The organism is Halorubrum sp. SP3, assembly GCF_005435195.1.
In the GTDB taxonomy this organism is placed as follows: domain Archaea; phylum Halobacteriota; class Halobacteria; order Halobacteriales; family Haloferacaceae; genus Halorubrum; species Halorubrum sodomense.
On sequence record NZ_SGTU01000001.1, the window covers coordinates 98,701 to 152,172 of the forward strand.

Annotated in this window: 56 protein-coding genes; 19 read left to right on the forward strand and 37 right to left on the reverse strand. The window is 71.1% G+C overall.

Going from position 1 to position 53,472, the window contains the following annotated elements:
• On the forward strand, window positions 1-620 hold a 620-nt coding region (locus EXE42_RS00535), incomplete at its 5' end, for a hypothetical protein (protein ID WP_394347986.1).
• 42 nt (window positions 621-662) lie between these two features.
• Here EXE42_RS00535 and EXE42_RS00540 read toward each other — a convergent pair.
• From EXE42_RS00540 to cheB, 9 genes are all read right to left on the reverse strand, one after another.
• Window positions 663-1,940, reverse strand: a complete 1,278-nt coding sequence (locus tag EXE42_RS00540) for a carbohydrate kinase family protein (RefSeq protein WP_137705699.1) — start codon at window positions 1,938-1,940, stop codon at window positions 663-665.
• Entirely contained in the window at window positions 1,937-2,908 is a 972-nt protein-coding gene (locus tag EXE42_RS00545) for a ribose 1,5-bisphosphate isomerase (RefSeq protein ID WP_137705700.1), read from the reverse strand. Before EXE42_RS00545 ends, EXE42_RS00540 begins: the two co-directional genes overlap by 4 nt.
• A 151-nt stretch (window positions 2,909-3,059) precedes the next feature.
• Window positions 3,060-3,770, reverse strand: coding sequence for a class II aldolase/adducin family protein (locus EXE42_RS00550; protein ID WP_092920034.1), 711 nt, complete (start codon window positions 3,768-3,770; stop codon window positions 3,060-3,062).
• Window positions 3,767-4,480, reverse strand: coding sequence for an HAD family hydrolase (locus EXE42_RS00555; RefSeq protein WP_092920033.1), 714 nt, complete (start codon window positions 4,478-4,480; stop codon window positions 3,767-3,769). Before EXE42_RS00555 ends, EXE42_RS00550 begins: the two co-directional genes overlap by 4 nt.
• Before the next feature lie 86 nt (window positions 4,481-4,566).
• Window positions 4,567-5,439 (reverse strand): CheF family chemotaxis protein, encoded by an 873-nt coding sequence (locus tag EXE42_RS00560; protein ID WP_092920032.1) that lies wholly within the window; start codon window positions 5,437-5,439, stop codon window positions 4,567-4,569.
• The gene (locus EXE42_RS00565; RefSeq protein ID WP_092920031.1) at window positions 5,440-6,654 is read right to left on the reverse strand and encodes a HEAT repeat domain-containing protein; all 1,215 of its coding nucleotides are present in this window, start codon (window positions 6,652-6,654) and stop codon (window positions 5,440-5,442) included. It abuts the gene before it with no gap.
• The gene (locus tag EXE42_RS00570; protein WP_092920030.1) at window positions 6,654-7,469 is read right to left on the reverse strand and encodes a protein-glutamate O-methyltransferase CheR; all 816 of its coding nucleotides are present in this window, start codon (window positions 7,467-7,469) and stop codon (window positions 6,654-6,656) included. Before EXE42_RS00570 ends, EXE42_RS00565 begins: the two co-directional genes overlap by 1 nt.
• Window positions 7,466-9,829, reverse strand: coding sequence for a chemotaxis protein CheA (locus EXE42_RS00575; RefSeq protein ID WP_137705701.1), 2,364 nt, complete (start codon window positions 9,827-9,829; stop codon window positions 7,466-7,468). Before EXE42_RS00575 ends, EXE42_RS00570 begins: the two co-directional genes overlap by 4 nt.
• Window positions 9,829-10,923, reverse strand: coding sequence for a chemotaxis-specific protein-glutamate methyltransferase CheB (gene cheB, locus EXE42_RS00580; RefSeq protein ID WP_174548979.1), 1,095 nt, complete (start codon window positions 10,921-10,923; stop codon window positions 9,829-9,831). The genes EXE42_RS00575 and cheB overlap by 1 nt, the downstream gene beginning before the upstream one ends.
• A 102-nt stretch (window positions 10,924-11,025) precedes the next feature.
• Here cheB and EXE42_RS00585 point away from each other — a divergent pair, with 102 nt between their 5' ends.
• The 4 genes from EXE42_RS00585 to EXE42_RS00600 all read left to right on the forward strand — a co-directional run bounded on the left by EXE42_RS00585 (window position 11,026) and on the right by EXE42_RS00600 (window position 13,369).
• The gene (locus tag EXE42_RS00585; protein WP_092920027.1) at window positions 11,026-11,499 is read left to right on the forward strand and encodes a chemotaxis protein CheW; all 474 of its coding nucleotides are present in this window, start codon (window positions 11,026-11,028) and stop codon (window positions 11,497-11,499) included.
• A 130-nt stretch (window positions 11,500-11,629) separates the two neighbouring features.
• The gene (locus EXE42_RS00590) at window positions 11,630-12,325 is read left to right on the forward strand and encodes an RAD55 family ATPase (RefSeq protein ID WP_092920026.1); all 696 of its coding nucleotides are present in this window, start codon (window positions 11,630-11,632) and stop codon (window positions 12,323-12,325) included.
• Window positions 12,325-12,717, forward strand: coding sequence for a hypothetical protein (locus tag EXE42_RS00595; protein ID WP_092920025.1), 393 nt, complete (start codon window positions 12,325-12,327; stop codon window positions 12,715-12,717). Before EXE42_RS00590 ends, EXE42_RS00595 begins: the two co-directional genes overlap by 1 nt.
• A gap of 43 nt (window positions 12,718-12,760) precedes the next feature.
• Window positions 12,761-13,369, forward strand: coding sequence for a hypothetical protein (locus EXE42_RS00600; protein WP_092920024.1), 609 nt, complete (start codon window positions 12,761-12,763; stop codon window positions 13,367-13,369).
• Between the two features lie 47 nt (window positions 13,370-13,416).
• Here EXE42_RS00600 and EXE42_RS00605 read toward each other — a convergent pair whose 3' ends face one another.
• On the reverse strand, window positions 13,417-14,007 hold the full coding sequence (locus EXE42_RS00605) for a hypothetical protein (protein WP_092920023.1): 591 nt from the start codon (window positions 14,005-14,007) through the stop codon (window positions 13,417-13,419).
• A gap of 130 nt (window positions 14,008-14,137) precedes the next feature.
• On the opposite strand from EXE42_RS00605, the gene glmM reads away from it, so the two are divergent.
• On the forward strand, window positions 14,138-15,502 hold the full coding sequence (glmM, locus tag EXE42_RS00610; protein ID WP_137693426.1) for a phosphoglucosamine mutase: 1,365 nt from the start codon (window positions 14,138-14,140) through the stop codon (window positions 15,500-15,502).
• 167 nt (window positions 15,503-15,669) lie between these two features.
• Window positions 15,670-15,957 carry a hypothetical protein gene (locus EXE42_RS00615; protein ID WP_137705702.1) on the forward strand — a complete coding sequence of 96 codons (288 nt, stop codon included), beginning with the start codon at window positions 15,670-15,672 and terminating at the stop codon, window positions 15,955-15,957.
• Window positions 15,958-16,049: 92 nt separating this feature from the next.
• On the opposite strand, the gene EXE42_RS00620 is transcribed toward EXE42_RS00615, so the two are convergent.
• From EXE42_RS00620 to EXE42_RS19170, 8 genes are all read right to left on the reverse strand, one after another.
• The gene (locus EXE42_RS00620; protein ID WP_137705703.1) at window positions 16,050-16,787 is read right to left on the reverse strand and encodes an Sjogren's syndrome/scleroderma autoantigen 1 family protein; all 738 of its coding nucleotides are present in this window, start codon (window positions 16,785-16,787) and stop codon (window positions 16,050-16,052) included.
• Between the two features lie 91 nt (window positions 16,788-16,878).
• Window positions 16,879-17,301 carry a Fe-S cluster assembly sulfur transfer protein SufU gene (gene sufU / locus EXE42_RS00625; protein WP_092920019.1) on the reverse strand — a complete coding sequence of 141 codons (423 nt, stop codon included), beginning with the start codon at window positions 17,299-17,301 and terminating at the stop codon, window positions 16,879-16,881.
• Between the two features lie 129 nt (window positions 17,302-17,430).
• Window positions 17,431-17,826 (reverse strand): co-chaperone YbbN, encoded by a 396-nt coding sequence (locus tag EXE42_RS00630; RefSeq protein ID WP_137693428.1) that lies wholly within the window; start codon window positions 17,824-17,826, stop codon window positions 17,431-17,433.
• Between the two features lie 134 nt (window positions 17,827-17,960).
• Complete coding sequence (locus EXE42_RS00635; RefSeq protein ID WP_137705704.1) at window positions 17,961-18,212, reverse strand: hypothetical protein; 252 nt, start codon at window positions 18,210-18,212, stop codon at window positions 17,961-17,963.
• An 82-nt stretch (window positions 18,213-18,294) separates the two neighbouring features.
• The gene (locus EXE42_RS00640; RefSeq protein ID WP_092920016.1) at window positions 18,295-18,510 is read right to left on the reverse strand and encodes a CbaC protein; all 216 of its coding nucleotides are present in this window, start codon (window positions 18,508-18,510) and stop codon (window positions 18,295-18,297) included.
• Entirely contained in the window at window positions 18,507-20,297 is a 1,791-nt protein-coding gene (locus tag EXE42_RS00645) for a b(o/a)3-type cytochrome-c oxidase subunit 1 (RefSeq protein WP_092920015.1), read from the reverse strand. The genes EXE42_RS00640 and EXE42_RS00645 overlap by 4 nt, the downstream gene beginning before the upstream one ends.
• A complete protein-coding gene (locus EXE42_RS00650; protein ID WP_092920014.1) occupies window positions 20,294-20,803 on the reverse strand; it encodes a cytochrome c oxidase subunit II in 510 nt (169 codons plus the stop codon). Before EXE42_RS00650 ends, EXE42_RS00645 begins: the two co-directional genes overlap by 4 nt.
• Window positions 20,804-20,809: 6 nt before the next feature.
• On the reverse strand, window positions 20,810-20,986 hold the full coding sequence (locus tag EXE42_RS19170; protein ID WP_199240722.1) for a hypothetical protein: 177 nt from the start codon (window positions 20,984-20,986) through the stop codon (window positions 20,810-20,812).
• A gap of 97 nt (window positions 20,987-21,083) precedes the next feature.
• On the opposite strand from EXE42_RS19170, the gene EXE42_RS00655 reads away from it, so the two are divergent.
• Window positions 21,084-21,284, forward strand: coding sequence for a hypothetical protein (locus EXE42_RS00655; RefSeq protein ID WP_092920013.1), 201 nt, complete (start codon window positions 21,084-21,086; stop codon window positions 21,282-21,284).
• Window positions 21,285-21,389: 105 nt separating this feature from the next.
• Entirely contained in the window at window positions 21,390-23,813 is a 2,424-nt protein-coding gene (locus EXE42_RS00660) for a cation-translocating P-type ATPase (RefSeq protein ID WP_137705705.1), read from the forward strand.
• Window positions 23,814-23,826: 13 nt separating this feature from the next.
• On the opposite strand, the gene EXE42_RS00665 is transcribed toward EXE42_RS00660, so the two are convergent.
• The 5 genes from EXE42_RS00665 to EXE42_RS00685 all read right to left on the reverse strand — a co-directional run bounded on the left by EXE42_RS00665 (window position 23,827) and on the right by EXE42_RS00685 (window position 27,316).
• Window positions 23,827-24,207 (reverse strand): hypothetical protein, encoded by a 381-nt coding sequence (locus tag EXE42_RS00665; protein WP_241988304.1) that lies wholly within the window; start codon window positions 24,205-24,207, stop codon window positions 23,827-23,829.
• Window positions 24,208-24,528: 321 nt separating this feature from the next.
• Complete coding sequence (locus EXE42_RS00670) at window positions 24,529-24,771, reverse strand: SelT/SelW/SelH family protein (RefSeq protein ID WP_092920011.1); 243 nt, start codon at window positions 24,769-24,771, stop codon at window positions 24,529-24,531.
• Window positions 24,772-24,851: 80 nt separating this feature from the next.
• A complete protein-coding gene (locus tag EXE42_RS00675; protein ID WP_137705706.1) occupies window positions 24,852-26,255 on the reverse strand; it encodes a heme o synthase in 1,404 nt (467 codons plus the stop codon).
• Window positions 26,256-26,351: 96 nt separating this feature from the next.
• Entirely contained in the window at window positions 26,352-26,804 is a 453-nt protein-coding gene (locus EXE42_RS00680; RefSeq protein WP_092920009.1) for an adenylyltransferase/cytidyltransferase family protein, read from the reverse strand.
• Window positions 26,801-27,316: a Mov34/MPN/PAD-1 family protein gene (locus tag EXE42_RS00685; RefSeq protein WP_137705707.1), complete on the reverse strand. Its 516-nt coding sequence runs from the start codon at window positions 27,314-27,316 to the stop codon at window positions 26,801-26,803. Before EXE42_RS00685 ends, EXE42_RS00680 begins: the two co-directional genes overlap by 4 nt.
• A gap of 139 nt (window positions 27,317-27,455) precedes the next feature.
• Between EXE42_RS00685 and EXE42_RS00690 the strand changes: the two genes are divergently transcribed.
• Window positions 27,456-29,429 (forward strand): DHH family phosphoesterase, encoded by a 1,974-nt coding sequence (locus tag EXE42_RS00690; protein ID WP_137705708.1) that lies wholly within the window; start codon window positions 27,456-27,458, stop codon window positions 29,427-29,429.
• 36 nt (window positions 29,430-29,465) lie between these two features.
• Here the strand turns inward: EXE42_RS00690 and EXE42_RS00695 are convergent, their stop codons facing one another.
• Window positions 29,466-31,142 carry a phospholipase D-like domain-containing protein gene (locus EXE42_RS00695; RefSeq protein ID WP_137693470.1) on the reverse strand — a complete coding sequence of 559 codons (1,677 nt, stop codon included), beginning with the start codon at window positions 31,140-31,142 and terminating at the stop codon, window positions 29,466-29,468.
• A 130-nt stretch (window positions 31,143-31,272) separates the two neighbouring features.
• On the reverse strand, window positions 31,273-32,742 hold the full coding sequence (locus tag EXE42_RS00700; RefSeq protein ID WP_137693435.1) for a HEAT repeat domain-containing protein: 1,470 nt from the start codon (window positions 32,740-32,742) through the stop codon (window positions 31,273-31,275).
• Between the two features lie 268 nt (window positions 32,743-33,010).
• Here EXE42_RS00700 and EXE42_RS00705 point away from each other — a divergent pair, with 268 nt between their 5' ends.
• Entirely contained in the window at window positions 33,011-34,477 is a 1,467-nt protein-coding gene (locus EXE42_RS00705; RefSeq protein ID WP_092920005.1) for an MATE family efflux transporter, read from the forward strand.
• A gap of 16 nt (window positions 34,478-34,493) precedes the next feature.
• Here the strand turns inward: EXE42_RS00705 and EXE42_RS00710 are convergent, their stop codons facing one another.
• Both EXE42_RS00710 and EXE42_RS00715 read right to left on the reverse strand, forming a co-directional pair.
• Window positions 34,494-35,063, reverse strand: coding sequence for a cysteine hydrolase family protein (locus EXE42_RS00710; protein ID WP_137705709.1), 570 nt, complete (start codon window positions 35,061-35,063; stop codon window positions 34,494-34,496).
• The gene (locus EXE42_RS00715; RefSeq protein WP_092920003.1) at window positions 35,056-35,916 is read right to left on the reverse strand and encodes a YqcI/YcgG family protein; all 861 of its coding nucleotides are present in this window, start codon (window positions 35,914-35,916) and stop codon (window positions 35,056-35,058) included. The genes EXE42_RS00710 and EXE42_RS00715 overlap by 8 nt, the downstream gene beginning before the upstream one ends.
• Before the next feature lie 142 nt (window positions 35,917-36,058).
• Between EXE42_RS00715 and EXE42_RS00720 the strand changes: the two genes are divergently transcribed.
• Entirely contained in the window at window positions 36,059-36,490 is a 432-nt protein-coding gene (locus EXE42_RS00720) for a DUF1810 domain-containing protein (protein ID WP_137705710.1), read from the forward strand.
• A gap of 44 nt (window positions 36,491-36,534) precedes the next feature.
• Here the strand turns inward: EXE42_RS00720 and EXE42_RS00725 are convergent, their stop codons facing one another.
• Window positions 36,535-38,019 carry a sodium:solute symporter gene (locus EXE42_RS00725; protein WP_137705711.1) on the reverse strand — a complete coding sequence of 495 codons (1,485 nt, stop codon included), beginning with the start codon at window positions 38,017-38,019 and terminating at the stop codon, window positions 36,535-36,537.
• Window positions 38,016-38,315, reverse strand: coding sequence for a hypothetical protein (locus EXE42_RS00730; RefSeq protein ID WP_241988305.1), 300 nt, complete (start codon window positions 38,313-38,315; stop codon window positions 38,016-38,018). The genes EXE42_RS00725 and EXE42_RS00730 overlap by 4 nt, the downstream gene beginning before the upstream one ends.
• 177 nt (window positions 38,316-38,492) lie before the next feature.
• Here EXE42_RS00730 and dnaG point away from each other — a divergent pair, with 177 nt between their 5' ends.
• Window positions 38,493-40,145 carry a DNA primase DnaG gene (gene dnaG / locus EXE42_RS00735; RefSeq protein ID WP_137705712.1) on the forward strand — a complete coding sequence of 551 codons (1,653 nt, stop codon included), beginning with the start codon at window positions 38,493-38,495 and terminating at the stop codon, window positions 40,143-40,145.
• A gap of 19 nt (window positions 40,146-40,164) precedes the next feature.
• Here dnaG and EXE42_RS00740 read toward each other — a convergent pair whose 3' ends face one another.
• Window positions 40,165-41,175, reverse strand: coding sequence for an A24 family peptidase (locus EXE42_RS00740; protein WP_137705713.1), 1,011 nt, complete (start codon window positions 41,173-41,175; stop codon window positions 40,165-40,167).
• Window positions 41,176-41,336: 161 nt separating this feature from the next.
• Between EXE42_RS00740 and EXE42_RS00745 the strand changes: the two genes are divergently transcribed.
• Complete coding sequence (locus EXE42_RS00745; protein ID WP_137705714.1) at window positions 41,337-41,873, forward strand: HPP family protein; 537 nt, start codon at window positions 41,337-41,339, stop codon at window positions 41,871-41,873.
• A gap of 6 nt (window positions 41,874-41,879) precedes the next feature.
• On the opposite strand, the gene EXE42_RS00750 is transcribed toward EXE42_RS00745, so the two are convergent.
• The 6 genes from EXE42_RS00750 to EXE42_RS19175 all read right to left on the reverse strand — a co-directional run bounded on the left by EXE42_RS00750 (window position 41,880) and on the right by EXE42_RS19175 (window position 46,998).
• Window positions 41,880-43,175: a DUF6498-containing protein gene (locus EXE42_RS00750; protein ID WP_137705715.1), complete on the reverse strand. Its 1,296-nt coding sequence runs from the start codon at window positions 43,173-43,175 to the stop codon at window positions 41,880-41,882.
• Window positions 43,176-43,290: 115 nt separating this feature from the next.
• Window positions 43,291-43,503 carry a hypothetical protein gene (locus EXE42_RS00755; RefSeq protein WP_092919996.1) on the reverse strand — a complete coding sequence of 71 codons (213 nt, stop codon included), beginning with the start codon at window positions 43,501-43,503 and terminating at the stop codon, window positions 43,291-43,293.
• A 106-nt stretch (window positions 43,504-43,609) separates the two neighbouring features.
• On the reverse strand, window positions 43,610-44,650 hold the full coding sequence (locus tag EXE42_RS00760) for a GNAT family N-acetyltransferase (protein ID WP_137705716.1): 1,041 nt from the start codon (window positions 44,648-44,650) through the stop codon (window positions 43,610-43,612).
• A complete protein-coding gene (gene gatD / locus EXE42_RS00765) occupies window positions 44,647-45,978 on the reverse strand; it encodes a Glu-tRNA(Gln) amidotransferase subunit GatD (protein ID WP_137705717.1) in 1,332 nt (443 codons plus the stop codon). The genes EXE42_RS00760 and gatD overlap by 4 nt, the downstream gene beginning before the upstream one ends.
• 130 nt (window positions 45,979-46,108) lie before the next feature.
• On the reverse strand, window positions 46,109-46,384 hold the full coding sequence (locus EXE42_RS00770; protein WP_092919993.1) for a helix-turn-helix transcriptional regulator: 276 nt from the start codon (window positions 46,382-46,384) through the stop codon (window positions 46,109-46,111).
• 467 nt (window positions 46,385-46,851) lie between these two features.
• Window positions 46,852-46,998, reverse strand: a complete 147-nt coding sequence (locus EXE42_RS19175) for a hypothetical protein (protein ID WP_167603289.1) — start codon at window positions 46,996-46,998, stop codon at window positions 46,852-46,854.
• 516 nt (window positions 46,999-47,514) lie between these two features.
• Here EXE42_RS19175 and priS point away from each other — a divergent pair.
• From priS to EXE42_RS00790, 4 genes are read left to right on the forward strand one after another with little or no spacing between them, the layout of a single operon-like run.
• A complete protein-coding gene (gene priS, locus EXE42_RS00775) occupies window positions 47,515-48,678 on the forward strand; it encodes a DNA primase small subunit PriS (protein ID WP_137705718.1) in 1,164 nt (387 codons plus the stop codon).
• A gap of 16 nt (window positions 48,679-48,694) precedes the next feature.
• Window positions 48,695-49,786: a hypothetical protein gene (locus EXE42_RS00780; protein WP_137705719.1), complete on the forward strand. Its 1,092-nt coding sequence runs from the start codon at window positions 48,695-48,697 to the stop codon at window positions 49,784-49,786.
• A 9-nt stretch (window positions 49,787-49,795) separates the two neighbouring features.
• Window positions 49,796-50,455, forward strand: coding sequence for a DUF998 domain-containing protein (locus tag EXE42_RS00785; RefSeq protein WP_092919990.1), 660 nt, complete (start codon window positions 49,796-49,798; stop codon window positions 50,453-50,455).
• 25 nt (window positions 50,456-50,480) lie between these two features.
• Window positions 50,481-51,731 (forward strand): MBL fold metallo-hydrolase, encoded by a 1,251-nt coding sequence (locus EXE42_RS00790; RefSeq protein ID WP_137693443.1) that lies wholly within the window; start codon window positions 50,481-50,483, stop codon window positions 51,729-51,731.
• A 452-nt stretch (window positions 51,732-52,183) separates the two neighbouring features.
• Here the strand turns inward: EXE42_RS00790 and EXE42_RS00795 are convergent, their stop codons facing one another.
• Complete coding sequence (locus tag EXE42_RS00795) at window positions 52,184-52,846, reverse strand: transcriptional regulator (RefSeq protein ID WP_321167244.1); 663 nt, start codon at window positions 52,844-52,846, stop codon at window positions 52,184-52,186.
• 417 nt (window positions 52,847-53,263) lie between these two features.
• Between EXE42_RS00795 and EXE42_RS19565 the strand changes: the two genes are divergently transcribed.
• The coding region (locus EXE42_RS19565) for a hypothetical protein (protein ID WP_206750711.1) at window positions 53,264-53,472 on the forward strand (209 nt) is incomplete at its 3' end.

Consider the following 53,472-nt stretch of genomic DNA (forward strand, 5'->3'; position numbering starts at 1 on the left):
ACGGCGGCGACAGCGGAGACGCCGGCGACAACGGCGGCGACAGCGGAGACGCCGGCGACAACGGCGGCGACAGCGGAGACGCCGGCGACAACGGCGCCGACAACGGAGACGCCGGCGATGACGGTGGCGACGGCGGCGACGGCGAGAGCGACCCGGCCCCCGAGACCGAGGTCCACCAGGTCGGCGCCGCGCTCTCCGGGCCGGCGTGGAGCCGCGAGGAGCGCCGCGGTCTCTACGCGCTGATCACGGGAGAGGGCGACGCCTCGAAGCTGCTCCGGGACGCGCCGGCGGAGACCGCCGCGTTCGTCGAAGAGACCGACTTCGGAGATTCGGTGCTCATCTACGTCGAGTCGGTCGGCCCGACCACCTGTCACAACGAAATCGCGTTCGAGGAGATCGGCGTCGAGGACGGGACCCTCGTCGCGGACGCGGCCGTCCGAGGAGCCGGCGACTACCAGGTGGCCTGCGGCCAGGCGATCACCTATCCGGCCGCGCTGCTCCGCGTCACGAGCGATCCGCTCCCGGACGCGGCCCGGCTCTCGGTCACCGACGGCTGGGGCGAGACGGGGACGGTCCGGAGCGGCGACGGCCCGCTCGCGCTCCGGGCGGACCGGGGGTAGCGCCGAGCGGCAGGAGACGCGACCGCCGGCGCGTCGGTCGCGTCAGGTCCGGACCTCGATGAGCAGGTCCGTCTCGGGCGACTCGCCCATCGTCTCGCGGACGCGGTCCCAGGAGAGGTCGGTGCGTGCGGTCACCGACTCGGTCGCGACCGCGCCGCAGGCGTTGCCGACTAAGATCGGCACCTGGTAGTCGCGCGGGTCGTGCGAGAACCCGTCGCCGGTGATCTCCGGCTCCCGCAGCGCGGCCGCGAGGAACCCGGCCGCGAAGGCGTCGCCCGCGCCGGTCGTGTCGACCGGGTCGGCGTCGAATCCCGGGTGCGAGACGCTGCCGTGCGGGGTGCGGACCGTCGCGCCCTCGTCGCCGAGCTTGATCGCGACGACGCGGTCGTCGGGCTCCCACGGGTCCACGTCGGTCGCCGCCGCGAGCGCGTCGGCCTCGCGGTCGTTTACGAAGAGCACGTCGCTCGCGTGGAGCGCGGCGTCGAACTCGCGGTCCGCGACGCGGCGCCCGGGGTCGAAGCTCCGGGTCGCGCCCGCCTCCGCGGCCGCGGTCGCGAGCGCCGCCGCGGTCTCCGGCTGCTGGCCGGTGAGGTGGAGGTGGTCGGCGGCCGCGAGCGTGTCGCGGTCGAGCCCCGCCGCCGAGAACGACTCGTTGGCGCCGTCGTTCGCGAGCATGAGCAGCTCGCCGCCGCCGTCGACGATGACGTACTTCACCGAGGTGGGCTCGTCGGCGTCGACCAGCACCTGCCCGGGGTCGACCCCCGCGCTGGCGAGCTCGCGCAGCGCCAGCGCGCCCGACTCGTCGCCGCCGACGCTGCCGTAGACCACCGACTGGCCGCCGAGGTCGACGAGTCCGACCGCGACGTTCGCGGCGCTGCCGCCGCCCGACTGTTCGAGCCGGTCGATCCGGGTCTCGCCGTCCGGCTCCGGGAGGCTGTCGACGTGGATCGTCACGTCCCAGTTGATGTGGCCGGCCGCGACGACCTTCGGCACGCGGTCGGCGTCGTCGGGGGGCAGGTCGGGGTCGCTGTCGACGGCGGGGTCGCTGTCGACGGCGGGGTCGCTGTCGACGGCGGGGTCGGCGTCGACGGCGGGGTCGGCGTCGACGGCGGGGTTAGAGTCGTCGGCGTCGGTATCGCCGTCAACGGCGTCACGGGCGGAAGGGCCGGCCCTATCGCCGCCGTCCCCGCGGACGCCGCCCGCGCGCTCGCGGATGTCACCCGTACGCTCGCGGACATCTCCTTCCCACTCGTCGACCTCGCGGCCCCACTCCGCGACCGTCTCGTCCCAGTCGTCGACGCCCTCGCCTTCCTCGCTCATCGCTCGGCCCACGGCTCGGCGGCGCCCTCGCCGAACAGCTCCCGCATCAGCGCCACGATGCTCTCCGGGGGGAACTGCCCGTGTTCGGTGACGATCGCGTCCATGTACCGCGGCGGGGTCACGTCGAACGCCGGGTTCGCCACCGAGATCTCGCCGATCTCCTCTCGGGACTCGGGGTCGATCACCTCGCTTTCGTCGCGCATCTCGATCTCGACGGTGTGGCCCGTCAGCGTCTCCGGGTGGAGCTTGATCGTCTGGGCCGCGGTCATGATCGGGACGCCGCGCTCGCGGGCGTTGACCGCGAGCCCCGAGGTGCCGATCTTGTTGATCACGCCGCCGTCGGCGGCGATCGAGTCGGCGCCGACGACGACGTGGTCGACCTCGTCGAGGTAGCGCCGCGCCGCGGAGTCGACGATGAGCGTGACGGGGACGCCGGCGTCGCGAAGCTGTTCGGCGGTGATGTGGCCCTGCTGACGGGGGCGCGTCTCCTTGACCACCGCCGAGATCGACTTCCCCTGCTCGACGGCCGCCTCGATACACGCCAGGGCGTCGGTGGAGTGGCAGTGGGTCATCACCGTGTCGCCGTCGGCGAGGCGGTTCGCGCCGACCTGCCCGAGGTCCTCCTGCGCGCGGTCGAGCTGGTCGACGAACGCCTCGCTCGCGTCGACGACGCTCCGGCGGAGCGCGTCGACCGAGTCGCCCTCCATCCGCTGGAGGACGTACCGGAGGGCGTTCGGCAGCGACACCGCGGTCGGGCGCGTCTCGCGGAGCGTCCGGGCCGCGGCGCGCATCGACGCGCGGAACGCCGCGGGGTCGCTCCCGGTCGCGTCCGCCTCGGCCGCCGCCTCCGCCTGTGCCGCGAGCGCCTCGGCGGCCGCGGAGGCGATGGTGGCCGCGCCGCGGATCTCCATCGTCGCGATCGACTCGGCGGTCTCGCGGACCGGCGGCGACGGCTCCGTGTCTGTCATACCGATCCGGTAGCCGCCCGTGTATTTATAAAACCGGCCGACTGCCGGAGCGGTCGGCCCCGCTCGGCGTCGGGCCGGCCGACTCCGCGTCAGGCGACTACTCCGCGTCAGGCGACTACTCCGCGTCAGGCGACTACTCCGCGTCAGGCGACTACTCCGCGTCAGGCTGTTGCCCGTAGCTCTCGAACCGCTCCTCCACCGTCGCCATCTGCTCGTCGGTGAGGACGTGCGGCTCGCCGACGGCGGACGCGCGCAGGTAGAGCCGGCAGATGTCCTCGACGTGGCGGGTGTTCTCGACCGCCGTCTCGACGTCGGGGCCGGTGACGACGAGCCCGTGGTTCGCGAGGATCGCGGCGTCGGAGTCGGCCTCGGCCATCGCGGCGACGACGTTCGCGGCCAGCTCCTCCGTGCCGTACGGCGCGTAGTCCGCCAGGGGGACCTCGCGGCCCACGGCGGCGATCATGTAGTGGATCGGCGGCAACTTCCGGTGGAGCGTCGCCATCGTCGTCGCCCACGGCGAGTGGGTGTGGACGATCGCGCCCGGCCGGTCGTGCTCGTAGATCCCCGCGTGCATCGGCACCTCGCTCGACGGCGCCATCCGCCCGGCCAGCCGCTCGCCCTCCGAGGAGACCACGGGCACGTCGGCGGCGTCGAAGGAGTCGTACGGGACGCCCGTGGGCGTGACCGCCACGGCGTCGCCGTCGCGGACGCTCAGGTTCCCGGTCCGGCCGGGCGTCAGGTCCGCGAGGGCGGGCGCGTACTCGACGACCGCCTCGCGCGCCTCGCGCAGGAGGTCCGGGTTCGCGTCCGGGTCGGAGTCGCCCGCGGATCCGGACCCGCCGCCCGAGCCGTCGCGGGTCACGCCGCCACCTCAGTCAGGTCGGCGAGCGCGTCGAGCCGGTGGTCCGGGCGCCGGTCGCCGTCGAGTTCCCCCTCGGGGGGCGCCTCGCCGTCGGCGACGAACAGCGCCGAGTCGAGCCCGACGGCGTTCGCGCCGGCGACATCCGTCTCGGCGTTGTCGCCGACGGCCAGCGCCTCGCTCGGCGGGCAGTCGAACGCGGCGAGCGCGGCCGTGAACGGGAGCGCGCTCGGCTTCTCGCGGCCCACCTCCTCGGAGGTGACGAGGAGGTCGATCCGATCGTCGATCCCGAGGCGCACGAGCTTCCGCAGCTGGACCCGCGTCGTGAGGTTCGTCACGACCGCGACGTCGGTCCCCGCCGCGTCGAGGGCGTCGAGGAGGTCCTCGGCGCCGTCGCAGAGCGACATCGCCGCGAGGTAGCCGTTCCAGTAGGCGTCGCCGGCCGCCAGCGCGCCCGCGGGGTCGGGGTCACCGGCGTGCCGGTACAGCCCGCGCTTGAAGTAGACGTGCCTGGAGTGAGAGGCCGCGGTGCCGCCGGTCTCGCGCTTCGTCTCCCGTCGGCCGGTCGCGTACAGGTCGTCGAACGCCGCGCGGTCCAGCTCGTACCCCCGCTCGCGGAGGGCGTCGAGCGCGGCCCGCTTGCCCGCCTCGTTACACGGGGCGTACGGGTACAGCGTGTTGTCGAGGTCGAAGAGAACCGCCTCGTGGCTCATGGAGCGACTCGGCGCGGCACCGACTTAAGCGTGGTTCGACGCGCCGACGGGGATCCGCCGTCAGCTCGAAGGGGCAAATCGCTCCGCTACTGCTCGTTCATCGCCTCGCTGGCGATGTTGCGACCGCGGGAGTTGAGTGCGACCTCCCGGCGGATCCGGACCTCCTCGACCACCTCGAGCTCGACCAGCCGCTCGAACGTCTCCTCGACGTCGTCGACGTCCATCCCGAGGAACGCGGGGATTTCGAACGGCGAGACGCCGGAGTACAGCGCCATCAACACCTCTCGGTCGCGGCTGGAGAGGTCGACGTTCGTCGAACTGCGCTCCTCGCCCTTGCGGAGCCACGACTCGACGAACCGCATCCGGTTCGGGTCGCCCGCGACGTGCGTCTCGATGCTCGTCCCCTCGTCGTCGGTGTGGGACACCTCGATCACGGGCTTCTTCTCGCCGTTGACGGTGCGCTTCGCCGCGTCGAGGCCGCTGATGTCGTCGAGGTCGAACTCCACGAACGCGCCGCGCTCCAGGGCCGCGTTGAGCCCGTTCTCGTCGATCTTCACGCGGGCCTGCTCCCACTCGGTGTCCGTGACGACGCCCCCCTCGATGGCGGGGTGTTTCACCATCACGGTCTTCTGGTCGAGCAGCGCGCGGTAGACGTCGCGCTCGAACGGCTCGTGGTCGGACGCGGCCACGAGTAACACCTGCTCGCCCAGGTCGAAGCTCACGTAGTTCGAGACGCGCGCGACGGTCTGGTTCGCGTCGTGGCGGCCGCCGAGCCGTTCCAGCTTCGACAGCGGGACGGTCCGTTTCCCGTCGTTGCCGGCGAGTATCAGCCGCCGGTTCGAGAGGAGGACGCGCCCGGGGGTCCACGACACGTCGCTCACCTTCCGGCCCTCGCGGACCGCGACCGCGAACTTCGCCTGCGTGTCGGTGATCTTGTACTCGCTGTCTTTCTGGGACATTTACGGACCTCCGGCGCGCAGCTTCGAAACGGCCGAGAACACGCGCTTTCTGACGGCCTGACTGTCGTCGTCGGCGTACTCCTCAAGGCGGGTGAGCGTCTCCTGCCCGCCGATCTGTCCGAGGACGAACACCGCCTTCGCCCGGGCCTCTTCCGGGTGTTCGGGGCCCAGCTTGTCGAGCAGGCGGTCCTCGACGACCGGGCCCCCGAGGCTCTTGAGGCTCGTCGCCGCGAACTGCGCGGTCTGCGGGTCGTCGTCCGCGAGCGCGTCCGCGAGCGCCTCCACCGCGGTCGCCGTGTCCGGGTCGGCCACCCGACCGAGGATCCACGCCGCGTTCCGGCGCTGGCGGGACTGCTGGCCCTCGGTGAGGATCTCGACGAGCGGCTCGACGACGGTCGCGTCGTCGGCCGCCCTCAGCTCCGAGACCACCTGGTCGCGGACCGCGTGGCTCTGCCCGGTCGGCACGTTCGAGAGCAGTTCGATCACCGAGTACACCGCCGCGTTCCGGACGACCGCGCTCTCGTCGCCGAGGGCGCGGGCGAGGGGTTCGACCGGCTCCGGGGTGCCCGCCTTGCCGAGCGCGCCGGCCGCGATCCGGCGGATCGACTCGTCGCCGTCGTCGAGCAGCTTCAGGAGCGGCGACAGCGCCTCGTCCGTCCCGATCGTTCCCAGCGCGTTCGCGGCGGCGCGCCGCACGCGCGGGTCCTCGTCCTCGAGCCGCTCGCGCAGGCCGGGGACCGCCCGGGCGTCCGCGAAGGTCCCGCAGGCCTGCGCCGCCCGCAGCCGGACGCGGGCGTCCGGGTCGTCGAGCGCGCCGACCAGCGGCTGGAGGCCGCTCGCGTCGTCGAGCCGCCCGAGCGCGTTCGCGGCGGCCATCCGAAGTTCCGGGCGGTCGGCCTCGAGCGCGCGCGCGAACTTGCGCGCGGTGACCCACTCGGCCTCGGCGTCGCCGCCGCCCCCGGTGAGCTCCTCGAGGAGCTGTTCGAGCGCCGCCTCGCCGACCTCGTCGAGCGCGTCGACCGCCGCCCCGCGGACCTCGGGGTCGTCGTCCGTCGTCGCCGCCCGGAGCAGCCCGTCGATCGTCGGCTGGTCGCTCTCCGCGCCGATCTCGCCGAGGAACTCCGCCGCGCGCCGCCGGACGGCCGCGCTGTCGCTGTCGAGGGCGTCTCGGAGGCGCTCCGCGTTCCCGTCCCGTGCGTGCTGGTACAGCGACATCAGCGCCTCCCGAACACCCGCCGTCGCTTGTCGATCGGTTCGTAGCGGTCGCTTCGGTCCGGGGGGACGCTCTCGGTCATCCCCAAGACGAGGACGCCGTCGTCCGCGAGCGACGCCTCCAGCGTGTCGAACAGGGCCGCCTTGTGGTCGACGTCGATGTAGATCAGCAGGTTCCGGCACAACACCACGTCGAAGGGGTCGCGGGCGCCGTCGCGGATCAGGTCGTGCGTCTCGAACTCGACGAGCCGCTTGACCGCGGGGCGCACCTGGAACGCGTCCTCGTCGCGTTCGACGTAGCGGTCGGGATCGGAGAGGGGCTCCAGCTCCTCCGCGATGTCGGTCGTCCGCGTCGTATGGTAGACGCCCTCGCGGGCGTCGTCGAGCGCCTCCTCGCTGATGTCGGAGCCGAGCACTTCGACGCGCGACTCGTCGATCTCGGGGTCGTCGCAGGCCAACATCGCGACCGAGTACGGCTCGCGACCGTCCGCCGACGGCGCCGACCACACCCGGACGCGCCGCTGATCGGCGGTCCGCTCGCGCAACACGTCTCGGAGCACGTCCCACATCTCCGGGTTGCGGAAGAACTCCGTGACGTTGATCGTGAGCGCGTCCATCAGCGCCTGCCGCTCGTCGGCGTCCTCGCGGAGGATGCGCTCGTACTCGGCGTGCGACTCGGTGTCGCGCCGGCGCATCCGCGCCGTGATCCGGCGGTCGAGGTACGACTCGTTGTAGTACCCCGGCTCGAACGGGACGGTGTCGTCGATCTGCCGGAGGACGCCCTCGAACGCCGTCTCGTCGTCTACCGATCCGCTCATAGGCTCACCACGTCGAGCACGGCCACGACGTCCCCGTCGCCGAGGACCGCCGTGCCGCTGAGTCCCGGCGTCCCCGAGAGCGGGCCGTCGAGGGGTTTGACGACCACCTCCTCCTGGTCCAACACCGCGTCGCAGTGGAGCGCGACCTGCCGCGTCTCCTCGCGGATCCGGACGAGCATGCCGTCGTCCGTCGGCTCGCCGTCGGACTCGGTCGTCGGATCCGCCGGGACGAACCCGTCGTCACCCGGCTCGTCGGCCGCGACGCCGCCGTCGGCCGCCGGGGTCTCGTTCGCGGACGCCGTCGAGTCGATCTCGCCGAGGCGCTCGTTCAGCCGGACGACCGGATAGAGGTCGTCCTCGTGTCTGACGACCTCGTCGCCGTGGACCTCCTCGACGTCGTCGGCGCGCGCGACCTCCGCGATCGACTTGATCGGGATGCCGTACTCCGTGCCGCCCACGTCGACGAACATCACCTTCACGATGGCGACGGTGACCGGCAGCCGGAAGCGGACCGTGCTCCCCTCGCCCGGCTCGCTCTCGATCGAGACGGAGCCGTCGAGGTCGCGCGCGGTCGTGCGGACCACGTCCATCCCGACGCCGCGGCCGGAGACGTCCGTCACCTCCTCCGCGGTGGAGAAGCCGGGGTGGAAGACGAGGTCATAGACCTCGTCGTCCTCCATCGCCTCGACCGCCTCGCGGCTCTTGACCCCCTCGTCGACCGCCTTGTCGCGGAGCTGGTCGGGGTCGAGTCCGCCGCCGTCGTCCGAGACCTCGATGATCACGTGGTCACGCTCGCGCTCGGCCGTGAGCTCCACGTGGCCGGTCGGGTCCTTCCCGGCGGCCTCGCGCTCCGCGGGCGGCTCGATCCCGTGGTCGACCGCGTTCCGCAGGACGTGCACGAGCGGGTCGCGCATCTCCGTGAGGATCGTGCGGTCGAGCTCGACGTCGTCGCCCTCGATCTCGAAGTCGATCCGCTTGTCGAGGTCCCGCGAGATGTCGCGGACGAGCCGCGGGAACGAGTCCGACACCTGCGAGAACGGGATGAGCCGCATGTCCATCGCCGTGTCCTGGAGGCTGGATGCGAGCTTGTCGAGCTCGTCTAAGGCGTCCGACTCCGCGTCCGTTCCCTCGATCTCCCGGCGGAGCTTGATCCGGCTCGTCACCAGCTGCTCGACGAGCCCGTACAGCTCGTCGACCTGGTCGACATCGACGCGGATCGACTTGATCTCGTCGCCGGACTTGGAGTCCGAACCGCCGGACGACCCGTTCGAGCCGCCGGACTCCGAGCCGGCGTCGTCGGTCTCGGCGTCGGCCTCGGGTTCCGGGTCGGTACCGTCGTCCGCGGAGTCGGCGGACGCCGCGTCGGCGGTCTCCGGCTCGGCGGGCTCGAACTCGTCGCCGTCCGTCGCGTCCGCGTCGTCGGGCTCCGCGTCCGCGTCGTCGGGCTCCGCGTCCGCGTCGCCTGCCGCTTCAGCATCGTCGGCCGGCCCCTCCGTCGCCGCGTCCGCGGCTTCGTCCGCCGCGGCTTCGTCCGCCGCGGCCGCGTCGTCCGCGCCGCCGACAGCGACCGCCGTCACCGCCTCGACCTGCGTGAGCGCCCGGAGCCCCTCGCCGACGACTTCGGGATCGGCGCCGCCGACGAAGGCGTCGAACCCCTCGTCGTACTCGCCGTCCTCCAGCGCCTCCGGGTCGGGGTCGGTCGCGTGCCCGTCGAACTGCTCGTCGAGCGCCTGGAGGACGAGCGCCGCGTCGACGCCCGCCATCTGGGCGTCGCCGATCGTCACGTCCGCGTACGCGACCGGGTCGGGGAGGTCAGCCGCCGCCGCGGGCGGCTCGGGGACCGAGACGTCGTCCTCGCCCGCGTCTGCGGCGTCGTTGCCCGCGTCTGCGGCGTCGTCGCCCGCGTCTGCGGCGGCGTCGCCGGACTCCTCGGCGGTGTCGACGGCGTCGTCCGCCGAGTCGCCTCCGTCTCCGCCGCCGACGGTGCCGTGCTCCTCCATCTCGCGCAGCCGCGACTCCAGGTCGGAGGGGTCGGTCGACACCTCGCCGGTCTCGGCGATTTCGTCGACCATCGCCTCGACGGTGTCGACCCCCTCGAAGAGGAGGTCCATCAGTTCGGGGTTCACCCCGCGGTCGCCCTGCCGGACCGCGTCCAGCAGGTCCTCCAGGGCGTGCCCGAAGTCGGAGACGTCCTCGTACCCCATCGCCGCGGCGTTCCCCTTCAGGGTGTGGGCGACGCGGAACACGTCGTCCATCGCCTCGGCGTCCTCGGGGTCGGCCTCCAGGGCCAGCAGGGCGTTGTTGAGGTCGGTGATCCCGTCTTCGGCCTCGGCGACGAACGCGGCGCGGTGGGAGTCCATCAGGCCTCACCCCCCACTATCGCGCCGGCGACGTCGTCGAGGTCGTACACCGCGTCGACCCCGCCGGTCTCGACCGCGCGCTTCGGCATCCCGTAGATGACGCAGGTGTCCTCGCTCTGCGCCAGCGTGCGCGCCCCGGCGTCGGCCATCGCGCGGATGCCCTCCGCGGCGTCGGATCCCATCCCGGTCAACACGACGCCGACGAGCGGGTCGTCTATGACCTCGGCCGCGGACCGCATCGTCACGTCGGCCGCGGGGGTGACCGTGTGGGAGTCGTCGTCCTCGTCGAGCCTGACCCGGAGCCGGCCTGCCCGGTAGCTGTCGATGAGGGTGTGGCTCCCGCCGCGGGCGACGAGCACCTCGCCGGCGCCGATCCGCGCGCCGTCGCTGGCCTCGCGCACGTCGTACGCGGAGGCGGCGTCGAGCCGGTCCGCGAACCGCGAGGTGAACGCCTCCGGCATGTGCTGGACGACCACCACGCGGCAGTCGGCCATCGGTAACGCCGACAGCACGCGCTCGACCGCGTTCGGACCGCCGGTCGAGGCCGCGATCACGACCGTCAGCGGCCCGTCGATCTCGGCGGCGTCGACCTCGGAGCCGGCGCTCGCGGAGCGCGACGCCGCCGAATGCGGGTCGTCGCGCTCGCGGGTCGCGGCGTCGAGGTCCGCGTCCGCGACCGAGCGCACCGCCTCGACGAGCCGCTCCGACTCCCGCGAGACGCCGGTCGACACCTCGCCGCCGGGCTTCGCGAAGAAGTCGACCGCGCCGCGGTCGAGCGCCTCGAAGGTGACCTCCGCCCCCTCGTCGGTGTGTGCCGACAGCATCAACACCGGCGTCGGGGTCTCCTCCATCAGCCGCTCGACGGCCTCGAGCCCGCCCATCCCGGGCATCTCGACGTCCATCGTCACGACGTCGGGACGCGTCTCGGCGACCACCGAGAGCGCCTCCTCCCCGTCCCCCGCCTCGCCGACGACCGCGACCCCGGCGTCGCTCAGGAGGTCGCTTATCAGCCCCCGCATGAACGGGGAGTCGTCGACGACCACCACCCGCGGCGACCCGTCCCGACCGCCGCGCCGATCCGTCGTCCTGCTCATGTTCCAGAGCGGGCCCAGAATCAGCATAAATCCACGGACCCAGTAATCACCCCTGATAATTCAGGGGACACGATTATCTGTCGGTTCGCTACACCTACGGGCATGGCAGCAACAGCGGCGGAGGCCGAACCGACGAAGGTGTTGGAGTTCGGTCTGGGCGACGGGACGTACTGTCTGGACATCGGCGTCATCGACGAGATCGTCGACGCGGGCGAGCTCACGCGGATCCCCAACTCGCCCGACCACGTCGAGGGCGTGATGGACTTACGCGGCCGGACGACGACGATCGTCGACCCGAAGACGCTGTTCGACATCGACGAGGCGGGGCCCCGAGAGCGGATCGTCGTCTTCGACGACGCCGAGATCGACGAGGGCGGCACGGTCGGCTGGATGGTCGACGAGGTGTTCCAGGTCCGCGACGTCTCGCCCGAGGACGTCGACCAGAGCACCACCGTCGAGGACGAGGGCGTCCGCGGCATCGTCAAGTCCGACGACCGGTTCGTGGTGTGGGTCTCGCCGGACGTCGACGACGCGCTCGCCGCCGACCTCGACGACGTCGAGGGCGCGGAGGCGTAGGCGGGACGCGGCGGTCGACCCGCGTTCGGTCGCGCAGCGGAGGGGACGCCGGACCCGCGGCGGGCGATCGGTTCTCACCCGTGAGAACCGGGCGCCAACGCTTATCAGCCGCCCGATGGGTTCCGTACGTATGCGCGTCTCAAGCGGCGTCCCCGGGTTCGACGCCATCGTCGACGGCGGGTTCCCCGCGGACCGCCTGTACGTTGTCAGCGGTCCGCCCGGGAGCGGCAAAACGACCTTCTGCTCACAGTTCGCGGCCCAGGGCGCCCGGAACGGGGAGGATATCCTCTACATCAGCATGCACGAGACCAAAGAGGGTATCCGCGAGGACATGAGCGGCTACGACTTCGGGTTCGACCGCGCGCTCGACTCCGACCGCGTCACCTTCCTCGACTCCTTCTCGTCGGACGGCCGGCGCTTCTTCGGGCTCCCCGGCGACCGCCGCGACCGCTCCGGCGTCACCAACCGCCTCACGGGGTTCATCAACTCCCGCGACATCGACCGGGTCGTCTTCGACTCGACGATGCTGCTGCGGTTCCTCTTGGACGACGACGAGGACACGATGATCCAGCTGCTCTCCTCGCTGAAGCGGACCGACGCCACGACGCTCCTGATCTCCGAGATGACCGATCCGAGCGCCTACTCGGAGGAGCACTACCTGGCGCACGGCGTCGTCTTCATGCACAACTACCTCGAGGACGGGGGGATGCGCCGCGGGGTCCAGGTGCTGAAGATGCGGGGGACGGACGTCGACACCGACATCCAGGACGTGGAGTTCACCGACGGCGGACTGCGAGTCGGCTCGGCGGCGACGGTGACCCAGTGATGTACGACCGCACGTTCGACACGGAGTGGGACGATCTCTCCCGGGAGGAGGCCGTCGAGCGCGCCTTCGCGCTGGGCGTGGCGGCCGGGGTCGACAGCCCGCGCCCGGGGGAACTGGACCGGGTGCTGGAGGCGTTCCCGGGGAGCTACGACCGGAGCATCGTCGAGTTGGCGTACGACGAGGGGCGGACGAAGGCGCTGGAGGCGAAGGCCGAGCGGGACGACCCCGACGACGAGGCGGTCTGGCGGTCGCTCGTCGACGGCGCTGGGGCGCCGCGCGAGTCGCCGGTTCCGGCCGCGCTCCCCGGTGCGATACGCGAACTGACACTCACCGAGGGGCCGCGGGAGGGGCCGCCGTCGTCGCTCGACCTCCCCTCCATGCTCCGAAAGTGATCGCTCCGAAGGGTTTTACCCGACACTCACTCACGTTTTCACCATGACCGCGCTTCCCGACGCTGTCCGCGGTGCCGACAGCGTCCTCATCAGCGGTCCCCCGATGAGCGGGAAGTACGACCTGTTCAACCGGCTGCTCGCGGCGTGGTCGGACGGTCCGGTCGTCATCTCGACGGGGCGGACCGCGGAGAAGGTCCGCAGCGACTACGAGCAGCTCACGGGGAACGACGGCGACGACGTAGTCGTCATCGACTGCGTCACCCACGAGCAGGGCGACAAGCGCGACGACACGCCGACGACGAAGTACGTCGCCAGCGCGGGTAACCTCACGGATATCGGGATCAAGTTCACCGACGTCGTCGAGTCCTCGGCCGGCCGCGACCGCGCCGTCGGCGTCTACTCGCTGTCCCAGCTGCTGATGTACTGGGACCCCGAGCGAATCTACCGGTTCACCCGGGTGATGACCTCCCAGACCTCCGGGGAGGGGTGGCCGTTCGTCGGCGTCGTCGGCTCGACCGCCCACGACGAACAGGTCGTCCACACCCTCCACGAGCCGTTCGAAGTCGTCGTCGAGACCCGCGTCGACGACGACGAGCGAGAGTTTCGCGTCCGCGGCCGGGTCGGCAAACCCTCCGACTGGCAGCCGTTCTGAACCGGGTGCCGCGGTGCGGTCCGGGACCGACCGACGGCGAGCCGGCCTCACCCGACCAGTTCGAACTCCGCGCCGATCGGCGGCGCGCCGACGACCCCCCAGTAGACGAACCGATAGATCCCCGGCCCCAGCGGCGGACAGACGGTCAGATCGAGGCCGTCGACCGCGTCGGCGATACCCGCCTCCGTCAGCGTGAGGTCCCAGGAGTACGTCGAACCGGCGTCGAGGGACACCTCGGTTCGGGGCAGTTCGACCGCTTCGCCGGTCGTCGACCCGCGGACGTCGAGCCACCCGTCGCCCGTCTCGCGCTGGATCGAGTACGCGAACTCGCCGAGCGTGGGCGCCGGGTCGTCGCCGGTGTTCCGGAGGATGAGCCGAAGGGACTGCCCGTACGTCTCGGTCGTCCCCTCGGTGGAGAGCTCCAGCGTGGTCGCGTCGGTCTCGACGACCGTCTCGGTGACCGACCCCTCGAACGGCCGATCGAGGCGGACGAACGCGTCGTCGTCGCAGTCCAGCGTCGGCGGCGTCCCGTCGGGCCCCTGCGGCCCCTCGCCCGCGGCGAAGTCGAGACAGCCCGCCGTCGCGACCGAGAGAGCGAGCGCGCTTCCGACGAGCGCGTCGCGTCGCGTGTGGTCCATACGGGACCGACGAGCGCCATCGGGATGAACCGCACGCGTCGCGACGGATCGAGTCGGGAGTCACCCGGTCGACACGTCGGCGCCGGACCGGTTCGGAACCGCTTTCCCCTCGGCCGGCGGATGGCCCCGCATGGAGCTGTTCGGATCCAGCGGCATCCGCGGGGTCGCGCTGCGGTACCTCACGCCCGCGCTCGTCCTCGACATCGCGAAGGCGGCCGGGACGGTGTGGGACGCGGACCGCGTCGCCGTCGCGCGCGACACGCGGACCACCGGCGAGCTGTTCGCGAACGCGGCCGCGAGCGGGCTCGCCGCGGTCGGGTGCGACGTCGACCGCCTCGGCGTCGTCCCCACGCCCGCGGTCGGCAACTACTGCGAGGCCGCGGGGATCCCCGCCGTGCTCGTCACCGCCTCGCACAACCCCCCGGAGTTCAACGGGATCAAGCTCGTCGGCGACGACGGCGTGGAGCTCTCCGTCGACGTATTAGAACGGATCGAACGGCGCGTCCTCGACGACGAGTACGATCACGCCGACTGGCGGTCCGCCGGCGCGACGACGCCGATCGAAGGGGCGGTCGACGACTACGTCGACCAGCTTATCGCCGCGGTCGACCGCGGCGCGATCGCCGACGCCGACCTCACGGTCGCGGTCGACCCCGGTCACGGGGCGGCCTCCGTGGCGTCACCGCAGATCTACCGCGAACTCGGCTGCGAGGTGCTGACGGTGAACGCGACGCCGGACGGCCACTTCCCCGGTCGCGACTCCGAGCCGGTCCCGGAGAACCTCGGGGCGCTCTCCCGGCTGGTCGCGACCTCCGACGCCGACGTCGGGATCGCGCACGACGGCGACGCGGACCGGGCGGTCTTCGTCGACGAGGCGGGGGAGTTCGTCGACGGCGACACCTCCTTCGCGGCGATGGCCGACGCCTGTCTCGAACCGGGCGACGCGGTCGTCAGCGCGGTCAACGTCTCGCAGCGGCTCGTCGACGTCTGCGCCGACAACGACGCGGACCTCGAGCTGACGCCCATCGGCGCCACGAACATCGTCACCCGGACGCGCGAGCTCCACGAGGAGGGGACGAACGTCCCGGTCGCCGGCGAGGGGAACGGGGGCGTCTTCTTCCCGCCGTATCGGCTCTCACGCGACGGGGCGTACATCGGCGCGCAGTTCCTCGAACTGCTCGCGGCCGCGGACGGCGCCCCCGTCAGCGAGGTGATCGCGCCGTACGCCGACTACCACTTCGTGCGGGCGAACGTCGAGTACGCGGACGACGACGAGCGCGACGAGATGCTCTCGGCCGCCCGGGCCTACGTCGAGACCGCCGACGCGGAGCCGAACACGACCGACGGCTACCGGCTCGACTACGGCGACGCGTGGGTGCTCGTCCGTCCCTCCGGCACCGAACCGAAGATCCGGATCTACGCCGAGTCCGCCGACGCCGACCGCGCCGAGCGGCTGGCGAAGGACATGCGAGTCGCCGTCGAGAGCGGGCGGTAGCGGCCATCTGATTACACGGATCGACCGGGGGTGTGGGAATTCTCTCGGCGTGTCCGGTTCGAGCGCCGAAGCGTCGGTTCGCCTCGCTCGACGACCGGCACAGAACTGACAGAAACCGACTAGTACCGGTAATAATATATTAACTCGATATGTAGTAACTATCGAGAATGACAGCCGCAAAGGCAGACCGCTCGTCGCGCCCCGCCTCGTCCGACCCGGACCCGTCGCCCGAACTGTTGAACGCGCTCGAAAGCGACACGGAGACGATCACCGGCGCCGTCGCCGCGGGATCGGTGACGCTGGAGGAAGTCGATCGGTTCGTCCGGTGCGCGGAGCGCGGCGAGATCGACGGCGAGGCGGACCTCGACGCGGTCGTCCGGATCGTCCACGCGCTGCTGCGCGACGAGCCGAGCTGGGCCGAGGCGGAGCCGGCCGGCTCGCCGGTTCGGGCCTAACGTCAGCGCTACCGAACCGAATCCCCGATCCGCCAGCTCTCCGATTCTTCGGTCCCTCCAACAGTTCCCCCGAAGCGGTGTCTCACCCCCGATTACCGATTCAGCGCTGCGAGCGCCTCGGCCGCCTCGCGGGCCGCTTCGAGGTGGTCGCGGGCGCGCCGCGGGTCGTCCGTCTCCTCGGCGGCGCGAGCGAACCGAGTCAGCGTGCGCGTCAGCGACGCGCGAGCGGCTCCGATCCCTTCGTCGTCGGCCGACCGCGACGGGGGCGACCGCTGTGGCTCGGACCCCCGCGGCGACCGTTCCCGTGGCGACGCCGACCCTCCCGACGACCCGGCCGCCGACGGAGGCGACTGCGGCCGGGCGGGCCCGTTCGCGCGGGAACCGACCGAGTTGGAGTCGACCGCGTCGGAGTCGACCGCGTCGGAGCCGACCGCGCCGTTCTCGGCCGCGGCGTCGACGGCGCCCTCCGCGCTCTCGTCGGCCGACGTCGAGGTCGCCCCGTCCGGGGCCTCAGTCGCGTCGCCCGGAGCGTCCCGGGCCTCGGTCGCGTCGTCCGGAGCGTCCCGGGCCTCGGTCGCGTCGTCCGGAGCGTCGACCGCGTCGCCCGCGCCGGCCGCGCCGCCGACCTCGTTCCCGCAGGTGGGGCAGAACTCCTGGCCGTCATATCGGAAGATGGGGTCGCCGCACTCCTCGCAGTGCCGGTTCGTCATCGTCGCGCCCTTCAGGAGGAGCTCCGACATCCGCTGGGTGTGCTCGCGCTTCTTCTCGTCCTCCGCGAACTTCTCGCGGAGCTTCTCGCGTTCCGCCTCCTTGTCGAAGCCGTCGCTCATGGGCGGACGAACGTCTTTCGCGGGCAAAAGTCCGGTGGGCTCGAGACGGCGAACCGCGAGAGCGGTCGACGCCCTCCTCGGAGCGTCGAGGCTACTCCTCCGTGATCGTGCGGTCGTCCGGGTCGAGCTCGCCGCGGTGGATCTTCGAGCCGTCCTGTGCGACCTGTCGGCCGAGCACCGCGCATTTCACGCGCATCGGGGAGATGTCGACGCCGAGCATCTCGGTGATGTCGTCGGTGTCGAGGGCGTCTAACTCGTCGACCGACATCCCGTGGAGCCGTTCCGAGAGCATGCTCGCGGAGGCCATCGAGATTGCGCAGCCGTCGCCGGTGAACCGGACCGTCTCCACGGTCTCTTCGGCGTCGTCGAGCTGGACGTCCATCCGGATCGTGTCGCCGCAGGAGGGGTTCTCGCCGACGTGCGTGAAGTCCGGATCCTCGAGTTCCCCGTAGTTACGGGGGTTCTTGTAGTGGTCGAGGATCTGCTGCCGGTACATGTCCGAGCCCAGTCCCATACTGGCTCCGAGTACGCCGGTCCGGCTCAAAAGGGTTCCGTCGGGCCGAACCTCGGCCGTAATCGGTGACGGTTCATCGCGGGAGCCGCCTCGGTCGCGGGCCCGCGCGCCCGCTCGCAACCGTTCGCCTCACGCCGCGTGGTCGTCGATCCACGCCGTCAGGTCGTCGCCCGGGACGAACCCCTCGGCGCGCCGCGCGACGGGCTCGCCGTCGACGAAGAGGACGAAAAGCGGGACGCTCCGCACGTCGAACCGCTCGATCAGCGGCGCGTCGTCGCGAGGGTTGATCAGCCCGACCGCGAGGTCCGTCTCGACGCCGCGTGCCACGTTGCCTAGGACCGGTTCCATGCTTGCGCAGATGCCGCAGCCGTCGGTGTAGAACTCCACGAGCGCGACGCCCGCATCGTCGACGAACCCGTCGAGAGCGTTCTCGTCGGCCAGCGAGACCGGCCGGTCGGCGCCCGACGCACCCTCGCCGGCCGCTCCGGGATCTCCGGCGTCGCTCGCCGTAGTATTGGTTTTCATACACACTATTGTCGCCGGAGACGGATAAACGCTCGCGTCGTCGGGGATCCGGTCTCGGACGCGGAGAGGAGGGTTGTGACGGCGCCGACGCGCACGGGGCAGACGGGCGGACATCGCTCCGACGCCGACGGACGCTACGAGTCCGTCTCCGACGCCGGCGGACGGACGAGCGGCGAGTCCTCGTTCGCGCGCTCGGGACGACCGCAAACGCCGGCGTCGGCGCCGGCTTGCGAGACGCCGGAATCGAGCGATTCGATGGTCCAGTCGACCGCGTGACCGGTCGTCGACTCGTGGTCGTTCAGGGCGACTCGGGCGTCGCGAAGGGCGTCGTGGGTCGCCGCGAGCGAGCAGTCGCGACACCGGACCGTCACGCGCGTTTCGTCCATAGCGGCGTCTTGTGCCGAGCAGACATAACCGTCGCGGTCCGAGGCGAGACCGGTCACGCGGGAAGGAATCGAACGGGAGCCGCTACGCCGCCTCGTCGCCGTCGGGTTCGGTTCGCCATCCGCCCCTCAGCGTGACGTACCAGACCGTGCCAGCGGCGAGGAGGAAGACGCCCGCCATGTACGGGATCAGCGGCAGTTCGACCCCCACGAAGTCGAGCACCGTCCGGAACTCGTAGACGATCACCCCGAAGATCGCGAGCGTCACGAGCAGTCCGCCGCGGCTCACGTCGACGGTCATCGGCCCACCTCGACGAGCGCGGCCGACGCGTCGGTGACCGCGCCGAGCAGCGGCGCGGCGGCGTCCGCGAGGGCGTCGAACAGCGGCGCGAGCCACACCGGGTACGTGCCGACGCCGGGGCCGAGCAGGCCGCCGCGGTTGATGATCGCGGCGAGCGGGAGCGCGTACGCGAGGACGACGAGCGTGAGCGCGATACTCACCCACAGGCGGAGGTTATCGAGCACCTGCGGGGCGTCCTCCGGCCCGGAGACCGGCGTCGGCAGCGTCTCCGCGAGGCCGGAGGCCGTCGGGTTCCCCATCGTCAACACGAGATTCCCGAGGAAGAGGATCGTCGAGACGAAAAGCAGCGTCCCGCCGATCGCTATCTGGATGTTCAGCTCCTCGAAGCCGCCGAACATCGTCGGGTAGTCGAAGCCGGAGTACTCCGGTTCGGCGGTCCGACGCGGCACACCGAGCAGCCCCTGCGCGTGCATCGCGTTCGACATCAGCGCCATGCCGATGAACCAGAGCACGACCTGGAACAGCCCGATCTGACTGCTGTAGATCGGCTTGTTGCTGATCTGCGGCCAGAGCCAGTAGGTCCCGGCCATCATGGTCAGCGCGACCGCGGTCCCGACGGTGAGGTGGAAGTGGCCCGGCACCCACAGCGTGTTGTGGATGAGGTAGTTGATGTTCATCCCGGCGTTCACCATCCCGGAGAAGCCGCCGGCCGCGAACATGAGCCCGGCGAGCATCATGCCGGTGAACTCCGGCTTCCGCCACGGGAGGTGCGTGAGCCAGCCGAGCAGTCCGGTGCCGCCGTTTTTGCGAGCCCCGTACTCGACGCTCGCGACGACGGTGAACGCGGTGAGCAGGCTGGGCAACAGCAGGAACATCGTGTTCGTCATCGAGATGAACTTGAACCCCTCCGCGATGCCGGGGTCGAGGTACTGGTGGTGGATCCCGACCGGCGTCGAGAGGAGGACGAACAGCACGAACACGACCCGGGCCAGCGGGTCGCTGAACAGCCGCCCGCCGGCGATCTTCGGCAGGACGGTGTACCAGAGCATGTACGCCGGCATCAGCCAGAAGTAGACGACCGGGTGGCCGAAGAACCAGAACAGCGTCCGGGTCAGCGTCGGGTTCACCTGGTCGATGAAGCCGAGCGACCACGGCAGGAGGAACAGCAGCACGGAGGCGGCGACGGCGGACGAGGCGATGTACCACATCGTCATCGTGGTCAACACCATGAACGTCTGGAGCGGGATCCGCTCGTCCGGGTGGTCGCGCCGCCACGCGAGGAACGTCCGGAACCAGTCCGCCCCCGCGATCCACGTGCCGACGATGAACACAACGAGCCCGGCGTAGAACAGCGGGTGGGCCTGAAGCGGCGCGTAGAAGGTGTATAGCACGTCCGCGCTCATGTCGATGGAGTCGACGAACCCGGCGAGGATCGAGACGCCGGTGAGCGTCATGCCGGTCGCCATCAGTCCGTACCACGTCCACGTGATCTTGATGTTCAACAGCGGCCGGTCAAGGCTCCGAGTTATCGCCCAAGTGAACAACCCGACGAGGAAGAAGATCGTGAAGCTGATAACCATGAAGACGCCGTGCGCGGTGAGAACGGTGTAGTAATCCGTCGAGGGGATGATCCGCGCGACATCGGTCCGGTGGAGCGTCTGGATGATCCCGAACACCGCGCCGAGGAACAGGGCGAAGAACGAACTCAGGAAGGCCGCGCGGACGACGCGCGCCTCGTCGGGGAACTTGTCGACGAACGTCCGCTCGGACTCGAGGGCCGTGCTCACGCCGAGTCACCTCCTCGGTTCTCGAACTGCGACTGACTGACGACGTGGAGCTTCCCCTGCATGACGTGGTGACCCGCGCCGCAGTACTCGTTACAGACGATCCCGTACTCGGTGGGCTCGTCGGTCTCGACCGTGATCTCCGAGACTTCGCCGGGGACGACCATCGTGTTCGCGCTCGTGCCGACCACCTCGAAGCCGTGGATCACGTCGGCGGAGGTGACGTAGAACGTCACCGTGCTGTTCGCCGGCACGACGATCGGGTCGGGTTGGAACCCGAACTGTCGGGCGACGACGTACGCCTCGTACTCGTTCTCGCCGACCTGCTCGACTCGAGGCTCAGAGAACCGTTCGTCCTCGTCGAGCGCCGCCGGGTCGATCGTTGACTGCGAGTCGGCGACCATCGCCACGCCCGGGCCGACGGCGCCGTACGTCACGGTCCCGATAAGGGCGAGGATCAACACGATCGAGAGCGCGAGCCAGAGCTTCTCGTACGCGTGGATGTGCACGTCTGATCACCCCACCACGACGAGATCTCGTCCCAGGAACTCTACGAAGTAGATGTACACCCATGCGAGCACTAGAATCACGAAGTAGATCCCGATGAGCGTGAGCGTACCGATCGGGTCGAACTCCTCCCCGTCGCCGCCCACGTCGTCCGCGTCGGCGCGTGCGGTCTCGCTTCGAGCCATACCCCGGGTTACGACCCTCGTAATATATACGATCGACTCGTTCCCAGCTCGTGAGAACTTTGCCGTTATCTATGACTACCAGAAGCGTAGCGACTCTATGCGATTCTCGTTACAACAGGCCGTCCTCTTGGTCCTTGGCGGGCTCGTTCCCGCGGCGGTGTTCATCGCCGACCGCGCGGAGTTCGTCGTCGCGGTCACGCTGGTGAACGTCCTGCTCATCTGGGCGAGCCTCCGGATCGCGACCGGCGGAAGCCTACCGGGGTTCGGGGGCGACACGACCGAACCGGATCAGGCGTAACCGGTCGGGACGCACCGCGAGGCGACGGACGGGCCGAGGGCACGCCGCCCAGCGGCCGACGGTCCGGGAACGCGCCGCTCGGCGGAACGACGGACACCATCACGCATGCCAGGCTGTACACTCTGTGACCTCCCGACCGGGGACGACCCGCACACGGCTCCGGACGTCGACGGCGAGTTCTGCTGTCGCGGGTGTCTCGCAGTCGCGCGCTCGCTGGACGACGTCGAGGACCTCGACGACCTCGACGAGCGGCGGCCCGACGCGACGCCGGACGAGGAGTTCGACGGCGAGACGACGTTCCTCCACGTCGACGGGATGCACTGCGCGACCTGCGAGTCCTTCCTGGAGATGACGGCCGGCGAGCAGGACGGCGTCGCGGCCGCCGAGGCGAGCTACGCCACCGATACGATCCGGGTCGACTACGACCCAGACGCCGTGAGCGCCGACGAGCTCCCGGACCGGCTCTCTGTCGCGGGCTACTCGGCGAGCGACCGCGCGGACCCGGCCGACGACGGCGACGACGCCGTGGTCCGGTTCCTGATCGGCGGCGGCTTCTTCGGGATGATGGCGATGCTGTGGTACGTCGTCTTCCTGTACCCGACCTACTTCGGCTACGAGCCGATCATCGAGCTGGGCGGGGTCTCGGGCACCTACCTCTTCGCGCAGATCTGGCTGTTCGCCTCCATCGTGCTGTTTTACACCGGCTATCCGATCCTGCGCGGCGCGTACGTGAGCCTCCGGGCGCGACAGCCCAACATGGACCTCCTCGTGTCGCTCGCGGCGACGAGCTCGTACGCGTACAGCACGCTCGCGCTGCTCGTCGGCCGGACCGACCTCTACTTCGACGTGACCATCGCCGTGATCCTGGTCGTCACCGCCGGCAACCACTACGAGTCGATAATTAAGCGCCGGGCGACGGGCATGCTCGCCGACCTGACGACGACCGATGACCGCACCGTGCGCACCGAGGCGGGCGAGCCACTCGACGCCGACGCGGTCGACCCGGGCGACCGCCTGCTCGTGCGCCCCGGCGAGCGCGTGCCGTTCGACGGGACCGTCGCCGAGGGGACCGCCGCGGTCGACGAGGCCCTGGTCACGGGCGAGTCGCTCCCGGCGACGAAGCGCGAGGGCGACCCGGTCCGCGGCGGCACCGTCGTCACCGACTCGCCCGTCGTGATCGAGGTCGGCGAGGACGCGGCGAACACCCTCGACACCCTCGTGCGCCTGCTGTGGGAGATCCAGAGCTCGCGGTCCGGAATCCAGCGGCTCGTCGACCGGCTGGCGACGGTGTTCGTCCCGCTCGTCGTGGCGGTCGCGACCGTCGGCGCCGCCGCCACCCTCGCCCTCGGCTCGGCGCCGATCGACGCCGCGCTCGTCGGACTGACCGTGCTGATCGTCTCGTGTCCGTGCGCGCTCGGGCTGGCGACCCCGCTCGCGGTCGCCGCCGGGATCCGCGACGCGGCGGAGCGGGGCATCGTCGTCGTCTCCGACGCCGTCTTCGAGGCGGCCGCCGACGTCGACACCGTCGTCCTCGACAAGACCGGGACGCTCACCGACGGCGAGATGCGGCTGCTCGACGCGACCGCCGAGGCGGGGACCCCGGTCGACCGGGTCCGGAGTCGCGCGGCCGCCGTCGAGCGCGCCTCGATCCATCCGGTCGCCGAGGCGATCGTCTCCGGCGTGCTGGGAGACGAGACGGGCCGAAACGAGGAACGGGCCGCGGCCGACGGCGGGGCCGCGACCGCCGGGGATCCGACCGCCGACGTGACCGACGCCCTCGACGGCCCCGCCGCGACCGACGTCGACGTCCTCGACCGCGGGGTCTCCGGCGTCGTCGACGGCGATGAGGTCCTCGTCGGCCACCCCGACTGCTTCGACGAGCGCGGCTGGCCGGCCGCGGATCGGCTCCGCGAGGCGGGGACGGCCGCCCGCGACCGCGGGAACGTCCCCGTCTACGTCGGCTGGGACGGTCGCGTGCGAGGGGTCCTCGCCGTCGGTGACGAGGTGCGCGAGGGGTGGGAGGCGGTCGTCGCCGAACTCGACGCGGACGGGCGGCGCGTGGTCGTCCTCACCGGCGACGCGCCAGCGGCCGCGACGCGGTTCGCGGACCACCCCGCGATCGACGAGGTGTTTGCGGAGGTGCCGCCGGAGGCGAAGGCCGAAACCGTCAGACGCCTCCGCGCCGACGGCTCGGTCGCGATGGTGGGCGACGGGAGCAACGACGCGCCCGCGCTCGCCGCGGCCGACCTCGGCGTCTCGATCGCCTCCGGGACGGACCTCGCGGCGGACGCCGCGGACGCGGTCCTGCTGGAAGACCGCCTCTCCGCGGTCCCGGAGCTGTTCGCCGTCACGCGCGGGACGAACCGGCGGCTGAAACAGAACCTCGGCTGGGCGTTCGTCTACAACGCCGTCGCGATCCCCCTCGCGCTCTCGGGCGTCCTCAACCCCCTCTTGGCCGCGCTCGCGATGGCGTCGAGCAGCCTCCTCGTGGTGACGAACTCCGCGCGGGCGGTGTTCGACCCGGACTGAGGCCCCGGGCCGGTCAGTTCCCGCCCTGTCCGGTGCCGCCCTCGCTCCGACCGCTCTCCGGGGGGAGGAGCCGGCGCGCCAGCGCGGCGAGGCGCTTGTACGCGAAGTTCACGTACAGCCCCGAGAGGAAGACGGTCCCGACGACGAGCGGCACGTCGTCGACGCCCTGACCGAGGACGAGGTCCGAGAGCAGGTAGATCTCGACGCCGAGCGGCAGCGCGGCGGGCAGCCGGAGGTTGTACCGGAGGAGCCTGCCGACCGAGGCGTCGAACCGCTCGATCAGGGCGGTGGAGACGAATCCCAGCCCGCCGAGCAGGTGAACAGGGCGACGAACGGGGGGGACGATCCCGGGACCGAGGCCCTCGACCCCCGCGTACGGCGCGTCGACGGCCACGGACGCCGCGGCCGTGAGCGCGGCGGTGAGGAGGACGGCGACGGCGACGACGGCGGTTCCGAGCCGGGACCGATACCGAGTCCGCGCGAGCTACGGTCGGTCGTCCGCGCCGGACGCGGGGTCACCCGCCAGCGTCGGATCGTCGGTCCCGGAGGTCGGGTGCTCGGCGGGAGGTTCGTCGCGCGCCCACTCCGATGCGTCCGACGTCGCCGGGGCGGTTCGCGGCCGAGCGACAGTTAGCTTGCGCCTCGTGAACTATCCGCAAGGAATTTCGAGGCGTTGCGTCGACGAGAAGAGCGACGCCGAGACCGCGGTCGGGAGTTACGCGGTCGCGCCGACGTGCGGCTTGACCGCGCGGACGATGGCGTCGACGTCGTACTCGTCTTCCTCCTTGTCGAAGACGACCTCGCCGTCGGCGCGGACGATGAACACGCCCGCGTCGCCGGTCACCAGGGCGACCTCGTCGACGCTCTCGCCGAACTGTTTGAGGATCGCCTCTGAGACGTCCTGAGCGCGGTTCAACATGCCACACGGGACGCAGTACTCGATTTCGACGCGTGTCATACTCGACGGTAGTACGCCAACCGGATTAAACGGGAGGGTCGCGGTCGGCCCCGGATCGTCCGAGCGAGCCGCCGACCGCCTCAGACCACCAGCGCGTCGAAGACGACCGCGAACAGCAGCAGGCCGAGGTAGGCGTTCGAGGCGTGGAACGCGCGGAACGCCGCCCCCTCGGTCTGCTCGTAGTGGAGCCGGACGACCGTCCAGAGGAAGACCCCTCCGACGGCCACCCCGACGACGGCGTACAGCGCGCCGAGCGGGTCGGCGGCCGCGGCGAGCGCGACCGCGGCGACGAGCGTCGCGCCGAGGTACCAGAGGATGTGACGGCGCGTCGCGGTCTCGCCGCGGACGACGGGCATCATCGGGAAGCCGCCGCGCTCGTAGTCGTCCTTGTACGCCAACGCGAGGTTGTAGAAGTGCGCCGGCGTCCACAGGAAGATCACCGCGGCGAGCAGCACCCCGCCGCCGCCGACCTCGCCCGTGACCGCGGCCCAACCGATGAGCGCCGGGAGCGCGCCGGCCGCGCCGCCGATGACGGTGTTCTGGACCGTGTTGGGCTTCAACACGAGGGTGTACACGACGCTGTAGAACGCGATGGCGACCAGCCCGAGCGCGGCCGTCAGGGGGTTCACCGTCCAGAACAGCGCGAGGGAGGCGACCGCGAGCAGGCCGCCGAACGCGAGGGCGTTCGTGACCGGGACCAGGTCCGTCGCCAGCGGGCGGTCACTGGTGCGTTGCATCCGCTTGTCGACGTCGCGTTCGAGGACGTGGTTGAACGTCCCGGAGGCGCCGATGGAGAGCGCGCCGCCGGCGAGCGTCGCGGCCACGACCCGGGGCGTGAACCCGGACCCGCCCGCGAGCGCCATCGCGGCCGCGGCGACGAGGCAGAGCAGCCACATCAGCCGCGGCTTCATCAGTCGGAAGTACGCCGCCGCGGTCGCCTTCAGCCGGGGGAGCGTCGCGGAAGGGATCTCCGGCTCCGGCGCGTCCTCAATCGGCGGAAGGTCGTCGGTACCGGGTTCGAAATCGTCGGGCGCGTCGTCCGGCACGCCGGTCTCGCTCTCCAGCCACCAGGCGAGCGCCGCGAGGACGGCGCCGAAGATGCCGACGCCGAGAAGGAGGTGAACCGACCCGAGCGCGGCCGGCAGCCCGTCGACCGCGACGAGAGCCCCGACGCCCGCTTGGGCCGGGTAGACGACGAGCGCGAGCGCGAGCGCGGCGCGAACCCGACGGTCGGCACCGTTCCGCCACGCGAGCGCGGCGGAGAGGGCGACGAGGAGCCCGACGGCGACCGCGAGCGCGCGGTGGCCGAGGGCGATCCAGCCCTCGGTCGCCGTCGGGAGCGCGGCGCCGTCCCCGCAGGCGGGCCAGCCGCCACAGGCGGTCGCCGCCTCCGTGAGGGAGGTGGTCGCACCGACGACGACGAGGAGGTACACGCCCATCGCGGCCGCGGCCAACACCGCGGGGAACTTATCGGGGATATTCACTCACCTCGATTTGGGAGTCAGCCCATTTAGATGCCGCGCTTCCGCCCCCGGGCGAGTCCGGGCGCGTGGCGGTCGACCGGGTCCTCCGGCGGCGAGTCACGAGGGCGTCGCGTCCGATTCGTCGCCGCGCTCGCGGAGGATCCGGTCGACGATGTCGCCGCTGGAGAGCAGTTCGTCCTCGTAGTTCGGCTCCCGGCCCGAGGCGCGCTCGACGCGGCAGTCGATCTCGCGGGCGTCGAGGGCGGCCGCGATGTCGGCCTCGTCGTGGTGCTGGTCGAACCCCAACACGATCACGTCGGGGTCGAGCCGCTCGATGGGGACGAACACGTCCTCGGGGTCCCCGAGGTGCGCCTCGTCGACCGCGTCGAGGGCGTCGACCATGTCGCGCCGCTGGCGGGCGCACAGCACCGGCGCGGGCTTGTGCGTGACGTTGGGGCGGCGGGCGACGATCGCGTGGAGCTCGTCGCCGTACGTCGCCGCGTCCTCCAGGTAGTGGACGTGGCCGGGGTGAAGCAGGTCGAAGGTCCCCTGCGCGACGACCCGCGTCATCTGAACCACGAGAGGAAGCCGCCGGAGTCGCGGTCGTCCAGCTCGCGGTCGATGTCCGCCTGGGTGAAATCGAAGAAGTGCTCGTCGGGCACCGCCACGTCGAGCACGTCGAGGGTGGTCTGGGCCCCCTCGTTGTCGAACGCCTTCCAGTCGCCCCACCCGTAGGGAGCGCCCACGATGATGTGCACCTTCCCCTGTCCGAAGGTGGCGAGGTCGGCGTCGCTCGGGCGCAGCGCGCCGTTCGGGTGCGAGTGGACCGACCCGACCGCGCGCATGTCGTTCGGCTTCATGTGCGAGCGGACGCTGGCGCTCGTCGGGCTCGACTCCGTGCCCGGGATGACGAGCACGTCGGTGATCACCTGGCCGTCCCGGTCGAGGTCCAGCTTCCGGGCGTCGTCCGCGCGGAGGAACCCCATGTACTCGTTGGGGTGCGTCTCCTCGCTCGCCTCGAGCACGAACTCCAGGGTCTCTCGGGCGATGCCGAGGAGCTCGTCCGAGCGGAACAGTCGCATGAACGAGACAAGTCGCCGTCGCCTCATAGGGGTTCCGGACCGCGGGACGCGGATGGGTCTCTCGGCCGTCGACGATCGAGTCCGGTGCCGTGAGCCCCGAGAGAACAGGCTTAACACCGGCCGTTCCCGAGACGTGTCCATGAGCGAAAACACCGCCGGAGATTCCGGCACGCGGGGCGATTCGAGCCCCGAACTCGACGCCGACGCGGCGGAGGGGACGGCCGAGGACGAGCGAGCGGAGAGCGCGACCGGCGACCGCCCGACCGTCTACGACCTGGCGCCGGACTGCACCCTCGAAGACGCAGAAGTCGACGCCCTGTACCACGCGGAGGTCAACGGCGTCGTCGACTACGGCGTGTTCGTCGACCTCTCCGACGCCGTGAGCGGCCTGGTCCACGAGTCGAACCTCGACGGCGAGTACGCGGTCGGCGACCGGCTGATCGTCCGGCTCACCGAGGTGAAGGAGAACGGCGACGTGGCGTTCGACGACGTCGACCCCGACGACTACCGCACCGAAGTCGTCGCCCACGAACCGACCGTCTCGCGGGTCCGGGGGCTCACCCCGGGCGACGAGGTCACGGTCGAGGGGGAGGTCGTCCAGGCGAAACAGACGGGCGGCCCGACGGTGTTCGCCGTCGCGGACGCCTCCGGCGTCCTCTCCTGTGCCGCCTTCGAGTCCGCCGGCGTCCGGGCGTACCCCGAGGTCGAGGTCGGCGACATGGTCCACGCCTCGGGGACGATCGAGAGCCGCGAGGAGGCGCTCCAGCTCGAGGTCGACTCGCTGAAGCGGCTCTCCGACGAGCGCGCCGGCGACGCCCGCGAGCGCTACGAGACGGCCCTCGACGAGCGCGCCGAGCCCGCCGACGTCGACCCGCTCGTCGAGTGGGAGGCGTTCGAGCCGATCCACGAGGACCTCCGCGAGCTCGCGCGACTCCTCCGCCGGACCGTCCTCGCCGGCCGCCCGATCCGTGTCCGGCACCACGCCGACGGCGACGGGATGTGCGCCGCGATCCCGGTCCAGCTCGCCGTCGAGAACCTGATCGAGGAGGTCCACGGGGACCCGGACGCGGCGCGCCACCTGTTCAAGCGGCTCCCGAGCAAGGCGCCCTACTACGAGATGGAGGACGTCACCCGCGACCTCAACTTCGCGCTCGAAGGCCGGGCCCGCCACGGGCAGAAGCTCCCCTTCCTGCTGATGCTCGACAACGGGTCGACCGAGGAGGACGTGCCGGCCTACGAGAACCTCGCGCACTACGACATCCCCATCGCGGCCGTCGACCACCACCACCCCGACCCCGAGGCGGTCGAGCCGCTGCTCGACGCCCACGTTAATCCCTACCTCCACGGCGAGGACTACCGGGTCACGACGGGGATGATGTGCGTCGAGCTCGCCCGCCTGATCGACCCGTCGCTCACCGAGGAGCTCGAACACGTGCCGGCGGTCGCCGGCCTCTCCGACCGCTCGAAGGCGGAGGCGATGGACGACTACGTCGCGCTCGCCGCGGGCGCGGGGTACGACGAGTCCGACCTCCTCGACATCGGCGAGGCGCTCGACTACGCCGCCCACTGGCTCCGCTACTCCGAGGGGAAGACGCTGGTCAACGACGCCCTGAACGTGGGCTGCGACGACGAACAGCGTCACGAGGAGCTCGTGGAGTTCCTCTCGGAGCGCGCCGAACGCGACGTGGATCGCCAGCTCGACGCCGTCGACGACCACGTCGAATACGAGCGGCTCGCCTCCGGCGCGCACCTCTACCGGATCGACCTAGACGAGTACGCCCACCGGTTCACCTACCCCGCGCCGGGGAAGACGACCGGCGAACTCCACGACGCGCGGGTGAAGGAGACGGGCGACCCGGTCATCACCATCGGCTACGGGCCCGACTTCTGCGTGCTCCGCTCCGACGGGGTCCGGCTCGATATCCCGAACATGGTGACCGAGCTGAACGAGGAGCTGCCCGAGGCCGGCGTCTCCGGCGGCGGCCACCTCGTCGTCGGCTCGATCAAGTTCGTGAAGGGCCGCCGGAGCGAGGTCATCGAGGCGCTCGTCGAGAAGATGGCCGGCGCCGAGATCGACGAGGCGCTCTCGTCGACCATCGCGCTCGACGACTGAGCCGGCGGCCGCGACCGCCGACAGTCGACGTCGTTTTCAGCCGAACTCGACTCCGCGCCGAGCGACGGCACCGGCCCCCGCGAGGGCGACGCCGAACCCGGCGACGAGCGTGATCGGGAGGTGAACGCCGCCGCCGCGCCAGTCGGCGGCGTACGCGCGGGCGTAGAAGTCCGCGACGGACTCGTTCTCTATCGCGATCAGGACCTCCCGATTGTTCGTCGTCGCGCTCGGGTTCCAGTTGAGGCTGCCGACGATCGCTGTGTCGTCGACGACGAGTCCCTTCGCGTGGACCTTCCCGTACCGACCGCGCGGCGCCGCGAGGTCGACCGCGATCGGTTCGTTCGCGAGCGCCGCCGAGAGGTTCCGGTTCTCCTCGCGGTCGTACCACGCGTTCGAGAGGAGCAGGTGAACGTCGACGCCGCGGTCGGCCGCACGTCGGAGCGCGCGCACGATCCGACCGTCGGGACCGCCGACGCGCGGCACGACCGCGAGCACCCGCTCGTCGGCCGCGTCGATCCGCGCGACGATCCGGTCGGCCGCGTTGCCGGGCGCGGTCAGGACGGTCACGTTCGCCGCCGCCGGCTCCCTCGGAGCCTCGAACCGGGTCGGGAACGAGCCGTTCGCCCGCCCGCCGTCGTAGAACTCGGTATCGGCGCGAAAATCGCGCCACCGCCGCGCGTCGTGCGCCCGAAAGTCGGCGAGGAACAGCGCGGCGAGGTCGTCCGCGACGGTCGCGTTGCGCTCGGAGGCGGTGCCCCCCTCGGTCCCGGTGCTCCCCTCGATACCGGTGTCGCCTTCGACGAGCGCTCCCCACCCGCGGTTGCTCCGCCCGCCCGTGCCGGACGGCTTCCAGTTCTCCGTGAGGACGACGGCGTCGTCGTCCGCGACCGCGTACTTGGGGTGGTGGAACCGGAACCGTTCGACCTCGCCGTCGAGGATCCGGACCTCGACGCCGGCGGCCGTCAGCCGGTCGATCAGTTTCGCGCTCCGCGACGAGAATCCGCCGACCGGCGAGCCCTCCAGCAGCACCCGAACGCGCACCCCGCGGTCGGCCGCGGCGGCGAGCGCCTCGACGACCCGCTCCGACGCCAGCGTGTAGCCGGCGACGAACAGGCGGTCGTCGGCGGTTCGGAACGGTTCGACGGGCATCCCGGGACTGTCCGGGAGGACGAACGGCGTGACGGCGGCGCCCGGCGTTCGACGTGGCGACCGGGGCTCGTACCCTCGCGGCCGCCACTCCCCCCACGCGGCCCGCCAGCGGTCCCCCTCGCTGGCGCGGTCGTAGGCGGCGACGTCGACCGCGGCTCCGTCACGACGGAGTTCGATCCGTTCGCCCGAGGCCGAGAGGGGAAAATAGTCGTTCAGGCGACGGATCTCCGGGGTGTCGGGACCCGTCGCCTCGGTATCCCCCGCGGAGCCGCCGAGGATCGACGCGGTCCGGTTCGGCGCCATCGACAGCGTCACGGTTCCGCTCGCGTTCGCCGGGATGTCGGCGTCGTAGTAGCCGTCGGAGAGCGACCAGTTCCCGCGCTCCGGGAGGGAGACGACGAGGTACTCGCCGCGGTCCTCCTCCGTCGCCGGGTTCGGGTACAGCTCGACGATCCGCGGCTCACGGGCGGCGTCGGACGCGTTCGTCGGCGTCGGTTCACCCCCGTCGAGAGGGGCGGCAGCCGCCGTGGAACAGCAGGCGACGCTCGTCACCGCGACGAGCAGGACGAGCGTCGCGACGCGAGACGGGCGTTTCGGAGGACGGAGCGACACGGGGGACCTGTCGCCGGTATCTGATAAAAGGGTTCGCGACCGGGACGATTACTCGGACCCGAGACGGACAGTCGCGGGCGATTCAGGCCGTCGCCGCGGGCTCGGTCTCGTCGTCGAGCGCGTCCAGCGCCTTCTCGCCCTCGGTCGAGACGACGAACGAGCGCTCGTCGGCGTACTCGGCGACCGCTTCGAGCGCCTCGCGGGTGCCGATCTGCCGCAGCGCCCAGCCGGCGGCCGCGCGGACGTCGTCGGACGGGTGCGCTTCGAGCGCGTCGGCGAGCGGCTTGACGGCGCGGGTGTCGCCGATCAGCCCGAGCGCGCGGGCGGCGTGGGGACGGACCAGCTCGTCGGTGTCGCCGTCGGGGTCGAGCCGGTCCGCGAGCGGCTGGACCGCCTCGGGCGCGCCGATCTCGCCGAGGGCTTTGAACGTCGCCTTCTGGAGCTGCGGGTTCGAGTCCTCGCCGACGTACTCGATCAGGGTGTCGGTCGCCTCCGCGGCCGCCATCTTCCCGAGTATCCGGATCGCGGGCCGGTCGCGCTTCTCGGCGCGGCCGAGGACCTCCTCGACGGAGTCGTCCGTCTTGCCGCGCTTGCCCATCCGCTCGAACGCCTCCAGGCAGTGGCGCTCCATGAACTCGGACTGGAGCGAGTCGAGCGCGAGCAGGATCATGTCGACGTTCCCCCGCGCCTCGTGCTCCTTCAGCGCGGCCCACTCCACCGGGAAGTCCTTGTAGTGGCCGAGCACGTCGTAGTACTCCTGCGCCCGGAGCTGCTCGTGGGTCTCGAGGTCGTCCCACTCCTCGGCGTCGTCGAGGGCGGCCTCCAGGTCGCCGGTCGCCTCCAGCAGCGCGGCGATCACGTCCGCGTCGTCGTCCGCGTCGAAGCCGGCGTCTGCGACCGCCGCGGCGACGGCGTCGAGCGCCGCGGTGAGCCGATCGACGGGTATCGGCCCGGGGGCGTCGTCGGTCTCCTCGCCGTCCGCGACCTCGTCTAAGAGCGCCTCGGGGTCCTCCTCGGCCCCGTCGATCGCGTCGGGCGCCACGTCGATCGCGTCAGGGGCCGCGTCGTCGATCGCGTCGGCGGCCTCGGCGACGAACGACGCGACGGCGGCCGCGACGTCGTCGTGCCCCGCGTCGGTCCACTCCGTGTCCTCGACCGTCCCGGCGGCCGCCTCGACCGCGTCGACGACGTCTTCTCCGTAGGGGCCGCGGGCGTCTTCGACCCCCTCGCGGAGCTCCGCGACGCGGGCTTCGAGGTCGCCGCGGGGGTCGTCGGCGTCCTCGTCGTCCTCGTCCGGCTCGGGGAGGTCCGCCTCCTCGATCCCGGTCTCCGCGTCGTCTAAGAGCGCCTCGACGTCGTCGAGGTCGGCCTCCGTCTCGGCGGCCTCGAGGCGGCCGGCGATCTCGTCGAGGTACTCGGTCAGGGACTCCTCGGTCGCGTCATCGGGGAGCGTCGGGGCGGCCGTCTCCGCCGACTCGCCGGCGTCCCCGCCGTCGTCCGCGGCGTCGGCCTCCTCGGAGGCGTCGGCCGGGTCGTCGTCGCCGTTGCTCATATATCACAGAGTCCGTGTGTAGTCCATTAAGAGGTTTCCCTTCGCGGGCGGCAAGCGGCCTGTGCGCGGAACCGGGCCGGCGCCGAGCGCGCGGAACCGGGACGGTGTGCGCGGCGGACAGACCGCCTGCGACCGGAGACCGACCGCCGCCGCGGGACGGTCGGACCGCCGGTGAGCCGGGACGAACCGACGGCGGACCCTCCGGTTCGAGTGTCGTGTTCACGACCAGCACTCTTTTATTATCTCCTTCTAATACCGAAACGATCCGATGTGGGACGTCGACCGAGAGGCGGTCACCGACGGGCCGGTCGGGCGCGTGTTGCTCGTCCTCGCCGCGCCGCTCGTCGCGCAGAACGTCGTGTACGTCGCCAACGCGCTGATCGACACGTTCTGGCTCGGGCGGGTCGGCGAGGACGCGGTCGCCGCCGTCGGCCTCAGCCTCCCGATCCAGTCGCTGCTCGGCGCGACGGTCGTGATCGGCGCGGTCGGCACCCAGATCCTCGTCGCGCAGCGCGCCGGCGACGACGACGAGGCGGGCGCGCGCCGCGTCGCGGTCAACGGCGCGCTCGTCGCGCTCGCGGTCACCGCTGCGGTCGCGGTTCCGGTTGTCGTCTACGCCGAGGAGGTGGTAACGCTGCTCGGGGCGGACCCGGCGCTCGCCGGGACGACGGCGACGTACCTCGCGATCGTGGTCGCCGTCCTCCCCGTCGGCGCCGTCGGCGACACCGTCGAGAACTGCTTCACGGCGTACGGCGACACCCGCGCGGTGTTCCACGTGAGCCTCGTGGGCGTCCTCGTCAACCTCGTGGCCGCGCCGGTGCTCATCTTCGGGGTCGGGCCGGCCCCGGAACTCGGCGTCGCCGGCGCCGCGATCGGCACCGCGCTCGCCGGCGTCGCCGGACTCCTGTGGATCCTCGGGTACGCCGCGGGGATCGGCCGCGACACGTTCCGGCTCACCCGCCGGGCGTTCGCGTTCGATCCCGCGACCGTCCGCGAGGTCGTCTCCGTCGGCCTCCCGCTCGGCGGCCAGCGCGGCGTGAGCGAGCTGGTCAGGGTCCTCGTCGTCGGCCTCGTCGCGATCGCCGGCGGGACGGCGGGCGTCGCGGCGTACACGGTCGGCGCGCGGGTCGCGACGCTGGCGATCGTCCCGGCGCTCGGGATACAGCAGGCCGCCCAGTCGATGATCGGGCAGAACGTCGGCGCGGACGCTCCCGCGCGCGCCCGCCGGACGACCACCGTCGGCACCGCGATGGTCGTCGCGGGGTTCCTCGCGCTCGGCGCCGTCCAGTTCCTGTTCGCCGGGGGAATCGCGGACCTGCTCGCCCCGGACCTCACCGCGGCGGGACGCGACCTCGCGGTCACGTACCTCCGGATCCTCGGCGCCTCGTACTGGGCGCTCGGCGGGACCTACACCCTGTTAGCCGCGTTCAACGGCGCCTCCCGCACCCGCACCTCGTTCGCCGCCGACCTGATCAAGTACTGGGCGGTCCGGTTCCCGATCGCGCTCGCGGCCGTTCCCGCCGCGACGACGTTCGGCGCCTTCGGCGTCACGGTGACGCCGGGGCTGGGCTGGGGCGTCGCGGCCGTCTTCTGGGCGGTCGCGGCCTCGAACGTCCTCGGCTTCCTCGGCCTCGGCGCGTACTTCCTGTACGCGACGCGGCGCGGGATGTTCGCGAACGCCGCCGAGCGCGCGAGCGGCGGCGAAGCGGTCGCCGGGACGACCGACGACGACTAACCGCGGGCGCCTCGGCTCAGGCCTCCGCCAGCAGCTCCGCGCTCTCGACGACCGTCGCGAACTCGCCGCGCAGGTGCGCGAGCGCGACGCGGTGAGAGGTCTCGGGGTCGATCCGCTCGCCGTCCGGCGCCTCGCGGGCGTGAGTCGCGGTCGCGTCGGCGACCACGCGGACGTCGTAGCCGCGGTTCTCGGCCTCGCGCGTCGTCGTCGAGACGCAGTGGTCCGTGGTGAGCCCGCAGACGACGAGCGACTCGTGGCCCGCCTCGCGGAGCCACTCGTCGAGCCCTGAGTCGAGGAAGGCGCCGTTGACCGACTTCTCGAACGTCGGTTCCCCGTCGGCGGGGGCCGTCTCGGGTTTCCACGCGAAGCCGGGGGCGTCGGGGCGGAGCGGCGAGTCCGGCTCCGTCGATGCGTGTCGCACGTGCGCGACGGGGCGGCCGGTGGCGCGCCAGCGGTCGAGGAGGGCGGCCGCGACCGCCTCGGCGTCGGGGTTGTTGCGCTCGCCCCAGCCCGGCTCGTCGAAGCCGGTCTGGAAGTCGACGAGGAGGAGGACGGCGTCGTCGGGGAACGCGATCGGCTCAGTCATCCGCGCTCTCCGCGACCGGCGGGTCGCTCCGGTCTCCGCCCGCGAACCGACGCCACGCGCCGGGTTCCAGCAGGGACTCGCGCGCCCGCGGGTGATCTCGCGCGGGGTCGAGCGGGCAGGCGTCGGGGCTCGCCTCGTCGTCCTCGCGGAAGAGGTACTGCGTCCACTCGCGGTCGCCCTCGGCGCCCCAGTCTCCGAGGTCGGCGTGGGGACAGACCCCGTCGTACTCGCCCATCCGGTCGCGGATCGCCTCGCGGGCGCGCTCGCCGGCCTCGGTGTCGGCCGTGATCCCCTCGAAGACGGCGCGGGGCTGGAAGGTGACCTCCAGCCCGACCGGCGAGTACCGGCTCTTCCGCTCGTCGTAGAAGGGCGCCCGCGACGTGGGGAACAGCGGTTCGCCGCCGAAGCAGAACTCCCAGCGCGGCGTGTCCGGGTCGGTCGGGATGTCGTCGGGCCACGGCTCCGGGTCGTGGACGTGGAGGAACTCCAGCACGTGCCAGAGCCGCTCGTGGTAGTGCGCCTCGCCCCGGTCCCCGGCCGGCGGCCTGAAGAACACCGCGAGCGGCGCGCGGTCGGCGTGGTCCGCGTAGGTGTCGAGGTACTCCAAGAGGACGTCGCGCAGCCGCAACAGCGCGGCTGGGTCTGTCGTCGACTCGCAGGCCGCGTAGAGGAGGTCGCCCTCGCGCTCGGCCTCGATGCCGAAGTAGCAGGGGAACGGCGACCCGTCGCGCTCGCCGAGCATCGACTCCCGGAAGGTTCGATAGTGCTCGCGGAGCCACGGCGGCGCGTCGTCGAGCCGACCGCGGAGCGTCTCCTGGTCCAGCAGCACGCCCTCGGTTCCGGGCTCGTTCATGCGCGTTATCGGGGCGAGACGGTCTTTTGGCTTTCGCCGGGTTCGGCGCGGTGGGAACCGGCGCGGTCGAGTTCGAGACACGGAGACCCGGCGGTCCGGTACCCGGATTTATTTCGGCTCGGCGGGAACGTCGTCCGACGAGATGTCCGACGGCGACCCCCACGGCCTCGACCGCTTCGTCGAAGCGCAGGCCGGCGTGATCGAGTCGGCCAAAGAGGAGCTGCGATCGGGACGGAAGCGCGGCCACTGGATGTGGTACGTGTTCCCGCAGGTCGAGGGGTTGGGGAGCAGCCGGACCTTCCGGCGCTACGCGATCGGGTCCCGCGAGGAGGCGAGCGCGTACCTCGCACACCCGACGCTGGGGCCGCGGCTACGGGAGTGTACGGAGATCGTCAACGCCCTGGAGGGACGGACAGCGCACGAAGTGTTCGGGTCGCCGGACGACCTGAAGTTCCGGTCGTCGATGACGCTGTTCGACGCTGTCGCGGACGAGTCCGAACCGTTCGGGACGGCGCTGGAGCGGTACTACGACGGGCCCGACCCGAAGACGCTCCGGTTCCTGCGCGACGACTGAGGTCGGAGCCGATCCCCGACGGCGGCGGCCGTGTGAGCCCGGACTCAGTCCCCGGCCACCGCGAACCGCGAGGCGTCGCTCTCCTCGCTCGGCGCGGTCACGAGCGACACGCCCACCGTGAGCGCCCCGGACAGGACCATCAGCCCGAGCGCCACGTCCCAGCCGCCGGCGACGGTACGGGGCAGCGTCGGAACGGCGCCGACGACCGCCGACAGCACCACCGCGAGGTAGATCGCCTGCGGGACCGCGACGCCCGCGATCATCCCGGTGCGCGTCGTCCGGGGCCAGTAGAGCGCGCAGATCACGGGGAGCGCGAGCAGCGCGAACCCGGAGAATGCGGTGCCACCGACCTCGATCAGCGTTCCCGGCCGGAAGAGGCTCGCGACGAACGCCAGCGCCGCGAACGCCCCGACGCCGATCCGCGCGATCCACGCCTCGCGGCGCTCGGAGGCCTCCGCGTCGATCAGCGGGCGGTAGAGGTCCCGAGTGAAGTACGACGACCCCGAGAGCAGCATCGAATCAGAGGAGGACATCATCGCGGCCATCGCGCCGGCGACGACGACCGCGGCGAGCCACGTCGGCGCGTACTCGTTCAACACGACCGGGAACACGTTCGCGTTCTCCGGGACGGTCAGCGGGGTGCCCGCCGCCCACGCGCCGAGCATGAACGCGGGGACGAAGAGGAGCAGCACCAGCACGGGCCATAACGCGAACGACCGCTTCAGCGTCGCCGCCGACTTCGCGACGAAGAACCGCTGGTTGATCTGCGGGAACATCGTCACCCCGAACGCGATGGTGATCGCGGTCGAGATGATGAACCCGGGCGTGTACGTCCCGCCGCCGAAGCCCCCGAACTCGGGCCGGGCCGCCAGCATCCCCTCGGTCGCGGCGCCGACGCCGCCGAGCGCCGAGACGACCCACGCGGCCGCGAGCCAGACGACGGAGAGCATGAACAGCCCCTGAAGCGTGTCGGTCCACGCCACGCCGCGGAGCCCCGCGACGGCGACGTAGAGGATCATGAACGCCGTGATGAGCGCCGCGCCGCCCCAGTAGGGAACCGCGCCGTTCGTGAGCCCCACGAGCGCCTCGCCGGCGCCCATCTGCTGGAGCATCACGTACGGGAACAGCCACAGGAGGCTCACGCCCGCGACGAGCGCGCGCAGCCCGGTCGAGCCGAACCGGTCGCCGAGCATCTCGCCGAGCGTCACGTAGCCGTTGCGGGCGCCGATCAGCCACTGCTTGTAGCCGATCACGTACCACAGCACGGCGAACAGGACGCCGTCTAACGTCCCCATCACGATCAGCCACTCGGGGCCCGCGCGGTACGCGAGGTTCGGGCCGCCGAAGAAGGTGAACGCCGACAGCAGCGTCGCGAACGTCGTGAAGAGCAGCACGAGCGTCCCGATCGACCGGCTCGCGAGGTAGTAGTCCTCGGCGGTCGTCTCCGAGACGCGGTACGCGACCAGCCCGAGCGCGAGCGCGACGACGAGGTACCCGACGACGACGCCGAGCGAGAGGCCGAGCGTCATCGGCGCTCCACCTCCCGGTCGGCGGCCTCGGCGGCGGCGGCCCGGTCCGTGATCTCCTCCGCGGTTCCGGCGGCGCCAGCGGTCGGGCGCTGCCCCATCCCGCGCTCCCACGCGCCGCTCCGGACGAACAGCGCGAACAGGGCCGCGCACAGCCCGAGCCACGCCACGTGCCACCAGATCCAGACCGGGAGCCCCGCGACGACGCGGTCGATGCCCCACAGCGGCCACGGCACGGCGAACGCCACGAGTATCGCGAACGTCGGTATCCACACGAGATCGCTCCGTGAGCGCGTCATGTGAGATAATAATGTGTCTATAAACACTAAGAACTGTTGGACGGGTTCGGATATGCGTATCGAAAAAAATTATTCTTCAACAATCGCGGCCGGAGGGGCGTGGCGATAACTACTTTCCGCGAGGAGCGCAACCACACACGGACGGGCGCTACCGCCCGACATCACCATTCACCACTCATGAAAGACACAGAGAAATACCTGATACACGCCACCATCGCGGCCGACGGCGTCGTCGAGCGGAGCGACGTCGTCGGGGCGGTGTTCGGGCAGACCGAGGGGCTCCTCGGAGACGAGTTGGACCTCCGAGACCTCCAGGAGTCCTCGCGCGTCGGCCGGATCGACGTCTCCGTCGAGTCGGAGAACGGTCAGTCGTTCGGCGAGGTCACCGTCGCGTCGAGCCTGGACAAAGTCGAGACCGCCATCCTCGCGGCCGCGCTGGAGACCATCGACCGCATCGGACCCTGTCACGCCTCCGTGGAGGTGACGAGCATCGAGGACGTGCGGGCGGCCAAGCGCCGCGAGGTCGTCGAGCGCGCGAAGGAGCTGATCGCCGGCGGCTTCGAGGAGACGAGCCTCGCCAGCAGCGACGTCTTAGACGAGGTCCGCGACGCCGCCCGCGTCGAGGGGATCGTCGACTACGAGGGGCTCCCGGCCGGCCCGCGGGTCGGTGACTCCGACGCCGTCATCGTCGTCGAGGGGCGCGCGGACGTGCTGACGCTGCTCGACTGCGGGATCAAAAACGCCGTCGCGGTCGAGGGGACGAACATCCCCGACGCGGTCACCGACCTGACCGCCGACCGGACCGTCACCGCCTTCCTCGACGGCGACCGCGGCGGCGAGCTGATCCTCCGCGAACTCGCGCAGGTGGGCGACGTCGACTACGTCGCGTTCGCACCTCCGGGAGAGTCGGTCGAGGACCTCGACCGGGAAGCCGTCTTCGAGGCGCTCCGGGGGAAGGTCCCGTACGCCAGCCTCGCGGACGCGTCGGACCTCCGAGCGGCAGCGGGCGACGAGAGGACTCCCGACGGCGACGAGGGGACTTCCGACGGCGACGAGGGGATTTCCGACGGCGACGAGGGGATTTCCGACGGCGACGAGGGGACTTCCGACGGCGACGAGAGGACTCCCGACGGCGACGACCCGAGCTCCGTTGCCCGCGTCGGCGACGGCGGTGCGGTGCCGAGCGACTCGGCGGCGGGCGACTCGGCGGAGTCTCCGAACCGATCGACCGAACCGACGGATGCCGTGTCGGAGACCGAACCGGCCGGGCCGGCGACCGAGACGGACGACTCGTCCTCGACCGAACCGGCGGACGCGGCGACGACGCCGGCCGACGGGGTCGAGACGGAAACGAGCCTCGAACCCGACGTCGGAGCCGACGAGGGCCCGGATTCGGCCGCCGCCGGCATCGATTCGACCGTCGACGACGATGAACTCCCCGACGACGAGCAGGTCGACGACCGTGATTCGACCGGTGACGACGACGAGACCGGCGACGGCGGCGAACCGAGCGACGAGCCCGACGGACCCCGGTCGATCGGGGGACACGTCCGTCAGGTCGTCGACGGCGAGACCGGCCGCGCGCGGCTCCTCGGCGACGAGTTCGAGGTCCTCGACGAGGTCGACGCCGCGGACGCGTTCGACGCGGTCGACGGCGCCGAGACCGCGCCGCAGGCGATCGTCGTCGACGAGACAGTCGACCAGCGGCTGCTCGACGTGGCGGCCCAGCGCGGCGTCGGCGACCTGGTCGGCCGCGACCTCGGCGAGTTCGTGAAGCGCCCGGTCGGGACGCGCGTCCTCGCCGCCGCCGACGTCTGGGCCGGGAACTGAGGCCGGAGACCGACGCGGTTCAGACCAGCCCGACCGCGCCGAGCACCGCGAACAGCGTGTCGCCGTACGTCAGCGAGACGACGAGCCCGACGGCCATCGGGACGACGAACGGCATCCCGGGCGAGACCAGCACGCGGCCCTCGCGGGCGACGACGTCGAGGCCGTCGCGGAGCGTGGCGGCGTCGGTGCCGTAGGCGCCGTGGTCGATCTCGTCGAGGAAGCGCTCGGCGGCCCACGGGTCGTCGAAGTCGGGGCGGGACGGAGCGCCTCGCTCCGCGTCGCCGCCGGCCTCGGCGTCGACCGCGGTCCCGCCGTCCGTCCGAGGGCCGACGTGGGTCCCGCCGTCGGTCGGGTCGAACGTCTCGTCGACCGAGGCCGGATCGCGGAGCCCCTCCGGGTCGGCCCGCAGGTCCGCGAGCGCGAGGCCGCGCCAGCGGAGGTACATCCGGAGCGCGTCGAGGTCGAGACCGTTCCGAGTCGGCCCGTCCGGGGCCTCGAACAGTCGCCCGTGCCGGTCGGGCAGCGAGTCGGTCGGGACCGGTCGCGCGAAGAACATGCTCGGCGAGGCCTCGCCGCGGACGAGGTTGAGGGCGGCGAGACCGACCGGGTACGCGAGGCCGAGCAGGACGGTGTTCGTGAGGATCGTCAGCGAGAACACGCCGACCTCGGTGTCGACGAGCGGGAGGGCGAAGGCCCCGATCTCGTAGGCCGGGAACGTCGGGAATATCACCGCGAGCGCGATCATCGCCTTGGCGTCGGCGCCGCCGAACGCGCCGAGGTACCAGAACGCGTAGCCGAGCGGCGCGACGAACAGCAGGCTGATCGCGGCCCGCAGGAGGAAGATCCGCCCGTCGTACCCGGCGAACGGCCACAGCGAGGCGACCTCCCAGATCAGGAGCAGCGCGCCGAACAGGTACAGCGGCGGCCAGATCCGGTTCGGGAGGCGGCGGGTCCGGACGTCCCGAAGGGCCGCCCACCCGAACACGGGGACGACGAGCAGTCGGAGGAGGTCCGGCAGCGTCGCGAACATGTCTCCACGGGCGAGACGGGACCAATTAGGCGTTCGGGTTCGGCTATCGCGAGCGATAGCGCCGGTTCCCGACGGCCGATCCGCGGGGTGTCGCGGCCGATTCGCGGGGTGCCGCGGCCGATCCGCCGGGCATTTGTGGGTCGCCGGTCGACCGGGGCGCAATGCGTCGCCGCCTCGGGACGAGCCTCTACGCCGGCCTGCTCTTCACCGTCCTCGGTCTGGTCGCGTGGGCGACCGGCCAGCCGTTCGTCTTTCCGAGCCTCGGCCCGTCCGCGTTCGTCCTCGCGTTCGACCGCCGGAGCGAGCGCGAGCGCGCCGTCCGCGTCGTGGGGAGCCACCTGATCGGCGGGCTCGCGGGGCTCGCGGCGTGGGCGGGTATCGCTGACGGCGCCGCGCTGACGGCGACGCCCCCCGCCTTCTCCCCCGAGGGGTTCCGGCTGACCGCGAGCGCGGTCGTCTCCCTCGTGACGACCAGCTGGGCGATGATCGCGACCGAGACGGTCCACCCGCCGGCGTGCGCGACGACGCTCATCGTCTCGCTCGGCCTGCTCTCGACGCCCGCCGAGGTGGCGATCATCGTCGCGAGCGTGACCGTCCTCGTCGCCTTCCACGGGGCCGTCGTCCTGCTGTTCGAGCGCCTCGTCGGGGACGCACACCCCCTCTACGGGCGCGACGACGCGGGCGATGCGAACGGCTGACGCGACTCACTCGTCCGGTCGGTCCGGTCCGTCGGGGCGGTCCGGTCGCCTGTCGAACACGTCGAGGACCGGCTCGGGATCGGCGAGTCCCGGAATCCGGTGTTCGTCGTCGCGGAGTTCGATCACGACGGTCTCGGTTCCGAGCCGTCGGTCGAGCCGCCCGCGTTCCACCCGCAGGTCGGTCTCGTCCCACGGCTCGACGCGCCACAGCACGACGCCGAACAGGCGGTCGCGGGCGACGAGCGCGCCGTCGGCGGCGCGGTACTCGACGAGCCCGTACCGGAGTTCGCGGTCGAGCGCGGCGAGCCCCAGCGGGAGCGCGACCGCGACCGCGGCGAGGGCGGCGGCGGTCCCCCGGTCGCCACCGATCGCGAACAGGACGCCGACGAGCGCGGGGAGCGCCGCGAGGTACCACAGCCCCGGGTGGCGAACGAGCGTCGCCGACGCCCCGGCGAGTCGCGCGCGGCCGGGCTGTCGGACCGCTTCGACCGGCTCCGCGGTCGAGCCGTCGACAGACTCCGCCGCGGGCGGGTCGTACGAGAATCCCAGGTCGAGCGCCGACGACTCGTCGAACGCCGCCAGTCGGTCGCTGTACAGCCCCGCGAGGTCGAAGGCGAACTTCACCGCGACGATGCCGAGCAGGAGCGGGAGCCCGATCGCGTCGGGGTCGAGCGCGGAGATCGGCGTGTCGCCCTCCAGCGTGCTCGCGGCGACGATCGTGACGGTGAACAGCGCGCCGAGAAAGATCGCCGCGCCGCGGGCGAACACCCCTTGGATCGCGGTCTGGGCGCTGTGGTCGCGGTACTCGCCGCGACCGAAGTACTCGACGAGCGTCGTCGCCGCCTCGCCGACGAAGACGGCGATGACCGCGAGCGTCACGGTGTCGAGCGCGTCGGCCGACAGCCCGCCGTCCGCGACGACGCCGACCGTGAGCGCGCCGACGACGGCCCAGACGGCCGCGAGGATCGGCGCGGCGATCGGGAGGACGAGCAGCGACGAGACCCGGATCTCGACCCCGGTCCACGGGATCGACAGCCCGGCGCGTCGCTGCGCGAGCGGGCCGACGATCAGTCCGTCGTGTTCGATCTCCGAGGGGCGCCCGGCGAACAGCGCGCGGACGAGCGCCCAGAGCGACGTGATGCCGAGTTCGAACCAGTACAGCGTCATCAGCGCGGCCGCGTTCCAGCCGAGCGCGACCACGCCGACGAGCGGGAGCAGGGTGGCGAGCGCGACGGAGAGCGCGCGCGGCCGGCGACCGCGACCGAGCGCGCGCAGTCGGTCGGTAGAGCGGAGGGAGGGCATCCGCCGGTCGTTCCGCGGCGCCGCACATAAGCGGTCCGGAGCGGTCGCGCGTCGCGATGGCGGACCGGGTCGGCGCGACACCGGACCGACCTCCCTCCCGCGCGAGGCGGCCGTCTCAGCGCGCCGGACCGGCGCGGCGGTGAAGGTACAGGTACGCGAGCACCGGAACGATCGTGAAGAGGAGCGTCGAGAGCCCCCAGACGACCGCGTAGCGGCTCCCGCGCGCCCTCGCGTCGCGGAAGATCCACGCCGCGGCGGCGACGACGACGCCGTAGATCACGAGCGTGAGCGGGAGCGACCACGGGAGGGCGACGCCGAAGAGGGTCATACCCCGCTAGTGGAGGTCGAACGGATTGAGCCCTTCGATCGGGGGGATCCGGTCGTGAGAAACCGACCGCTCACGACCCGGCGGTCGGTTCGCCGTCGGCGACCGCTCACGACCCGCCGGTGAGATCCGCGGACATCACGAAGTCGGGTTCGGCCGCGACCGGGACGCGGTTCGCGCCGGTGTCGCTCACGTGTTCGACCGTCTCGGGTATCAGCACGCGGGCGGCGTCGGCGTCGGCGGCCGCGGCGTCGGCAGCGACGGCGTCGTACAGCGCCCCCGCGGCGTCGAGGTCGCGCCACGCGGCGACGCCGTACGTCGCGGTCCGCGTGGTCTCCCCGTCGGCTTCGCGCTCCGTCACGCGGGTCCGGACCGCGAAGCCGGCGACCGACCTCGGACCGGCGACCGCGATCAGTCGGTCCTCGGCGGCCGCGGTCGCGAGTCGCTCTCGGGTGAGTTGAGAGCAGGCCCACGGCTCGTCGGGATCGAGCGCGAGGCCGCGCAGGCGGTCGCGGGCGTCGCTGTCGCTCCAGAACGCCCACGCGGCGTTCGGGTCGGGGTCGACGAGGGGTTCGAGATCGACCCCCGAATCGTCGATCGCGTCCGGATCGGGCTCCGGCTCCGCGAACCGGAACTCGGTCTCGGGCTCGAAGCCGACCGCGCGCGACTGGCCGAGTCCCATGACGTTCCACGAAAAGACCATGTTTCGGCAGACTGCGGCGCCGCGGTCGCGGGCCCAGTCGAGCGCGGCAGCCGAGAGCGCGGTGCCGACGCCGTGGCCGCGCGCGGCGGGGTCGACGCGGATCCCCTGTCCCCACGCCTCCCACTCCGAGAGCGAGACGGCCTGAATACAGCCGACGACCGCCTCGGGCTCGCCCGCGTCGGCGGCGCCGGCGCCGTCGCCCGCGACGCGCGTGTCGCCCGGCTCTCGGCCGTCGAGGCCGGAGACGTCGACGGCCGCTTGGGGGAGCGTCGCGACGAAGGTGCCGCGGTCGGGGTCGTCGGAGGCGGCCCAGTCGGGGAACACGCGCGGGATGTAGTCGTCGTGGCGCTCGCCCCACGTGTCCCGCGTGAACGCCGCGACCGCGTCGGCGTCGGCGGGGCGGGCCTCGCGGACGGCGACGTCGAACTCCTCCCCCGGGCCGGTCATCGCCAGGGCTGCGACTCCTCGGTCAGTTCGCCCGCGAGGTCCCGGGTCATCGCGTCGGCCGGGTCGGCGGCGTTCGCGAGCGCCCACATCAGCTTCACCTTCGCGGTGCCGGGGAGGGTGTCGCCGGCCTCGACGACCCCCGCGTCCAGGAGGTCGCGGCCGGTGTCGTACACCCGGTCGCAGACGCGGCCCGCGAGACACTGGCTCGTCATCGCGACGACGGTGCCGCCCGCGACGAGCTCCTCTATCCGGGGGATGAGGTCGGTGTGGACGTGACCGAGCCCGGTCCCCTCGATCACGACCCCGTCCGCGTCGTCGAGGTACGCCCACGCGGCCGGGTCCATCCCGGGCGTGAACTTCACGAGTTCGACGTCGCCCGCGAGGTCCGGCGCGAGTTCCGGGGCGGCGTCGTCGGTCCCGGCGGCGTCCGCGTCGTCCGCCCCCCGCGGACGCGGCTCGCGGTGCCACTCGATCGCCGCGTCGGCCGCGTCGGCCGCGTCGCCCTCCGCGCCCGCCTCGGCGGCGGCCGCGTAGTCGATCAGCCCGAGTGGCGCGGCGCCGACCGTCTCGAAGGCGTCCCGGCGAGAGGTGTGGTTCTTGCGGACGCGCGTGCCGCGGTGGAGCGCGCAGGCGTCGTCGGAGGGGCCCGCGTGCATACAGACGAGCGTCTCGGCGTGGTCGGCCTTCGCGGCCTCGACGGCGCAGACCGCGTTCATCACGTTGTCGGAGGAGGGGCGATCGGCGGATCGCTGACTCCCGGTGAACACGACCGGGACCGGCGAGTCGAGCATGAACGAGAGCGCGGACGCGGAGTACTGCATCGTGTCGGTGCCGTGCATCACGACGACGCCGTCGGCGCCGGCCTCGATCTCCTCGGCGACGGCTTCGGCGAGCTCGCGCCAGATCGACGGCTCCATGTTCTCCGAGAGGATGTTCGCGACGACTCGGCCGCGGTAGTTCGCGCGCCCGGCGAGCTCGGGCACGGCCCGGAGGACGTCCTCGGCGTCGAACTGGGCCGTGACGGCCCCCGTCCGGTAGTCGACGGTGGAGGCGATGGTCCCGCCGGTCGAGATGAGCGAAATCGTGGGCAGGCCGTCGTCGAAGGTGATCTCGGAGGTCGCCTCGCCCGCGTCGTCGGTCTCGGCGGCGGGGTCGACCTCGCGGACGCCGGATTCGAGCACCTCGACGTCGGCTTCCTCGCGGTCGATGCCGACGTTGTACCCGCCGTCGAGCTTGACGACGAGGTGGTCGCGCGTCGTGGAGGGGAGCAGTACGCCCTCGTTGGTGACGCCCCCGCGGTCGACGCGGACGCGATCTCCCGGTTGCATACGACGGAGTTCCCTCGGGGTCGACTTGAATCCAACCGTTCGCGGCGCGGGGCGGGAGGCCGGCGGGAAACAGGAGAGGAGACGGAGGCCGGCGGCTATCGGCCGGTCGCGGGGGTAACGGGCGGCCGCGTCAGTGCTCGATGTACTCGGCTTCCCAATCGGTGCGGGCCTCGATTTCGCGGCGGCCCCGGCGGGTCAGCGTGTAGTAGTTCGTGCGGCGGTCGCGCTGGCCCTTCTCGACGAGCCCCTTCTCGACGAGCGTGTCGAGGTTCGGGTAGAGGCGGCCGTGGTGGATCTCCTTCTCGTAGTACCCTTCGAGCTCCTCTTTGATGGCCAGCCCGTGCGGCTCGTCGAGCCCCGCGATCACGTAGAGCAGGTCGCGCTGAAAACCTGTGAGGTCGTACATACAACTGACTATACATACCTGTCGAAAATAAATAAATATACCGTTATATCAGTCCACGTACGACCGAACAGCGGGGCTTACGTCCCCGGAACACCGACCTCCGTTCTGTCAATTCCGTAACTGTCACGCGAGTCCGGACCGCGTGCTCGCGGCCGGAACTCGTTTCGATCTACTGATACGCATTCGTTCGAGAGTCGAACGGTACCACCTGCCGTGGCAAGGCGGAAACGGAACCTCGCCGCGTCTCGGCGGCGCCGCTCGGCGTGGACGTGGAACTGCGCGCGACTCCGCTCGGGCGCGAGGCGACGAGCGGAACGCTAAGGGGTCGAGTTTCCGAAGAAGGCACGCCCGACGCGGAAAAAAGCCGCGTCAGGCCTGCCGATTGGTCCCCGCTGACGCTTCGGCCCTCCAGACGAAGCGTCACTAGACTGTACAGCGTAGAGAGTGATAAACGTGTCGTACGGCGCTCACATATGTTCTTCTTCTAACACCCAGCCGATCGCGCGCTTGTAGTGGGTGAACAGCTCCTCGACGCCGCGGTGGCTCATCTCCTCGTCGTCCAGCTGCTCGCGGAGGAACTCGTACTGCTCTCTGACCTCCTCTTCGGATCGCATACGAGAGGGATAGGGAGCCGTCCCGGATAGTGTTTGGCCGAAGGTGGTGGTGAACCCGACTGTCGACGTCGAAGTCTCAGATGCTCACCGGTACGTCGGTAACGTCGCCGCGGCAAACACTTCCAAAGCCCCAGCCGCGAGGACTCGCGCGACTCGCTGCGCGCTTCACTCGGTCGCTCACTCCGTTCACTCCCTCGTTCCAGTGCTTGCGTCGTCGTGCTTCGCCCTCGCGGCTGCCCCTTTGAGCCCCACCCCCCACACGGCACCGCAGCCTCACACCTCCCCAGCCTCGTCGGTCGCCCGTCGCTCCGCTCGGGCGACCGACTCCCTCGCGCGTGCTCCTCGCGGCCTCCGCTTCGCTCCGGCCGCTCGCAGGCACGCGCCACCGCGTCTCGGGTCGTGATCCGTCGTCCCCCCGCGCTCATCTCGCTTCTTCCCCCCCGCTCATCTCGCTTCTTCCGCGGTCGCCCGCGAACGGTAACGTTGATACGTCGACCGCGGGTACGAGAGGAGACGATGGACGACCGGACCCGCGAGTACCTCCGGGGGCGGTTCGGCGACTACTACCGGTCGGTGTCGCTGTCGCTGCCGCCCGACGCGAACCTCCGCGAGTGGGGCCACATCCCGTGGACCCCGGGGTCGGGGACGACGATGGTCCGCCACCAAGCGCTGACCGAACTCGGCCACGTGGACACGTTCTTCGCCGACAACGCGCCGCGACACGCCTACTTCTCGGCCGCGCGCTACGACGAGCCGGGGGCTGCGACGATGGGACAGAAGGGGTGGCGGAACGCCGACCTCGTCTTCGACTTAGACGCCGACCACCTCCCCGGCGTCGACCCCGAGACCACCTCGTACCCCGAGATGCTGGCGGCGTGTAAGGACGCCCTCTTTCGGCTCTTGGACTTCCTCGACGACGACTTCGCGTTCGAGGACGTGACCGTCGTCTTCTCCGGCGGGCGCGGCTACCACGTCCACGTCCGCGATCAGAGCGTCCGGGAGTTAGACAGCGACGCGCGCCGTGAGATCGTCGACTACGTGCGCGCGATCGACCTCGACACCGACGCCCTGATCCGGACCGTCTCGGAGCGCGGGACGACGAAGCGCGTCCTCCGGACCGAGGGCGGGTGGGGCGCGCGCGTCCACGACGCCCTGGTCGAGTACGCCGACGACCTCCGCGAGATGGACGAGGAGGCCGCCCGCGAGCGGCTGATGGAGCTCGACGGCATCGGCGAGGGGCGCGCGGAGACGATCCTCGGCGCGTTCGACCGGAACCCGACCGCGGTCCGCGAGGGGAACGTGGAGGCGGGCGGTCCGGGCGTCAGGCGACTCGTCTCGGCGCTCGCGACGCGCGTCGCCGCCGAGGACGCGGCGCCGATCGACGAGCCGGTGACCACCGACACCCGTCGGCTCATCCGGCTGCCGGGGACGCTCCACGGCGGGTCCGGGCTCGTCGTCACGCCGCTCGACCGCGGCGAACTGGCCGACTTCGACCCGCTCCGAGACGCGGTTCCCGACCGGTTCGTCGGCCGCGAGATACGGATCGAGACCGACGCGGATCGGACGGTAGAATTAAACGGCGAGCGCGTCAGAATTGAATCCGGTAGAGACACCGTGCCGGAGTTCGCGGGGGTCTTCCTGATGGCCCGCGGCGAGGCGCGGAAAGCCCCCGAACGATGACGGAGTACACCGACGAATGAACCTCGACGAACTCCGATCCGCGCAGGCGAAAGAGCGCCGGAAGGACAGCCTCCAGCACCTGCGGGACTCGTTTTACGACGACGTGGGCGCGTACGTCGCGGACCTCCGGGCCGCGCGCGACCGCCGCGCCGAGCAGGTCGACAACCCCTTCGAGGACGACGACATCCGTCGGCTCTCCGACGAGGTCGAGACCGCCGAAGAGGTCGCGGAGGCCCTCTACGAGCGCCGGGTCGGCAAGGTCGTCAAGCTCGCCTCCTTCGCCGCGGCCGACATGTCGGTCGACGAGGAGGGGATGACGACCGAGGAGCGGCGGCTGTTCGACGACCTCGTCGAGCGCATCACCGCGAACAAGTCCGAGGTCCTCGACGTGCTCGCGGGCGAGTCGCCGGTCCCGGACGATTCCCAGACCACCGACGAGATCGCCGACGAGACCGCTGCCGCACCCGACGCCGCGGGGTCGCGCGACCCGACGCCGAGCGACCCGACGCCGAGCGACCCGACGTCCGAAACCGATGCGTCCCGGACGGGCGCGGAGCCGACGGATCCGAGTACCGAGGTGGCGGACGCCGCCGACGGCCCCGCCGCCTCGGACGCGCTCGCCGGAGCGATGGGCGGCGGCGAGTCCGATCCGTCCGCCGACGCTCCGCCCACGCCGCCCGAGCCGACCGAGAGCGGCCCGGATCCCTCCGAATCGGAGCCGGCCGAAGGAACCGGGGCGAACGGCGACGAGCCGACGCCGGTGCCGCCCGATCCGGCGCCTCCGGGAGCGGTCGGCGTCGACGAGGAGCGCGACGGGACTCCCGCGGGCGACGCCGACGAGGAATCGACCGCTGACGCGACGACGGACGGCGGAGCGGTGCCCGAGGGAGCGCCAGCCGGCGAGCCGGCGGCCGACTCGCCGACGACCGCCGACGCCGACCCGGCCGCAGGAACCGAGCGAGCGACCGTCCGGATCACCCGCGACGTCGGGGCCATCTTCGGCGTCGACGAGCGGGAGTACGAGCTCGCGAGCGAGGACGTCGTCTCCCTCCCGGTCGAGAACGCCGACCCGTTGGTCCAGCGCGACGCGGCCGAGCGGCTCGACTGACCGCGGTCGATGGCGCCCTCCGTGCCCTCCTCAGCCGACGGTCGGGCCGGCACCGACGCGGACTCCCGTTCTCCCGAAGTCGACGAATTCGGGCGTGTCGCGGCCGCGTTCGGCGCCGTCGCGACGCTCTCGGCGCTCGGCGGCATCGCGCTCGCGGTGCTCCTCGATCCGACCTTCTCGTGGACGGCCGACGCCCTCTCCGACCTGGGCGTCCGCGACGGAAGCGCCGTCGCGTTCAACTGGGGACTGATCGTCGGCGGGGCGGCGGGCGTCTGCTACGCCGCGGGCCTCGGACGAGCCGGTCGACCGCTCCGGGCGCTCCTGCTCGCGCTCGCGATGGTCGCGATGGCCGGGATCGGCACCTTCGATCTCACCGAGCCGCTTCACGGCCCTGCGGCAGTCGGATTCTACGGACTTATCACGGCGGTCTTCGCCGTCGACGGGTGGCTCAGGCGAGGCGAGGCGACCGGCCGCGTCGCGCTCGCGTTCGCCCCGGTCCACGTCGCCGTCTGGGCGACGTTCGTCGCCGGGTGGTGGCCCGTGACCGGGCTCGCGCTGCCGGAGCTCCCCGGCGCGCTGATGCTCGCCGCGTGGGTCTGGGTCGTCGGGCCGGCGCCGGTCACCGAAGCGGTTCGGTCTCCCGCCGGCGACCCGACCGACGGACACTAACCCCGCGGGCGGCTACGGATCTCCGATGGAACTGGAGCTCCTCGGCGGCGCCCGCGAGGTCGGTCGGAGCGCCCTCCTCGTCGACGAGACCCTCCTCCTAGACTACGGACTCAAGACCGCCGACCCGCCGCAGTACCCGGTTCGGGACCCGGAGCCAGACGCGGTCGTGGTCTCGCACGGGCACCTCGACCACGTCGGCGCCGTCCCCGCGCTGCTGAAGGGCGACCGGCGACCGCCGGTCCACTGGACGCCGCCGACGGGCGAGCTCGCGCGGACGCTCGCCGAGGACACGCTGAAGCTCCACGGCAACAGCCCGCTGTGTCCGTTCGGCGCGGAACACATCGCTCGGCTGGGCGAGGTGGAGCGGCGGCACGGTTACGAGGAACCCTTCGCGGTCGCCGGCGGGATCGACGACGGGGGGTACGAGGTGACGCTGTTCTCGGCCGGCCACATCCCGGGCTCCGCGCACGTCCTCGTCGACGACGGCGAGACGCGCCTGCTGTACACCGGCGACTTCCACACCGACGACCAGCGGCTGGTCGCGGGGACGACCGCGCGCCCGGACGCCGACGTCGTCGTCTGCGAGTCCACCTACGCGGACGTGACCCACGAGGACCGCGCCGCGGTGGAGTCGGCGTGGGCCGAGGGCGTCGAGCGAACGATCTGGGAGGGCGGGACGGTCGTCGCGCCCGCGTTCGCCATCGGCCGGACGCAGGAGCTGCTCCTCGTCGCGGCCGCGAACGACCTCACGCCGTACGTCGACGGGATGGGCGTCGAGGTGACGGAGACCCTCCGGCGGTACCCGTCGTTCCTGCGCGACGCGGACGCGTTCGGCGAGGCGGTCGGCCGGGCGCGCACGGTGACGGGCCGCGACGGACAGCGCGAGCGGATCGCGGCCGAGAACGCGCTCGTCGTCACCACATCGGGGATGCTCGCCGGCGGCCCGGTCCAGACGTACCTCCCGGAGATCCGGACGAACCCGACGAACCTCGTGACGCTGACGGGGTATCAGGTCGAGGGGACGCCGGGCCGCGAGCTTCAGGAGCGCGGGCAGTTGGAGCTGAACGGACGGGTTCAGCCCGTCAGCGCGCGGGTGGAGTCGTACGACTTCTCCGCGCACGCCGACCGCGAGGGGCTGGAGTCGTTCCTGGCGTCGTATCGCGGGGCGCGCGTGCTGGTGAACCACGGCGACCGCTGCGAGGCGTTCGCCGCGGATCTGCGCGAGGACGGATTCGACACGAGCGCGCCGGCGGTCGGCGAGCGGGTCAAGTTGTAGGGACGGGGACGCCTGAGACGGCCTCGATCACTCCTCTTGTCGCTGTAGCCGTATATCGGTGATTCTCGACCGCGGCGCTCAATACGAAACGATATTTTTTTTGAGTACTCGTCTGCGCGCGGTCCACCGCAGACAGACGCAGAGGACCGACGCCACGAACGAGACGCGAACGAGTGATCGACGACCGGGGGGAGGCAGGCCGGTAATCAAGCCCGTGTCGTCACATGCGCGATGGACCTGCTTGGTAGGCTCTGCCTCGCAGACCATCGAGGGAGATCGTGACGTGACTGCTAGTAGCACGAGTGAGCATCCTCGCAATGGTCGATGTGGTGTCGCGAACCTGATACCGTTCCGAGTGGTTAGCAGCCGGTTCGTACTGTTCGAAGAGCGATCGAGGCAGACTGTGGCGATCGAACGGACGAACCCGGGCTCCCGTCCGATTGGGTATCAGGCTAGTTTAGCTGATGGACTTCCGGTGGCTGCTCCGTTACGCCGAGTCGACTGTGCTGTTCGACGTACCGATGGATGACAGCCGACACTCCAAACACGATGGCGGTGAGCCAACCGACGTGGAGCGGTTCGAACGCATCAAATATCGGTGCCTCCGTGATGACTGCGATCAATAACAGACCGCAGACACCGGCGAGTCCGATATAGTATAAGCTCCAGGAGATCTCTTCTTCTTGAAGCACCTCGATATGCACCTCTATGTCGTCGAGTAGATCTGCTGATCGGATCGTATTCTCCGACTCATTAAACTGTATCACATTCTTCTCATCCAGTTTTGGGAGATGTGTTCGCCGGAGCGTCACGTGGACGCTTCGTCGGTCCTCGCCATCGATCTCTTCCGGCTCCATTTCCATCTCCCACGCGGCAACATGCGTGGAAAGCTCGGTGAGCTCAACTGGTTCTTCCATGCGTTTGAGCGCATGGAGAACAAACCGCCGTCGTCGGTTCGATAGCAGGTCGAATAACTCATTTCTAGATAGTTCACTTCCTGGTAGGTTCGGTTCCTCTCCTGTGCCGTTGACAAATGGTACGTTCATTGTTTCATTTCTCATCGCCAGTTCGTCCAGTACGCTTGACAGGAACCAATAGCCAATTCGAACACCCATATTATAAATTGTCGTTATTATTTTCTTGATAATTTATTTTATCCGATGTTACTTTGCTGTATCCGATCGCATTAGCGACGACGTAGGGAGGTCTTACAGCGATATTTGCTGGGTATGGTATTTCTTAATGCTTCTACAGCAGTTGAGATGTTATCCTAAAGTTGAGGTCATTGGCTGGAGTCACTTTTCGCGTGTCTGAGAAGCCGTAGATCCGGCCCAAGATTTCAGGGTACTGCTAGCCAGAGCCGCTCGGAATAGACCGTAATTCGCTCTTTCCAGTCGACGGCCTCATGTCCTGACAGAGTTCAAAAATCAGTCGGAACCGGTCACACGTTCACCTCGCTTGTCCGCCTGCTCAGATCCGCGTCCGGACTCGCTGACGCGGGCCGTGATAGTCCGCCAGATAGGGGATGTGAAGTGGTAGTCTCCGAGAACGCTTCCGCTGAACCTCGCGCCTCTAAACCCTCACTGCCAAATCTCTCAGTGGTCGGGTTAGCGTCCGTATTGCTACCCGACGTGTTGCTGGTCGTTGTGTTGGTACTCGACGTATTGCTCGTCGTTGTGTTACTGGCCGACGTATTGCTCGTCGTTGTGTTACTGGCCGACGTATTGCTCGTCGTTGTGTT

Bases quoted from the DNA above. Each gene is read 5' to 3' on its own strand.
- EXE42_RS00660 (WP_137705705.1), top strand. From the start codon at position 21,390: ATGCCAGGCTGTACACTCTGTGACCTCCCGACCGGGGACGACCCGCAC.
- EXE42_RS00780 (WP_137705719.1), top strand. From the start codon at position 48,695: ATGAACCTCGACGAACTCCGATCCGCGCAGGCGAAAGAGCGCCGGAAG.
- EXE42_RS00785 (WP_092919990.1), top strand. From the start codon at position 49,796: ATGGCGCCCTCCGTGCCCTCCTCAGCCGACGGTCGGGCCGGCACCGAC.
- EXE42_RS00595 (WP_092920025.1), top strand. From the start codon at position 12,325: ATGTACGACCGCACGTTCGACACGGAGTGGGACGATCTCTCCCGGGAG.
- EXE42_RS00740 (WP_137705713.1), bottom strand. From the start codon at position 41,175: ATGTTCGCGACGCTGCCGGACCTCCTCCGACTGCTCGTCGTCCCCGTG.
- EXE42_RS00630 (WP_137693428.1), bottom strand. From the start codon at position 17,826: ATGAAAACCAATACTACGGCGAGCGACGCCGGAGATCCCGGAGCGGCC.
- EXE42_RS00555 (WP_092920033.1), bottom strand. From the start codon at position 4,480: ATGAGCCACGAGGCGGTTCTCTTCGACCTCGACAACACGCTGTACCCG.
- glmM (WP_137693426.1), top strand. From the start codon at position 14,138: ATGGAGCTGTTCGGATCCAGCGGCATCCGCGGGGTCGCGCTGCGGTAC.
- EXE42_RS00680 (WP_092920009.1), bottom strand. From the start codon at position 26,804: ATGACGCGGGTCGTCGCGCAGGGGACCTTCGACCTGCTTCACCCCGGC.
- EXE42_RS00700 (WP_137693435.1), bottom strand. From the start codon at position 32,742: ATGAGCAACGGCGACGACGACCCGGCCGACGCCTCCGAGGAGGCCGAC.
- EXE42_RS00575 (WP_137705701.1), bottom strand. From the start codon at position 9,829: ATGGACTCCCACCGCGCCGCGTTCGTCGCCGAGGCCGAAGACGGGATC.
- EXE42_RS00770 (WP_092919993.1), bottom strand. From the start codon at position 46,384: ATGTACGACCTCACAGGTTTTCAGCGCGACCTGCTCTACGTGATCGCG.
- EXE42_RS19175 (WP_167603289.1), bottom strand. From the start codon at position 46,998: ATGCGATCCGAAGAGGAGGTCAGAGAGCAGTACGAGTTCCTCCGCGAG.
- EXE42_RS00570 (WP_092920030.1), bottom strand. From the start codon at position 7,469: ATGAGCGGATCGGTAGACGACGAGACGGCGTTCGAGGGCGTCCTCCGG.
- EXE42_RS00670 (WP_092920011.1), bottom strand. From the start codon at position 24,771: ATGACACGCGTCGAAATCGAGTACTGCGTCCCGTGTGGCATGTTGAAC.
- EXE42_RS00685 (WP_137705707.1), bottom strand. From the start codon at position 27,316: ATGCGACTGTTCCGCTCGGACGAGCTCCTCGGCATCGCCCGAGAGACC.
- EXE42_RS00750 (WP_137705715.1), bottom strand. From the start codon at position 43,175: ATGCCCTCCCTCCGCTCTACCGACCGACTGCGCGCGCTCGGTCGCGGT.
- priS (WP_137705718.1), top strand. From the start codon at position 47,515: ATGGACGACCGGACCCGCGAGTACCTCCGGGGGCGGTTCGGCGACTAC.
- EXE42_RS00540 (WP_137705699.1), bottom strand. From the start codon at position 1,940: ATGAGCGAGGAAGGCGAGGGCGTCGACGACTGGGACGAGACGGTCGCG.
- EXE42_RS00745 (WP_137705714.1), top strand. From the start codon at position 41,337: ATGCGTCGCCGCCTCGGGACGAGCCTCTACGCCGGCCTGCTCTTCACC.
- EXE42_RS00790 (WP_137693443.1), top strand. From the start codon at position 50,481: ATGGAACTGGAGCTCCTCGGCGGCGCCCGCGAGGTCGGTCGGAGCGCC.
- dnaG (WP_137705712.1), top strand. From the start codon at position 38,493: ATGAAAGACACAGAGAAATACCTGATACACGCCACCATCGCGGCCGAC.
- EXE42_RS19170 (WP_199240722.1), bottom strand. From the start codon at position 20,986: ATGGCTCGAAGCGAGACCGCACGCGCCGACGCGGACGACGTGGGCGGC.
- EXE42_RS00795 (WP_321167244.1), bottom strand. From the start codon at position 52,846: ATGGGTGTTCGAATTGGCTATTGGTTCCTGTCAAGCGTACTGGACGAA.
- sufU (WP_092920019.1), bottom strand. From the start codon at position 17,301: ATGGGACTGGGCTCGGACATGTACCGGCAGCAGATCCTCGACCACTAC.
- EXE42_RS00730 (WP_241988305.1), bottom strand. From the start codon at position 38,315: ATGACGCGCTCACGGAGCGATCTCGTGTGGATACCGACGTTCGCGATA.
- EXE42_RS00615 (WP_137705702.1), top strand. From the start codon at position 15,670: ATGACAGCCGCAAAGGCAGACCGCTCGTCGCGCCCCGCCTCGTCCGAC.
- EXE42_RS00655 (WP_092920013.1), top strand. From the start codon at position 21,084: ATGCGATTCTCGTTACAACAGGCCGTCCTCTTGGTCCTTGGCGGGCTC.
- EXE42_RS00760 (WP_137705716.1), bottom strand. From the start codon at position 44,650: ATGACCGGCCCGGGGGAGGAGTTCGACGTCGCCGTCCGCGAGGCCCGC.
- EXE42_RS00715 (WP_092920003.1), bottom strand. From the start codon at position 35,916: ATGAACGAGCCCGGAACCGAGGGCGTGCTGCTGGACCAGGAGACGCTC.
- EXE42_RS00565 (WP_092920031.1), bottom strand. From the start codon at position 6,654: ATGTCGCTGTACCAGCACGCACGGGACGGGAACGCGGAGCGCCTCCGA.
- EXE42_RS00590 (WP_092920026.1), top strand. From the start codon at position 11,630: ATGCGCGTCTCAAGCGGCGTCCCCGGGTTCGACGCCATCGTCGACGGC.
- EXE42_RS00560 (WP_092920032.1), bottom strand. From the start codon at position 5,439: ATGTCCCAGAAAGACAGCGAGTACAAGATCACCGACACGCAGGCGAAG.
- EXE42_RS00635 (WP_137705704.1), bottom strand. From the start codon at position 18,212: ATGGACGAAACGCGCGTGACGGTCCGGTGTCGCGACTGCTCGCTCGCG.
- EXE42_RS00620 (WP_137705703.1), bottom strand. From the start codon at position 16,787: ATGAGCGACGGCTTCGACAAGGAGGCGGAACGCGAGAAGCTCCGCGAG.
- gatD (WP_137705717.1), bottom strand. From the start codon at position 45,978: ATGCAACCGGGAGATCGCGTCCGCGTCGACCGCGGGGGCGTCACCAAC.
- EXE42_RS00725 (WP_137705711.1), bottom strand. From the start codon at position 38,019: ATGACGCTCGGCCTCTCGCTCGGCGTCGTCGTCGGGTACCTCGTCGTC.
- EXE42_RS00690 (WP_137705708.1), top strand. From the start codon at position 27,456: ATGAGCGAAAACACCGCCGGAGATTCCGGCACGCGGGGCGATTCGAGC.
- EXE42_RS00545 (WP_137705700.1), bottom strand. From the start codon at position 2,908: ATGACAGACACGGAGCCGTCGCCGCCGGTCCGCGAGACCGCCGAGTCG.
- cheB (WP_174548979.1), bottom strand. From the start codon at position 10,923: ATGAGCAGGACGACGGATCGGCGCGGCGGTCGGGACGGGTCGCCGCGG.
- EXE42_RS00640 (WP_092920016.1), bottom strand. From the start codon at position 18,510: ATGACCGTCGACGTGAGCCGCGGCGGACTGCTCGTGACGCTCGCGATC.
- EXE42_RS00600 (WP_092920024.1), top strand. From the start codon at position 12,761: ATGACCGCGCTTCCCGACGCTGTCCGCGGTGCCGACAGCGTCCTCATC.
- EXE42_RS00605 (WP_092920023.1), bottom strand. From the start codon at position 14,007: ATGGACCACACGCGACGCGACGCGCTCGTCGGAAGCGCGCTCGCTCTC.
- EXE42_RS00585 (WP_092920027.1), top strand. From the start codon at position 11,026: ATGGCAGCAACAGCGGCGGAGGCCGAACCGACGAAGGTGTTGGAGTTC.
- EXE42_RS00710 (WP_137705709.1), bottom strand. From the start codon at position 35,063: ATGACTGAGCCGATCGCGTTCCCCGACGACGCCGTCCTCCTCCTCGTC.
- EXE42_RS00720 (WP_137705710.1), top strand. From the start codon at position 36,059: ATGTCCGACGGCGACCCCCACGGCCTCGACCGCTTCGTCGAAGCGCAG.
- EXE42_RS00755 (WP_092919996.1), bottom strand. From the start codon at position 43,503: ATGACCCTCTTCGGCGTCGCCCTCCCGTGGTCGCTCCCGCTCACGCTC.
- EXE42_RS00705 (WP_092920005.1), top strand. From the start codon at position 33,011: ATGTGGGACGTCGACCGAGAGGCGGTCACCGACGGGCCGGTCGGGCGC.